Annotated in this window: 53 protein-coding genes (2 of these 53 cut by a window edge); 32 read left to right on the top strand and 21 right to left on the bottom strand. The window is 57.7% G+C overall.

Translation table 11 applies throughout. The features are described 5' to 3' along the window. A protein-coding gene (gene cspA / locus ACN1CO_RS00295; protein WP_003854408.1) for an RNA chaperone/antiterminator CspA crosses the window boundary here: on the top strand, positions 1 to 19 show its 3' end. 194 nt of this gene lie to the left of the window's left edge; 19 of the gene's 213 nt are visible here — the last part of the coding sequence; its start codon lies off the left edge, out of view; its stop codon occupies positions 17 to 19. 3 nt (positions 20 to 22) lie between these two features. Next, positions 23 to 193 carry a cold-shock protein gene (locus tag ACN1CO_RS00300; protein ID WP_136197472.1) on the top strand — a complete coding sequence of 57 codons (171 nt, stop codon included), beginning with the start codon at positions 23 to 25 and terminating at the stop codon, positions 191 to 193. A gap of 221 nt (positions 194 to 414) precedes the next feature. Here ACN1CO_RS00300 and ACN1CO_RS00305 read toward each other — a convergent pair whose 3' ends face one another. From ACN1CO_RS00305 to ACN1CO_RS00315, 3 genes are all read right to left on the bottom strand, one after another. Next, positions 415 to 1,992: a methyl-accepting chemotaxis protein gene (locus ACN1CO_RS00305; protein WP_419136805.1), complete on the bottom strand. Its 1,578-nt coding sequence runs from the start codon at positions 1,990 to 1,992 to the stop codon at positions 415 to 417. Positions 1,993 to 2,293: 301 nt separating this feature from the next. Continuing rightward, a complete protein-coding gene (locus ACN1CO_RS00310; RefSeq protein WP_419136807.1) occupies positions 2,294 to 2,443 on the bottom strand; it encodes a hypothetical protein in 150 nt (49 codons plus the stop codon). An 80-nt stretch (positions 2,444 to 2,523) separates the two neighbouring features. Then, complete coding sequence (locus ACN1CO_RS00315; RefSeq protein WP_419136809.1) at positions 2,524 to 3,486, bottom strand: chemotaxis protein; 963 nt, start codon at positions 3,484 to 3,486, stop codon at positions 2,524 to 2,526. 167 nt (positions 3,487 to 3,653) lie between these two features. Here ACN1CO_RS00315 and ACN1CO_RS00320 point away from each other — a divergent pair, with 167 nt between their 5' ends. Beyond that, on the top strand, positions 3,654 to 4,046 hold the full coding sequence (locus ACN1CO_RS00320; RefSeq protein WP_090963372.1) for a YgiW/YdeI family stress tolerance OB fold protein: 393 nt from the start codon (positions 3,654 to 3,656) through the stop codon (positions 4,044 to 4,046). A gap of 36 nt (positions 4,047 to 4,082) precedes the next feature. Here ACN1CO_RS00320 and dbpA read toward each other — a convergent pair whose 3' ends face one another. The 3 genes from dbpA to ACN1CO_RS00335 all read right to left on the bottom strand — a co-directional run bounded on the left by dbpA (position 4,083) and on the right by ACN1CO_RS00335 (position 8,602). After that, the gene (gene dbpA, locus ACN1CO_RS00325; RefSeq protein ID WP_419136811.1) at positions 4,083 to 5,465 is read right to left on the bottom strand and encodes an ATP-dependent RNA helicase DbpA; all 1,383 of its coding nucleotides are present in this window, start codon (positions 5,463 to 5,465) and stop codon (positions 4,083 to 4,085) included. Between the two features lie 797 nt (positions 5,466 to 6,262). Further along, a complete protein-coding gene (locus ACN1CO_RS00330; RefSeq protein WP_419136813.1) occupies positions 6,263 to 7,651 on the bottom strand; it encodes an amidohydrolase family protein in 1,389 nt (462 codons plus the stop codon). 90 nt (positions 7,652 to 7,741) lie between these two features. After that, positions 7,742 to 8,602, bottom strand: coding sequence for a LysR family transcriptional regulator (locus ACN1CO_RS00335; RefSeq protein WP_419136815.1), 861 nt, complete (start codon positions 8,600 to 8,602; stop codon positions 7,742 to 7,744). Between the two features lie 87 nt (positions 8,603 to 8,689). Here ACN1CO_RS00335 and ACN1CO_RS00340 point away from each other — a divergent pair, with 87 nt between their 5' ends. The 6 genes from ACN1CO_RS00340 to yniD all read left to right on the top strand — a co-directional run bounded on the left by ACN1CO_RS00340 (position 8,690) and on the right by yniD (position 14,393). Then, positions 8,690 to 9,859 (top strand): cyanate transporter, encoded by a 1,170-nt coding sequence (locus tag ACN1CO_RS00340; protein ID WP_419136817.1) that lies wholly within the window; start codon positions 8,690 to 8,692, stop codon positions 9,857 to 9,859. A gap of 206 nt (positions 9,860 to 10,065) precedes the next feature. Then, positions 10,066 to 11,721: an L-lactate permease gene (gene lldP, locus ACN1CO_RS00345; RefSeq protein WP_419136819.1), complete on the top strand. Its 1,656-nt coding sequence runs from the start codon at positions 10,066 to 10,068 to the stop codon at positions 11,719 to 11,721. Next, positions 11,718 to 12,491, top strand: coding sequence for a transcriptional regulator LldR (lldR, locus tag ACN1CO_RS00350; RefSeq protein WP_419136821.1), 774 nt, complete (start codon positions 11,718 to 11,720; stop codon positions 12,489 to 12,491). The genes lldP and lldR overlap by 4 nt, the downstream gene beginning before the upstream one ends. Beyond that, positions 12,491 to 13,678: an FMN-dependent L-lactate dehydrogenase LldD gene (gene lldD, locus ACN1CO_RS00355; RefSeq protein ID WP_419136823.1), complete on the top strand. Its 1,188-nt coding sequence runs from the start codon at positions 12,491 to 12,493 to the stop codon at positions 13,676 to 13,678. The genes lldR and lldD overlap by 1 nt, the downstream gene beginning before the upstream one ends. Before the next feature lie 57 nt (positions 13,679 to 13,735). Continuing rightward, complete coding sequence (locus ACN1CO_RS00360) at positions 13,736 to 14,164, top strand: OsmC family protein (RefSeq protein ID WP_312121795.1); 429 nt, start codon at positions 13,736 to 13,738, stop codon at positions 14,162 to 14,164. A 121-nt stretch (positions 14,165 to 14,285) separates the two neighbouring features. Then, on the top strand, positions 14,286 to 14,393 hold the full coding sequence (gene yniD / locus ACN1CO_RS00365; protein ID WP_022625163.1) for a small membrane protein YniD: 108 nt from the start codon (positions 14,286 to 14,288) through the stop codon (positions 14,391 to 14,393). Positions 14,394 to 14,508: 115 nt separating this feature from the next. Here yniD and ACN1CO_RS00370 read toward each other — a convergent pair whose 3' ends face one another. The 3 genes from ACN1CO_RS00370 to ACN1CO_RS00380 form a co-directional block, all read right to left on the bottom strand. Next, positions 14,509 to 14,742, bottom strand: coding sequence for a hypothetical protein (locus tag ACN1CO_RS00370; RefSeq protein WP_419136826.1), 234 nt, complete (start codon positions 14,740 to 14,742; stop codon positions 14,509 to 14,511). Positions 14,743 to 14,841: 99 nt separating this feature from the next. Continuing rightward, positions 14,842 to 15,012, bottom strand: a complete 171-nt coding sequence (locus ACN1CO_RS00375) for a hypothetical protein (RefSeq protein WP_003850083.1) — start codon at positions 15,010 to 15,012, stop codon at positions 14,842 to 14,844. A gap of 170 nt (positions 15,013 to 15,182) precedes the next feature. Beyond that, positions 15,183 to 15,833, bottom strand: coding sequence for a CPBP family intramembrane glutamic endopeptidase (locus ACN1CO_RS00380; RefSeq protein WP_283546132.1), 651 nt, complete (start codon positions 15,831 to 15,833; stop codon positions 15,183 to 15,185). 213 nt (positions 15,834 to 16,046) lie between these two features. On the opposite strand from ACN1CO_RS00380, the gene ACN1CO_RS00385 reads away from it, so the two are divergent. The 3 genes from ACN1CO_RS00385 (at position 16,047) to ACN1CO_RS00395 (ending at position 19,693) form a co-directional block, all read left to right on the top strand. Continuing rightward, positions 16,047 to 18,650 (top strand): EAL domain-containing protein, encoded by a 2,604-nt coding sequence (locus ACN1CO_RS00385; RefSeq protein WP_419136829.1) that lies wholly within the window; start codon positions 16,047 to 16,049, stop codon positions 18,648 to 18,650. Between the two features lie 271 nt (positions 18,651 to 18,921). Next, positions 18,922 to 19,218 (top strand): I78 family peptidase inhibitor, encoded by a 297-nt coding sequence (locus ACN1CO_RS00390; RefSeq protein WP_419136831.1) that lies wholly within the window; start codon positions 18,922 to 18,924, stop codon positions 19,216 to 19,218. Between the two features lie 154 nt (positions 19,219 to 19,372). Beyond that, on the top strand, positions 19,373 to 19,693 hold the full coding sequence (locus ACN1CO_RS00395) for a hypothetical protein (RefSeq protein ID WP_419136833.1): 321 nt from the start codon (positions 19,373 to 19,375) through the stop codon (positions 19,691 to 19,693). A gap of 9 nt (positions 19,694 to 19,702) precedes the next feature. Here the strand turns inward: ACN1CO_RS00395 and ACN1CO_RS00400 are convergent, their stop codons facing one another. Then, a complete protein-coding gene (locus ACN1CO_RS00400; RefSeq protein ID WP_419136835.1) occupies positions 19,703 to 19,954 on the bottom strand; it encodes a biofilm development regulator YmgB/AriR family protein in 252 nt (83 codons plus the stop codon). A gap of 434 nt (positions 19,955 to 20,388) precedes the next feature. On the opposite strand from ACN1CO_RS00400, the gene ACN1CO_RS00405 reads away from it, so the two are divergent. Then, positions 20,389 to 21,663: a multidrug efflux MFS transporter gene (locus ACN1CO_RS00405; protein WP_419136837.1), complete on the top strand. Its 1,275-nt coding sequence runs from the start codon at positions 20,389 to 20,391 to the stop codon at positions 21,661 to 21,663. Here the strand turns inward: ACN1CO_RS00405 and ACN1CO_RS00410 are convergent. Next, the gene (locus tag ACN1CO_RS00410) at positions 21,545 to 24,682 is read right to left on the bottom strand and encodes a beta-galactosidase (RefSeq protein WP_419136839.1); all 3,138 of its coding nucleotides are present in this window, start codon (positions 24,680 to 24,682) and stop codon (positions 21,545 to 21,547) included. The genes ACN1CO_RS00405 and ACN1CO_RS00410 overlap by 119 nt on opposite strands. Before the next feature lie 253 nt (positions 24,683 to 24,935). On the opposite strand from ACN1CO_RS00410, the gene ACN1CO_RS00415 reads away from it, so the two are divergent. From ACN1CO_RS00415 to ACN1CO_RS00430, 4 genes are all read left to right on the top strand, one after another. Continuing rightward, positions 24,936 to 25,085, top strand: coding sequence for a hypothetical protein (locus ACN1CO_RS00415; RefSeq protein WP_181016782.1), 150 nt, complete (start codon positions 24,936 to 24,938; stop codon positions 25,083 to 25,085). A 204-nt stretch (positions 25,086 to 25,289) separates the two neighbouring features. Next, positions 25,290 to 25,541 (top strand): anti-adapter protein IraP, encoded by a 252-nt coding sequence (gene iraP, locus ACN1CO_RS00420; RefSeq protein ID WP_419136841.1) that lies wholly within the window; start codon positions 25,290 to 25,292, stop codon positions 25,539 to 25,541. A gap of 115 nt (positions 25,542 to 25,656) precedes the next feature. Next, positions 25,657 to 25,962, top strand: coding sequence for a PsiF family protein (locus tag ACN1CO_RS00425; protein WP_419136843.1), 306 nt, complete (start codon positions 25,657 to 25,659; stop codon positions 25,960 to 25,962). Positions 25,963 to 26,187: 225 nt separating this feature from the next. Then, complete coding sequence (locus ACN1CO_RS00430) at positions 26,188 to 27,714, top strand: FAD-dependent oxidoreductase (protein ID WP_419136844.1); 1,527 nt, start codon at positions 26,188 to 26,190, stop codon at positions 27,712 to 27,714. 54 nt (positions 27,715 to 27,768) lie between these two features. Here ACN1CO_RS00430 and proC read toward each other — a convergent pair whose 3' ends face one another. After that, positions 27,769 to 28,581: a pyrroline-5-carboxylate reductase gene (proC, locus tag ACN1CO_RS00435; RefSeq protein WP_419136846.1), complete on the bottom strand. Its 813-nt coding sequence runs from the start codon at positions 28,579 to 28,581 to the stop codon at positions 27,769 to 27,771. 168 nt (positions 28,582 to 28,749) lie between these two features. Between proC and ACN1CO_RS00440 the strand changes: the two genes are divergently transcribed. Next, on the top strand, positions 28,750 to 29,205 hold the full coding sequence (locus ACN1CO_RS00440) for a YaiI/YqxD family protein (RefSeq protein ID WP_003850071.1): 456 nt from the start codon (positions 28,750 to 28,752) through the stop codon (positions 29,203 to 29,205). On the opposite strand, the gene ACN1CO_RS00445 is transcribed toward ACN1CO_RS00440, so the two are convergent. Continuing rightward, on the bottom strand, positions 29,202 to 29,936 hold the full coding sequence (locus ACN1CO_RS00445; protein ID WP_419136848.1) for a DUF2076 domain-containing protein: 735 nt from the start codon (positions 29,934 to 29,936) through the stop codon (positions 29,202 to 29,204). The genes ACN1CO_RS00440 and ACN1CO_RS00445 overlap by 4 nt on opposite strands. A gap of 315 nt (positions 29,937 to 30,251) precedes the next feature. Here ACN1CO_RS00445 and aroL point away from each other — a divergent pair, with 315 nt between their 5' ends. From aroL to ppnP, 3 genes are all read left to right on the top strand, one after another. After that, positions 30,252 to 30,776, top strand: coding sequence for a shikimate kinase AroL (gene aroL / locus ACN1CO_RS00450; RefSeq protein WP_419136850.1), 525 nt, complete (start codon positions 30,252 to 30,254; stop codon positions 30,774 to 30,776). 111 nt (positions 30,777 to 30,887) lie between these two features. After that, entirely contained in the window at positions 30,888 to 31,079 is a 192-nt protein-coding gene (locus tag ACN1CO_RS00455) for a YaiA family protein (RefSeq protein WP_283546120.1), read from the top strand. A 252-nt stretch (positions 31,080 to 31,331) separates the two neighbouring features. Continuing rightward, a complete protein-coding gene (ppnP, locus tag ACN1CO_RS00460; RefSeq protein WP_419136852.1) occupies positions 31,332 to 31,628 on the top strand; it encodes a pyrimidine/purine nucleoside phosphorylase in 297 nt (98 codons plus the stop codon). 289 nt (positions 31,629 to 31,917) lie between these two features. On the opposite strand, the gene rdgC is transcribed toward ppnP, so the two are convergent. Further along, positions 31,918 to 32,829 (bottom strand): recombination-associated protein RdgC, encoded by a 912-nt coding sequence (gene rdgC, locus ACN1CO_RS00465; protein ID WP_003850053.1) that lies wholly within the window; start codon positions 32,827 to 32,829, stop codon positions 31,918 to 31,920. A gap of 146 nt (positions 32,830 to 32,975) precedes the next feature. On the opposite strand from rdgC, the gene mak reads away from it, so the two are divergent. Further along, positions 32,976 to 33,887: a fructokinase gene (gene mak / locus ACN1CO_RS00470; protein WP_013356950.1), complete on the top strand. Its 912-nt coding sequence runs from the start codon at positions 32,976 to 32,978 to the stop codon at positions 33,885 to 33,887. Positions 33,888 to 33,972: 85 nt separating this feature from the next. Here the strand turns inward: mak and eat are convergent, their stop codons facing one another. Next, positions 33,973 to 35,337 carry an ethanolamine permease gene (gene eat, locus ACN1CO_RS00475; RefSeq protein WP_419136854.1) on the bottom strand — a complete coding sequence of 455 codons (1,365 nt, stop codon included), beginning with the start codon at positions 35,335 to 35,337 and terminating at the stop codon, positions 33,973 to 33,975. A gap of 250 nt (positions 35,338 to 35,587) precedes the next feature. Between eat and ACN1CO_RS00480 the strand changes: the two genes are divergently transcribed. Continuing rightward, a complete protein-coding gene (locus tag ACN1CO_RS00480; RefSeq protein ID WP_419136856.1) occupies positions 35,588 to 36,592 on the top strand; it encodes a phosphotransferase enzyme family protein in 1,005 nt (334 codons plus the stop codon). A 163-nt stretch (positions 36,593 to 36,755) separates the two neighbouring features. Next, positions 36,756 to 37,823 carry an AraC family transcriptional regulator gene (locus tag ACN1CO_RS00485; protein ID WP_419136858.1) on the top strand — a complete coding sequence of 356 codons (1,068 nt, stop codon included), beginning with the start codon at positions 36,756 to 36,758 and terminating at the stop codon, positions 37,821 to 37,823. Here the strand turns inward: ACN1CO_RS00485 and ACN1CO_RS00490 are convergent. The 3 genes from ACN1CO_RS00490 to sbcD form a co-directional block, all read right to left on the bottom strand. Continuing rightward, positions 37,820 to 38,212, bottom strand: coding sequence for a cell envelope integrity TolA C-terminal domain-containing protein (locus tag ACN1CO_RS00490; protein ID WP_419136860.1), 393 nt, complete (start codon positions 38,210 to 38,212; stop codon positions 37,820 to 37,822). The two genes, ACN1CO_RS00485 and ACN1CO_RS00490, sit on opposite strands and share 4 nt — an antisense overlap. 201 nt (positions 38,213 to 38,413) lie before the next feature. Then, positions 38,414 to 42,088 carry an AAA family ATPase gene (locus ACN1CO_RS00495; protein ID WP_419136862.1) on the bottom strand — a complete coding sequence of 1,225 codons (3,675 nt, stop codon included), beginning with the start codon at positions 42,086 to 42,088 and terminating at the stop codon, positions 38,414 to 38,416. Continuing rightward, positions 42,085 to 43,284, bottom strand: a complete 1,200-nt coding sequence (gene sbcD / locus ACN1CO_RS00500; protein WP_419136864.1) for an exonuclease subunit SbcD — start codon at positions 43,282 to 43,284, stop codon at positions 42,085 to 42,087. Before sbcD ends, ACN1CO_RS00495 begins: the two co-directional genes overlap by 4 nt. A 197-nt stretch (positions 43,285 to 43,481) precedes the next feature. On the opposite strand from sbcD, the gene phoB reads away from it, so the two are divergent. The 6 genes from phoB to proY all read left to right on the top strand — a co-directional run bounded on the left by phoB (position 43,482) and on the right by proY (position 50,843). Beyond that, positions 43,482 to 44,171: a phosphate response regulator transcription factor PhoB gene (gene phoB, locus ACN1CO_RS00505; protein ID WP_003852491.1), complete on the top strand. Its 690-nt coding sequence runs from the start codon at positions 43,482 to 43,484 to the stop codon at positions 44,169 to 44,171. Positions 44,172 to 44,185: 14 nt separating this feature from the next. Further along, on the top strand, positions 44,186 to 45,499 hold the full coding sequence (phoR, locus tag ACN1CO_RS00510; RefSeq protein ID WP_419136867.1) for a phosphate regulon sensor histidine kinase PhoR: 1,314 nt from the start codon (positions 44,186 to 44,188) through the stop codon (positions 45,497 to 45,499). A gap of 19 nt (positions 45,500 to 45,518) precedes the next feature. Beyond that, positions 45,519 to 46,439, top strand: coding sequence for a PstS family phosphate ABC transporter substrate-binding protein (locus ACN1CO_RS00515; RefSeq protein ID WP_419136869.1), 921 nt, complete (start codon positions 45,519 to 45,521; stop codon positions 46,437 to 46,439). A 164-nt stretch (positions 46,440 to 46,603) separates the two neighbouring features. After that, positions 46,604 to 47,710, top strand: coding sequence for a cobalamin-independent methionine synthase II family protein (locus tag ACN1CO_RS00520; protein WP_419136871.1), 1,107 nt, complete (start codon positions 46,604 to 46,606; stop codon positions 47,708 to 47,710). Positions 47,711 to 48,100: 390 nt separating this feature from the next. After that, positions 48,101 to 49,420, top strand: a complete 1,320-nt coding sequence (brnQ, locus tag ACN1CO_RS00525) for a branched-chain amino acid transporter carrier protein BrnQ (RefSeq protein WP_419136873.1) — start codon at positions 48,101 to 48,103, stop codon at positions 49,418 to 49,420. Between the two features lie 70 nt (positions 49,421 to 49,490). Continuing rightward, positions 49,491 to 50,843, top strand: a complete 1,353-nt coding sequence (proY, locus tag ACN1CO_RS00530; protein WP_419136875.1) for a proline-specific permease ProY — start codon at positions 49,491 to 49,493, stop codon at positions 50,841 to 50,843. Positions 50,844 to 51,354: 511 nt separating this feature from the next. Here proY and ACN1CO_RS00535 read toward each other — a convergent pair. The 3 genes from ACN1CO_RS00535 to ACN1CO_RS00545 all read right to left on the bottom strand — a co-directional run bounded on the left by ACN1CO_RS00535 (position 51,355) and on the right by ACN1CO_RS00545 (position 54,213). Next, complete coding sequence (locus ACN1CO_RS00535) at positions 51,355 to 52,611, bottom strand: histidine-type phosphatase (RefSeq protein ID WP_419136876.1); 1,257 nt, start codon at positions 52,609 to 52,611, stop codon at positions 51,355 to 51,357. Next, complete coding sequence (locus ACN1CO_RS00540; RefSeq protein ID WP_419136878.1) at positions 52,612 to 53,424, bottom strand: inositol monophosphatase family protein; 813 nt, start codon at positions 53,422 to 53,424, stop codon at positions 52,612 to 52,614. 207 nt (positions 53,425 to 53,631) lie between these two features. Beyond that, entirely contained in the window at positions 53,632 to 54,213 is a 582-nt protein-coding gene (locus ACN1CO_RS00545) for an ACP phosphodiesterase (protein WP_419136880.1), read from the bottom strand. A 103-nt stretch (positions 54,214 to 54,316) separates the two neighbouring features. Here ACN1CO_RS00545 and queA point away from each other — a divergent pair, with 103 nt between their 5' ends. Continuing rightward, a complete protein-coding gene (gene queA, locus ACN1CO_RS00550; protein WP_419136882.1) occupies positions 54,317 to 55,387 on the top strand; it encodes a tRNA preQ1(34) S-adenosylmethionine ribosyltransferase-isomerase QueA in 1,071 nt (356 codons plus the stop codon). Positions 55,388 to 55,465: 78 nt separating this feature from the next. Beyond that, positions 55,466 to 56,265, top strand: the 5' portion of a protein-coding gene (tgt, locus tag ACN1CO_RS00555) for a tRNA guanosine(34) transglycosylase Tgt (RefSeq protein WP_013356969.1). It continues 349 nt past the right edge of the window; the window shows 800 of its 1,149 coding nt (coding positions 1–800); the start codon lies at positions 55,466 to 55,468; its stop codon lies off the right edge, out of view.

Raw genomic sequence — 56,265 nt, forward strand, 5'->3', positions numbered from 1 at the left:
GAACGTTGTTGGTCTCTAAGGACTGAAAATTACTTTTAAATGTCCTCACTGTAATGGCTCACAGTTTCGTACATCACATTTTGATGTTACAAGAGCCAACCCGCATGGAGCGAAATGCATTTTCTGCAAATCTGCTGTGATTCAGGTGAATCTGGCAAGGATTGCAATTCAGAGCCAGCCTCGCGCTCTCTGATTAAGGCTAGTGAGCTTTATAGCGTTGTTGCATTTACAGTAATGAAAGGTCGCCTCTGGCGGCCTTTTTTGTTTCTGCGTTTTCCAACCTCCAACTCCCTCACTCATCCTGTCTGTTTACCTCTATTCACCTGTATGACTCCCACTGTGAGCGTCCTGTAATCAATTCACTGTCTGGCAGCAGGCAAAAAAAAGCCCGCCGAAGCGGGCCGTTGAAGAAGATTAGCGAAGAACCGGTTGTAATGAGAGCTTGCCGGTATTAAACACACTCATCGCCTGTGCCATACGCTCTGCCTGATCCTGCAGAGCCTGAGAGGCGGCTGATGCTTCCTGAACCAACGCGGCGTTCTGCTGTGTGACGGCTTCCATCTGAGTAATCGCCTGATTGATTTCATTGATGCCGCTGCTCTGTTCGCTGCTGGCAATGGTGATTTCGCTCATGATGTTCGCCACGCTCTGCACGCTGTTCACCACTTCACCGATCGTTGAACCAGCATGTGTCACCAGCTTGCTGCCTTCATCAACTTTAGCGACGGAATCTTCAATCAGAACCTTAATCTCTTTGGCCGCTGACGCTGAGCGCTGCGCCAGATTACGCACTTCGCTCGCCACAACCGCGAAGCCTCGACCCTGTTCACCTGCACGGGCCGCTTCAACGGCGGCGTTAAGAGACAGAATATTGGTCTGGAAGGCGATAGAGTCGATAACGCTGATGATGTCGACAATTTTGCGAGAGGAAAGGGCGATCGCTTCCATCTTCTCAATAACCTTCTCCATCACCACGCCACCTTCACGCGCTACGCTGGTGGTGGTTGAAACCAGGTGATTCGCTTCACGGGCGTTATCGGCGTTGTGTTTCACGGTCGACGTCATCTGCTCCATGGCAGAGGCGGTCTCTTCCAGTGAACTCGCCTGCTGTTCAGTGCGGGTTGAGAGATCAAGGTTACCGCTGGAGATCTGATTTGACGCCACCGCGATGGTATCGGAGCCGGTTCGCACTTCGGTGACAATCGACAGCAGGTTGTCGTTCATCCTCTGCAGCGCCTGCATCAGGACGCCGGTTTCATCGCGTGAGGTCACCTGTATCTGGGTACTCAGATCGCCTGCGGCAACGCGTTCAGCAACATCCACCGCTGCAACCAGCGGACGGACAATAGAACGGGTCAGGAAGTAGCCCAGCATGATAGCGGCCAGAATCGCCAGGGCGGAGAAAATCAGCGTGATGGAGATGGCAGACTGACCATTTTCCACAATACCCTGACCTTCAGTGCGCAGCTGTGCGTCCTGAGAATTGGCAAAATCCACGGCATCCTGCAAAAATTTATTCTGGGTAGCGGTCATCGATTTCAGCACATAGGAGCTGGCAGCATCAAAGTTACCCGCTTTGATCAGGGTAATCAGTTCGGCCTTCACCTTTTCAAATGCCTGAGATGATTCCAGCAGACCGGCGATCTTTTTCTTACCTATCGCCGTAACCTGAATGTCTTCGATCTTTTTCAGTGCGCGGTTAGTGCGTTGCGTGGCTTCATCCAGCTGACCATAACGCTTCACATTCATTTCCGGACGATTTGTGTCGATCACCATGCCGCGCAGGTATTTGATCTGATCGTTGACGCCATCGCGCACATCAAATGCCAGTCGTACTTTCACATAGCGATCGTCAACGATCGATGAGATCGCCGTATTAATACTGTTAATTCTGGTAATGGATGTCACGCCAATCACTATCAGTAACGTCACAATAATACCGAAGGCTGCTGCGAGCCGCATTCCGACCTTCATATTCCTGATACTGACCATGTTTTCTTCCCCGTATTATTATTAATCAATTTGTTAGCAACGTTAACGTTCCCTGCTGTTGTGCGCACTGCCTTGCAGATGTCTGTAGTCTCAGCCGCAGACAAAAAGGTGATCTCGCGCATACAGTTATCGGAGCACGCAGTTGTACCTTTAATAATTTTTAAGTAATAACGCTGCGTGAATAAATAATCAGTGAAAAGCATCAGAAAGGATTAACAAATGAACGGAGGCGAAATTCAGGCCAAAAAAAGGGCTGTCAGCAGTGATGCTGACAGCCCGATCCAGACAAACATGAATGGATTCAGAAAACTAAGAAGTAGAGGCCTACCCAGAACGCAACGCTTAAACTGACGGCGCTAATCCAGGCCAGCTGACGTAAACGGCCACGCAATACCTTTTGAGGAGAAGGAGTAGCCGGTGCAGGCGTAACAGGTAAAATTTCAATGTGCATAGTCAGTTCCTGGTCAGGTCAGCGATTCCGCTGTCTAAAAAGTAAAAGCGCGGCGGGCATTCTTAGCGGCCCGCATTCGCTTAGCGGGCAGTATCGAGGACGTTGAAAATCACGTCTGAAAGCTCATTCAACTCAAACTTCGCCACATAGCCGTCGGCACCCACTTTGCGCACGTGGTCTTCGTTGGCGCTGCCAGAAAGTGAGGAGTGAATCACGACCGGCAGCGTTTTCAGAATCGGGTCACGCTTGATGTTGCGGGTCAGCGTAAAGCCATCCATCTCGGGCATCTCAAGATCGGTCAGTACCAGGGCAATTCTGTCGTGAATCGACTCGCCTGAAGCCTGCACTTCCTGGCTTATCAGCTTAATTTTTTCCCAGGCATCAAGGCCGGTATTAAACATCAGCGCCGGAATGCCCATGCTCTTCAGGCCCTGCTCCAGCAGCTGACGCGCGACTTTAGAATCTTCTGCCACAATCGCTACCGCACCCGGGCGATAGTTGAAGTCGCGCGGTTTGGCCGCTTCAGGCTCGACGCCGCGTGACGACGGGATGATGTCATACAGGATTTGTTCAACGTCCAGCACCATCGCCAGCTCGCTGCTCTGCTTGTCAGTGTCCAGGCAGGCGATGCTGGTAATGTTGCGGCCGCCGATACCGGCTTCGGCGGTATGGACCTGGCTCCAGTCGAGGCGCACGATGTTGTCCACGGATTCCACGGCAAACGCCTGGGTGTTACGGGCATACTCGGTGACCAGCAGCAGGTTAAGACCGGTTTCCGGTACACAACCCACTACGGCAGGCAGGTCGATAACCGGAATGAACTGACCACGAATACTGGCCATCCCCAGCAGCGGCGAATTCATACCTGCAGCTTTAGTGATGGTCTGCATCGGCACAATTTCACGCAGCTTGAAGACGTTAATGCCAAACAGTTCAGACTTGCCTTTCAGCTGATCGGAACCTAAGCGAAACAGCAGCAGCTCAAACTTGTTCGATAATGCGAGGTTCGCTCTCTCATCGATCTCTTTCTGAAAATTATCCATGGTTGCCTCTGCATTAACGCAGCTGGTGAAATAGGGTGTGAACAGGTTATCGGCAGCAAGTGGAAAAAGGTGAGAAGAGAAGGGTGAAATAAAACGGACGCCAATTATTGTGCCAGGCTTAACCCTGAAGGTTCAACATGGACACCTTTCCAATAAAGGAGTGTGAAATGAAAAAAGTGATTTTAGCGTCGTTGCTGGTGATGATGAGTGCGGGTGTGTCTGCTGAAGAGGGCGGATACAAAGCAGGTGATACGCCACCGCCACAGCACAAGCAGGATGCGGGCTATAAAGGCTCAGAAGATACCGGTCAGACGCATATTGATCAGATCCGCGATTTCCGTCAGGGCGGGTATGTGACGCTGGAAGGTTACATCGTGAAGAAAGAGCAGGGCGAGCGCTATCAGTTCCGCGACAACACCGGTACGTTACCGATCATCGCACCGAAGAAGACCTTTGATGGTAAAACCTACACCGCAGAAGACAAAGTACGCGTCAGCGGTAAGGTACAGGGCAAAGGGGATAAAACCATTCTGCATGTGACTCAAATCGAAGAGCCATAAGAAACCGGGCGAGGTTTTGACCTCGCCCGTTTTTATTTAGTCTTTCAGCAGAATCGCCCGGCAGGTTTTGCCTTTGATTTTGCCCTGCTTGAGTTTTACCAGTGCCGCTTTGGCGTGGTTCGCTTCAATCGCCACGTAGGCATGGGTCGGTGTCAGGACAATTTTGCCGATCTGATCCGCGCGATAACCCGCTTCACCCGTCAGCGCACCCAGAATATCTCCCGGACGTATCTTGGCTTTACGGCCACCATCAATGCACAGCGTCATCATGGCGGCTGGCAGCGGCTTGCTGCTGCCTTTTTTCAGCGTGCTGGCAGAGACCCACGGCAGCTTCTGTTGCAGGAAGTCTTCCAGAGCATGGGCGCGCGCCATCTCATCGGCAGCGACCAGGCTGACGGCAACGCCATGTTCACCAGCGCGAGCGGTACGACCGATGCGGTGCAGGTGAATTTCAGGATCCCAGGCGAGCTGGTAGTTGACCACCATCGCCAGCGATTTGATGTCGAGTCCGCGTGCGGCGACATCGGTGGCGACCAGCACGCGACCGCTGCCGTTTGCGAAGCGGATGAGTACGCGTTCGCGATCGCGCTGCTCCAGGTCGCCATGCAGTGGCAGGGCGCTGATATCACGTGCGTTAAGCGCTGCGGCGACATCATCACATTCACGTTTGGTATTGCAGAAGACTACGCAGGATGAAGGCTGACGATCGCCGAGCAGTGCGATGAGCAGACCCAGCTTTTCATTGTGGCTGGCTTCAAAGAACTGCTGATCGATTGAAGGCAGTTCGCTGACATCTTCAGTCACGACGCTCAGTGCATCGCGCTGGAATCGGGTGCTGATGGCGGTAATGCCGTCGGGCCAGGTAGCAGAAAAGAGTAGCGTCTGGCGTGAGGCGGGCGTCGCTTCAATGATCGTTTCCATATCATTAAGAAAGCCCATCTCCAGCATCCGATCCGCTTCATCCAGTACCAGCGTCTTGAGCTGATCCAGCTTGAGGTTCTCGCGGCTGATGTGATCGAGGATACGACCCGGCGTGCCGACCACGATGTGCGGTGGATGCACCAGCGAATCACGCTGGGCGCTCATCGGCTGTCCGCCACACAGGGTGAGGACTTTGATGTTGCGGGTGAAGCGCGCCAGCTGGCGCAGCACGTTACCCACCTGATCCGCCAGTTCACGGGTCGGACAGAGGATCAATGCCTGCGTCTGAAAGCGGGTGCTGTCGATATGGTGCAGTAAACCAATACCAAAGGCAGCCGTTTTACCGCTGCCGGTTTTCGCCTGCGCGCGCACGTCGCGTCCCTGCAGAATGGCGGGCAGCGTAGCGGCCTGCACGGGCGTCATGCTGGTGTAGCCCATCTCGCGCAGGTTATCGAGCTGGCTGTCGGGAAGCGAATTGAGGGTAGAAAAAGCGGTCACGGGCGCGGCCTCTGAGGCTGAAAGTGTAGGGCATTATTGCGGGGCAAGTCTGGCAGAAAGCACGCCTGACAGCAACGGGAACCTCGATGGTTAGCAGTATGAAACTATATCCACCAGAAGGCTTAGGAATAGACTGAAGTTTGCGGGTGAAAGGTGGTTTTTTTTTATCGTTTAGCTGGCTGTAATGGTTTTTATATCATAGGGATAACTTATCAAGGCCATTCATTATTTTATAAGTCGCCGTTTTTAAATATTAATTTCATTGTTAATCAGATGATTCCTTAATAATCACTCCAGTAATAGAATTAATCATTAAAAAATATCACTCTCCGTGCCGATAAAAATCGTGAGCTAATTGCTTTATATTTAGCGCGCCATATTCCTGGTACAACGACCGGTAGAGGGTATTTGCATTGAGTAATCGCATCCAGGGACCACATGAAAATGTGCTTAAAATAGTAGGCCGCGCCGTACTGACACTGCATATTCACGGAGAGAGCTTATCTGCTGATAAGATCGCTTCGATGATTGCGTGTTATGCGGAAGATGAGCCCTGTGATCAGGAAGATCGTCGCTTATACGCGCTGGCAATGGAACTAATGTCGAACGATAAATGGGCCAAAAGCGCATAACACGCACTCCGCTCAGGTAAATGCAGAGCCTCCCTTGTGGAGGCTCTGTTGTTTTTGGGGGCCGGGGGCTCGCGGCCAATTGAGTATGGCGCTGTGGAACGGGCGGTGGCTTCCATCGCTTCACGTCAGGTGGTCGTCTGTGAACCCCTATGCGGTTTTGCTGTGTCAGGCCGTGGCCAGCGCAAAGACCGGTTTACCGCGCGAGAAGGTCGCGACGACGGGCGAGATTCGCGCCACGGCCTCGGCGGAGCAGCTCGCCGCGACCAGCATCATGCTCGCTTCATCGCCCTGCGCGGGCCACTGGCGTTCACCCTGGGCAGAGAGCGGCAGCCGATCGTTTGTGGCGATCGCCAGCGCCCGCGACAGCGAGAACTCATCCGAGCCGCGATAGAGCTGCGCATAGAGATTCGCTTTTTCCAGCATGCTGCCGGTGCCAAACGGGGACCAGTGATCGATGACGCTGTCGGTGCCGGTCATCACCTTTATGCCTGCGGCCTGCAATTGCGGAATCGGCATGATGAGCTTACCGATCGGCAGCGTGGAGGCGACGCTGAACTGCTGCTCCGCCAGCCCTTCGATCATCTTATCCAGCGCACTGCCGCTCAGGGTCGCCAGTGCGAAACCGTGGCTGAGGGTGACTTTGCCTTTCAGCACCGGATTCTCCGCTACGGTGTCGATCATATACTGAATCGCCGCCACGCCAGCCGGTGAGGTCTCATGCAGATGTATATCCACGCCGCGCTGGTAGTCGAGCGCAATCCGGAACATCGCATCCAGCGACTTCTCCATCGCGCCATCGACATTAGTGGGATCGAGTCCGCCGACATACTCAACGCCGTGCTGCATCGCCTCACGCATCAGCCCATCGACCTGCGAGTGCAGCAGACCGTGCTGCGGGAAAGCGACAATCTGGCAGGGAAAGTCCGGATGACGGGCTAGTGCTGCCTGCAGATGTTCCAGGCTCTTCAGGCCGCTGACCGGATCGATGTTGCAATGGCTACGGGCGCGGGTGGTGCCTTTGGCGCGCAGCAGGGCGATCAATCCTTCGGCGCGCGCCTGGGAGTGCGGCAGCAGTTGCGGAATCAGCACCTGTTCGCGCGCAATCATATCCATGATGGTTTTGCCCTGACGCGGACGCGGCGCCTGCCACGGGCCACCGTAGAAGGTTTTATCGAGGTGGATGTGCATATCCTGAGTGGCGGGCAGCAGCAGGGCATCCTGCGCATCCCACGACGGCAGCGATCTGTCGCCCTGGCCTGCGGGTGTCAGCTGGTCAATTTTGCCGTCGCGCACGCTGATGTCGTAAAGACCGGTCCGGGTTGCGACGATTTCGTCATCCTCACGGATAAAGCCCTCCTCCAGCCGCACATTGCGCAGCAGGTAGTGATCCTGCTGTGGCAGGGCAGCGGACGGGTCGGGGTTGAGGGCGGTCAGAGATGAGGATGTGGCGGCACTGGCCTGACCGAGACCGGCGGCCAGCAGGCCGCCAGCGGCGGTCCAGCGAACGCTTTGTCCAAGGAAATCACGGCGACTCGGCGAAAGGGAAATAGGCATCAGAGGCTCCTGCAAAATGAACAAGCTCTTAATCTGACAAACGCGGGTTCAGCCTGCTGCGTTATTTTCCACTGACGACTATTCGATATCTCACTGCCAGCGCAGCTGACCAAACGCCGCCAGTGCCGCCGCCAGTTCACGCTGCAAGGGATCCTGCGGATGACGGCAGAATAGCGCCAGTTCAAAGGTATCAATCACTGGCAGCCCCTGTTCCGGACCCAGTACCCGATGCTGCGGCAGGCGGCAGCTGGCGGGCAGTAACGTGAGTCCCAGCCCCTGAGCACTGGCGGCGGCCAGCGCGACCAGGCTGGCGCTGCTGTAGCTGATGCGCCAGCTTCGGCCCAGCGCGTCGAGCGTCTGACAGACCTCATCGCGATAAAGTCCCTGCTGAGGAAACAGCACCAGCGGCACCGGCGTCTGCTCAAAGCAGGGCCACTCTGCGCTGTCGAGCCACAGCAGCGGTTCAGGACGTGATGCCAGCGGGCGCTCGCCAGCGGGCTGTTTAATCAGCATGATATCCAGCTCTTCACGCTGCCAGGCGCGACGCAGTTCCACCTGCATGCCGCTCATCACATCCAGCCGCAGCTGGGGATGGTCGCGACTGAAGTGTGCCAGCAGACCGGCGGTGGGCGCGGCGAAGTCTTCCGGCACGCCGAGACGCAGCACGCCGTCGCGCCACTGGTCACTCAGGACATCATGCGCTTCGCCATTCAGGGCGATAATCCGCCGGGCGTAACCTAAAAGTTTTTCGCCCTCTTCGGTGATTTGCACCTGATGGGAGGAGCGAACCAGCAGTTCTTTGCCTAACATCTCCTCCAGTCGCCGCACCTGCTGGCTGACGGTAGACTGCGAAAGATGCACCCGGTCGGCGGCGCGGGTAAAGCTGGCGGTTTCGCATACCGCCACAAAGCTGAGCAGCTGTTGAGGGGTGAACATCGGCTGACGATTCATTTTTCCACTACCTGGCAGAGTAATATTTCATTTCCAGATAGTAGCGACTGCTGCCAGGCTGGCAACTTTTAACTGCGTGGATCTCAGATGAAGAGAGAGAACAACCTGCTGCTGGTGGCGCTGGTGCTGGCCGGACTGAATATGCGACCGCTGATGACCTCGGTCAGCCCGTTACTCGGCCAGCTGCGACAGAGTATCGGTCTGTCACCGCTGGCGGCCTCGCTGCTGCCTGCGGTGCCGATGATGATGATGGGCGCTATTGCGTTAATCAGCGCCCCGCTGATGCAGCGTTTTGCGGTGCGCAGACTGCTGCTGGGCGGATTGCTGCTGCTGTTGCTGGCGCTGGTGAGTCGGCTGTTTGTCACCGACGGCCGCTGGCTGGTGCTGACTGCCGTGCCGGGCGGGGCGGGCATTGGTATTGTACAGATGGCGATGCCGGGATTAATCCGTCAGCGCTTTGGCAGCCGCAGTGCGGGCGTAACCGGACTGTGGGCAGCGGCGCTGATGGGCGGCGGCGGGATTGGCGCGGCGATCTCGCCGTGGCTGAGTGCGCATGCTGGCTGGCAGGGCGCGCTGAGCAGCTGGGCGCTGCCGGTGGTGCTGGCTATCCTGCTCTGGCTGTTTATCACCACCGCACCCGCAGCCCGAACGGAGGCCGCCGCGCTGCCTTCGCTGTGGCGAAAAACCCGCGCCTGGACGCTGGCGTTGAGCTTTGGTCTGGTGAACGGCGGATACGCCATCTGTGTCGCCTGGCTGCCCGATTTTTACCATCAGCTCGGCTGGAACGCGCAGGCAGGCGGTTCACTGCTTGGCATGATGATCGGCTGTCAGGTTACCGGTGCGCTGCTGCTGCCGTTGCTGGCGCGGGGCCGCGATCGCCGTCCGCTGCTGTTGCTGACCCTGGCGATGCAGTTCAGCGGCATGCTCGGCTTCCTGTTCGCGCCCCAGCTGGCTCCGTGGCTCTGGGCGGGGATTGCGGGCTTCGGGCTGGGCGGGGCGTTTCCGCTGGCACTGGTGCTGGCGCTGGATCATCTGGAACAACCCCAGGCTGGCGCGCGGCTGGTCGCCTTTATGCAGGGCGTCGGTTTTATTATCGCGGGCAGCATGCCGTTTATCGCCGGACAGCTGCATGCGCTCACCGGTCATTTCACCAGCGTCTGGATTCTGCAGGCGGCGGTCACGCTGCTGCTGATTGGATTGAATCTGCGTTTCCATCCGCGCAGCTATCAGCGCGCCTTTCCCGAGGTGAATTCCTGATTTTGGTCCGACCAATACCGATAATATTTTTCTCTGGTTCACACTCCGGGAAAATTCGCGCAACTTCTGTTGCCACAGATTAACAATGCATTAACTATCTGTTGCCATAAGCCCCGACATAGCGGTTTGGTCTGACCAATCCGGGGCGGATGGCATGCAGTTTCACGGCTGCATGCCACGTTACCTCTTCTTCTGGAGATACTGGCATGCCGATCTGGCAACAAAACTACGATCCGCTGGGTAATATCTGGCTCTCAAGCCTGGTCGCACTGATCCCGATTCTCTTTTTCTTCTTTGCGCTGATTAAGCTGAAGATGAAAGGCTACCTGGCGGCCACCATCACCGTGGTACTGGCGCTGCTGGTGGCGCTGTTTTTCTATCAGATGCCCGCAGCACAGGCGCTGGCTGCCGTGGTGTACGGCTTCCTCTATGGGTTGTGGCCGATTGCCTGGATCATTGTCGCCGCCGTCTTCGTCTACAAAATCTCGGTCAAAACCGGCCAGTTCGATATTATCCGCGCCTCAATCCTGTCGATTACGCCCGATCAGCGTCTGCAGATGCTGATTGTCGGCTTCTCGTTCGGGGCCTTCCTGGAGGGTGCGGCGGGCTTTGGTGCGCCGGTGGCGATTACGGCCGCGCTGCTGGTGGGACTCGGTTTTAATCCGCTCTACGCCGCCGGACTCTGCCTGATTGTGAACACCGCGCCCGTCGCTTTTGGCGCGATGGGCATCCCGATTATCGTGGCGGGCCAGGTGACCGGTCTGGACAGCTTTGCCATCGGCCAGATGGCCGGACGCCAGCTGCCGCTGCTGACCCTGATTGTGTTGTTCTGGATTATGGCGATTATGGATGGCTGGCGCGGGGTGAAAGAGACGTGGCCGGCGGTCGTTGTCGCGGGCGGATCCTTTGCCATCGCCCAGTTTCTCAGCTCCAACTTCCTGGGGCCGGAGCTGCCCGATATCATCTCGTCGCTCGCCTCGCTGATTTCGCTGACGCTGTTTCTGCGGATCTGGAAACCGGTGCGCATCTTCCGCTTTGCCGATGAGGAGTCAAAGCAGGGCGATCCGTTGCTGCCCACGCAGAAGTATCGGCTGGGGCAGGTGATCCGCGCCTGGATGCCGTTCCTGTTTCTGACCGCCACCGTCACGCTCTGGAGTATCCCGCCGTTTAAAGCGCTGTTCGCCAAAGGCGGTACGCTCTATGACTGGGTGCTGGCGGTGCCGGTGCCGATGCTGAATGAGCTGGTGGCGCGGATGCCGCCGGTGGTCAGCAGTGCAACGCCTTATCCGGCGATCTATAAACTGGATCTGGTCTCCGCCACCGGCACCGCCATTTTGATTGCGGCGATCATGGCTATTCTGTTCCTGCGCATGAAGCCAAAGGCGGCGCTGCAGACCTTTGGTGAAACGCTGAAAGAGCTGGCGCTGCCGATCTACTCCATCGGAATGGTGCTGGCGTTTGCGTTTATCTCCAACTACTCCGGCCTGTCGGCGACGCTGGCTCTGGCTCTGGCGCATACCGGCCACGCGTTTACCTTCTTCTCGCCGTTCCTCGGCTGGCTGGGCGTGTTCCTCACCGGATCTGATACTTCATCGAATGCGCTGTTTGCCGCGTTACAGGCGACTACCGCGCAGCAGATCGGCGTCTCCGATATCCTGCTGGTAGCGGCCAACACCACCGGCGGCGTGACCGGTAAGATGATCTCCCCGCAGTCGATTGCTATCGCCTGTGCGGCGGTCGGGCTGGTGGGGAAAGAGTCCGACCTGTTCCGGTTTACCCTTAAACACAGCCTGATTTTCACCTGTATGGTGGGTGTGATTACCACTCTTCAGGCGTATGTCTTCCCGTGGATGATCCCATGAACAACCCTACCGACCCGCTGGTGACGCGCCTCCGGGCGTATATCACCGAACATCAGCTTGAGCCGGGCATGCGCCTGCCCGCCGAGCGTCAGCTCTCTGCGGAGCTTGGCGTCTCCCGCTCCTCGCTGCGGGAAGCGATACAGCAGCTGATCAGCAGCGGAATGCTGATCAGCCGACGCGGCGGTGGCACCTGGCTCCGTCAGCAGCTGGCACCCTGGTCGGAACAGCGCATCGTCGAGCCGATTCGTCAGCTGCTGCGCGACGATCCCGATTACCGCTACGACATTCTGGAAGCGCGCCATGCCATCGAGGCCAGCACCGCCTGGCACGCCGCCCTGCGTGCCACTGACGCCGACAAAGAGAAGCTGCAATACGCTTTCGACGCCACCCTGAAGCTGAAAGAGAGCGACGATCCCGATCTCGCTGCCCAGGCGGATGTCCGCTTCCATCTGGCGATTGCCGAGGCGTCGCACAACGTGGTGCTCTTGCAGACCATGCGTGGCTTCTTTGAGCTGCTGCAATCGTCGGTGATGCAGACCCGTCAGCGCATGTACACCCAGCCGGCGATTTTTGCCCGCCTGACGGAACAGCATCAGGCGCTGCTCGATGCGATCCTTGCGGGCGACGCCGAAGCGGCCCGTCAGGCGGCGATGCAGCATCTGGGCTTTGTGCACACCACCATGAAAAGCCTGCATGAAGATGAAGCGCGTCAGGCGCGCATCACCCGCTTACCGGATAACGACACACGCAACCCAAAGGAATCTGACTGATGATTATCTCAGCTGCCAGTGACTATCGCGCCGCCGCGCAACGTATCCTGCCGCCGTTCCTGTTTCACTATCTTGATGGCGGGGCCTACGCCGAGCACACCCTGCGACGCAACGTGGAGGACCTCTCTGACGTGGCGCTGCGCCAGCGCATTCTGAAGAACATGTCGGAACTGAGCCTTGAGACAAAATTATTCAATGAAACCCTGTCAATGCCGGTTGCGCTGGCACCGGTCGGCCTGTGCGGCATGTATGCGCGTCGGGGGGAAGTGCAGGCCGCGCGTGCGGGGGATCTGAAAGGCATCCCGTTTACCCTGTCGACGGTCTCGGTCTGCCCGATTGAAGAGGTGGCGCCGCAGATCAACCGTCCGATGTGGTTCCAGCTCTATGTGCTGCGCGATCGTGGTTTTATGCGCAATGCGCTGGAGCGCGCCAAAGCCGCCGGTTGTTCAACACTGGTGTTTACCGTGGATATGCCGACGCCGGGCGCGCGCTATCGCGATGCGCACTCCGGGATGAGCGGCAATCACGCCGCGCTGCGTCGTTACTGGCAGGCGGTCACCCATCCACAGTGGGCGCTGGATGTGGGTCTGCAGGGGCGTCCACACGATCTGGGGAATATCTCCGCCTATCTCGGCAAGCCGACCGGGCTGGAAGATTATATCGGCTGGCTGGCGAACAACTTCGATCCTTCCATTAGCTGGAAAGATCTGGAGTGGATCCGCGAGTTCTGGGACGGGCCGATGGTGATCAAGGGCATTCTCGATCCGGAGGATGCGCGGGATGCGGTGCGTTTCGGTGCCGATGGTATCGTGGTCTCGAATCATGGCGGACGTCAGCTGGATGGCGTGCTCTCCTCGGCGCGTGCACTGCCAGCGATTGCCGATGCGGTCAAAGGTGACATCACCATTCTGGCGGACAGCGGCATTCGCAACGGGCTGGATGTGGTGCGGATGATCGCGCTGGGCGCAGACAGCGTGCTGCTGGGACGGGCGTTTATCTATGCACTGGCGACCCACGGTCAGCGCGGCGTGGAAAACCTGCTGAACCTGATTGAGAAAGAGATGCGCGTCGCCATGACGCTGACGGGTGCAAAATCGATCGACGAAATCACCCGCGATTCACTGGTGCAGGCCGAGGCGATACTGGCGCCGCAGAGCACAACGCCACGTCCCCGCGCAGTGAGTTAGCCTGCGAAAATGAATGTGTTGTCTATACTTAGCTTCTTTACCAACAGGAGGAATGACATGACCATTCATAAGAAAGGTTCGGCGCACTGGGAAGGCGATATCAAAGGTAAAGGCACCGTCAGCACTGAAAGCGGCGTGCTGAGCCAGCAGCCTTATGGCTTTAACACCCGTTTTGAAGGCGCTAAAGGCACCAACCCGGAAGAACTGATTGGTGCAGCACATGCAGCCTGTTTCTCTATGGCACTGTCGCTGATGCTGGGCAACGCGGGTCATAAGCCGGAAAGTATTGATACCACGGCTGACGTGTCGCTGGACAAAAAAGGCGACGGCTTTGCCATCACCAAAGTGGCGCTGACCAGCACCATCTCCCTGCCAGGCATTGATGAGTCAACGTTCGACGAGATCATCAATAAAGCCAAAGCGGGCTGCCCGGTTTCTCAGGTTCTCAATGCGGAAATTACGCTGGATTACACCCTGAATAACTGATGCCGGTAGCGGGTCGCCTTTTGGCGGCCCGGACGTTATGCTATGCCTCCCGGTCCTGTTACTGACCGGAACAGATGCGCCTTCTGGCGCATCTTCGCTTTCTGACAGAGGGGAAACCGAGGTGACAAGATACCGGGCGGCCAAAAAGTACTGGAAGATGGTGCTGGTTCTGCTGTGCATCTGCGGCGCGCTGCTGCTGATCCGCTGGGCGGCGATGATCTGGGCCTGAGCCGATGAGGGGGATTGGCCGCCACACGCTGGGCATCTTACTGATGGTGATTATCGTGCTGGAAGTGGTGCTTTATCTGCTCACAGCCTCATGGCTGCCGTGGCGATAGTGGCTTTCAGACAAAGGCATCTTCGCGCCGTTGTTTAGCACGCACGTCGCTGCGCGCAATGCGATACGCCTTGCGGGGATCGCCTACCACAAACTCAAAGGTAGGCGTGTAGTAAAATGGTAACCAGCCGCCATAGGTGCTCTCCCACTCCCATCGGACGGGGCAGGGCCACAGGATGCCATCATACAAAAGATAGTAAACCCAGCGTCCACCAGGACGACGGGGGCGTGATGTTTTCATGGGATTCACAACGGTAATGGTTAACAACAGCTTATATTTTGTACGCTAAAACGCCAGCTTGCAATGTTACAGCGCGGCTTTATTGCACATGGCCCTGAATCAGCGATGAACCTCACCACAAAGCAGTACCACATTCGGTCGGACTTTATGAATGCGGTTCGCCATCGTTTCGCAGTCGACCTTCGTCGGATAGATACGTTCCGAGACCGGCAGCGCTTCACAGGCATCGTAGCCGCACGCGCTCACTAACAACACAAATCCTATCAACATAGTTCCTCTCCTTTGCACGGTCTGGTGGTCCGGACTGCGGTGCTTTTTATCCCTTTTTAACATCCAGTATAGACAAACGTGACGGGGCGGCATTGTCAGTGTGAGCTATGACCCGCCAGCAGGGTGAGGCGATGCTCTGTCAGATATCAGAAGCGGAGGAGTGTCAGGAACTAGCCAGCGAAATACCAGGCGGGCAGCAACGCAATCAGATTGTTCAGGGTGTGCAGGAAGATGGGCAGCGCCAGACTGTTACTCCGCAGCCGGGCATAGCAGAGCAGCAGCGAAAACAGCGTCAGGGCGATCAGCGTCTGCCAGTGTACATACTGCGTATGCATCACCGCAAACAGCAGCGAGGTCAGCAGCATGCAGGCGAAGCGGCTGCGCGGCGCCCACAGCAGAAAACCCTGCAACAGAAAACCGCGGAACAGCACCTCTTCAAATACCGGGGCCAGCAGCACGGCGGTGAGCAGCAGGATCAGCAGTGAATTACGTCCCTGCTGCGCCTGCATCACCAGCCAGCCTTCCGGCTGCATAAACTGCATCTGTCCCGCCATCAGCACAAACAGCGCGCCGGTAAACAGCAGGGTTTGCAGCGTGCCGAGTTCACCCAGCGGCAAATCGGTGCGGCGCTGGCAGTAGAAGCGGTAAAGCGGGTAGATCACCGCAAATTCAAACAGGCAGAGTACCGGCACCAGCAGGCCGTCATTACGCAGCACGCCGTAATTAGGGAACAGCGTAATCAGCATGGTAACCAGGTAATAGACCACAAAGCTGCCGACGTAGAACAGCGTCAGGGTCACTCTGTCGGAATTGGTATTCATAGGCGACTCTGCCAGCGAAGGTAAGCGCATAGTAGCAATGCACCCGATCGCTGTCGAGTCAGCCTGTAACACAATATTTAAGCGCAAAATGTTAACCGCAGACTAAACACCAGGACGCGCGAGCCGATAACTGAGGAAACTCATCTGGTCAGCACCGCATGTTGTATTGCAGGCCCGTCATCTCAAACTCTGGCTGTGTAGTGAGCACTCTTAATGACATTTAACCCACCGGCGCCACCTTCGCCGCCATTCAGACATATTGCTGAAGACCGCACTGTCCGCTTTACGCGGCGCAGCCTGCGCACGCTTTCGCTGCTGCTGTTTGGGGTACTGGTGCTATCAATGCTGATGGTGCTGACCATTGCGCAGCGTCAGAACAGCGCATCGGTCGATCATGATCGGATGCTGGTGCAGCAGGCGTGGAAAAATCGTCAGAATGCGATGATCACGGACATCCGGGATTATGCATTCTGGGGTGAGGCCTGGCGCAATCTTCATGTCAGGGTGAACAAAGTCTGGGCTTTTGACGAAGAGAACTTTGGACCAGGCCTGTACGAAGAGTATCACTACGAGGGCGTGTTCGTGGTCGACGGCCAGGGGCACACCTCTTACAGCGTGATTAATGGACAGCTGGTGGATATGCCGCTGGAAACCTGGCTGGGCAAAGAGACCCCGGAGCTGATTGCGGCGGCACGTAAGCTCAACAACAAGGCGATGAGCCGGGATGCGCTGATCAATCATCTGCCCGCCATTGTGGTTGCCGCCCCTATCAGCAGCGGCAAAGTGACGACGGTGCCGCCCGTAGCGGGACCTGCCTCCATCATGGTGTTTGTGAATCTGTTCACACCGGCCAAATTAAAGGCGCTGGGCACCACGCTGGATGTGCGGGAACTGCGTCTGCCCGTCAATCAGGAGGATGTCCTGCATGAACCACGCCTGGTGCAGCCGTTGCCAGGCGGCGACCCGATTGTGCTGCGCTGGACGTCGAAGATGCCGGGTATGGGCCTGATCTGGTTCCTGCTGCCGCTGCTGATGATGATGGCGATCATCATTGGCATGATCACGCATCGCGTCAGCCGCCATGCGCTCTCCAATGCGATTCTCTCTGACCGCCGCTTTGCCCTGCTGGCGATCAGTCAGCAGGAGCTTGCGAGCAGCGAAGCGCGTTTTCGCGATCTTGCTGAGGCGGCGTCAGACTGGATCTGGGAAACGGATGAAGAGGGCCGTCTGATCTATCTTTCCGCGCGCTTTAACACCGTGACCGGCCACGACATTACCCACTGGCTGGGACGTCACATCGATCATCTGCTGACCCATCCCAGCCATTCGCTGGTCGCCTGGCTGCTGCGTCAGGAGGAGGACGGGCAACAGATGCCGCTGCGCTGTCAGTTTATGTCCGCACAGGGTAACCGCCGCATCGGTCAGTTGGTGGCGAAAACCATCTGGCATGATGAGCGACGTATCGGGTTTCGCGGCACGGTATCGGACATCACGCAGGGCATGGAAGCGGAAGCACGCATTCAGTTTCTGTCGCGTCACGACGTCTTAACCGGTCTGTCTAACCGCGTGCAGTTACTGGAGTTTCTGACGCTGCACCTTGAGCTGCCTGACAGCAACGCGCCGCTGACGCTGGTCACCCTCGACCTTGATCAGTTCCGGCCGATCAATGAAACCTGGGGTCATGCGGCGGGTGATGAGGTGCTGAGCCAGATCGCGCAGCGTCTGAAGCGCTGTATCGGTCCGCAGGAGCTGGTGGCGCGGCTGAGTGGCGATGAGTTTGTGCTGGTATTGCGTGAAACGAACCGTGAGCGGGTCGATCAGCGTTGTGCTCAGCTGGTGCATGAGGTTCAGCAACCCATCAGCACGGGCCAGCATGTCCACTATCTCACCATCAGCATGGGGATCGCCTCTGCTCCGCAGGATGCCAGCCATCCCGAAGCGCTGCTGCAAATGGCCGATATCGCGCTGAATGAAGCGCGTGACGCGGGACGCAATCAGTGGGTCTGGTATGCCAATGAGATGGCCAGCCAGCGTGAAGATAAGCGTGAAATGGCGCGGCGGATCGAGAAAGCGCTGAAGAACAATGAATTTCGCCTGCACTATCAGCCGCGCTATCAGCTACTGACCGGGCAGCTGGCGGGTGCCGAGGCATTGATTCGCTGGCAGATTGCCCCGGATCAGTGGATTACGCCAGACCACTTCATTCCGCTGGCGGAAGAGAGCGGACTGATCGCCACCATCAGCGACTGGGTACTGATGCGCGCCTGTGAGGATGCGCTGGGATGGGGCGGTGAACGCTATGTCTCGGTTAATATCTCACCCATGGAATTTCGCACCAGCGATCTGGTGCAGCGGGTGGCGCACGCGCTGGAGAAAAGTGGCCTGCCGGCGACCCGGCTGGAGCTGGAGATTACCGAGAACGTCACCTTCGAACATCCGCAGCATGCGCTGGAGGTGATGCAGGGATTACGGTCACTGGGTGTCAGGTTAACCGTTGACGATTTCGGCACCGGTTATGCCGCGCTGGGCTACCTGAAAACCTTCCCGTTTAATGGCCTGAAGATCGATCGCTCCTGGATGAAAGACTTCCCGGAGTCGCAGCAGGCGCAATCGGTGGTGGCGGGCATTATTGCGCTGGCACGCGCTTTTGCGCTGACCATCACAGCAGAGGGCATTGAGACAGAAGCGCAGCTGAATCAGCTAAAACTGCTCTCGTGCGAAGAGGGGCAAGGCTACTTCCTCGGTCGGCCGATGCCGCTGGCTGCATTCAGTACGCTTCTGGAAAGAACCGCGCAAAACCAGACTGAACCGGCTTAACGCACTTTGACCGCCACGGCGGTCATCAGCATTGCGCAGACAACAAAAATGATCAGTTCCATAATGACCTCCACAGACTGTTGAATCTTCTGTAAGGGTAGTGGCTGGTTGCGTGTTTTTTAGTCAGATGGTGCGATTAATCTTAAAGCGTGACCTGAACCGCTCTCATCTGAACAGCGTTGTAACAACTTTACTTTTCAGGGCTTCAGGTCAGCAGGCCCGCTTTGCTACTCTTGGGACAGGGTTTTATACGTCCAACAGGAGAATAAACGTGAAATTTTATGGAAAAGGGCTGCTGGTAGTCGGCCTGTTCGCCTTAACCGCCTGCCAGTCTGCCTCTAAACCCGATACCGCGCGTGTGGCGCAGGATCCCGACGCTGACCGCTGCGGGGCCTCTCAGTTTCAGAACTATGTCGGCAAGCCGTTAACCGCGCTGCAGGGTCAGCACTTCGAACAGACGGTGCGTCCAATCCCCTATAATTCTGCCGTCACCATGGATTTCAATCTCAACCGGCTTAACTTCCTGGCCGACAAAAATGGCAATATCAGCTCCGTTTATTGTGGCTGACGGCCAGTCTGTCATAGGCTTGTCATAACGGCAGGCGAGGATAGCAGCGCGCTTCAAAACCTCCTCGTCACACAATAGACAGTGCTCGTCTTGTTTATTCCCGCCCCGGCGGGAATTTTTTTAGCGCCTTCGGGCCGGAACAGGAGCGGAGAAGATGAAACGCATAATCGGGGCACTCCTGCCCACGTTGTTACTCAGCAGCACACTGGCGCACGCGTCCAGTGAAGAGGCCTGGCAAAAGAGCCGTGAGGTGATGGTGCAGGCGTGCATCAACGCCAGTCACCTGAGCAAAGTAAAGGTGCTGGGCGAGCCAATTGAGTATGACGACAACACAGGTTACAGCGCACTGTTGCTGGAAGGGCGCTACCCCCAACAGCACATGAAAAACAGGCGCGGACGGGAGCTCTGCCTGTTTCAGCGCAGCAGCGGCCGGGCCAACATCAGCGAAGCGGATAAACTGCGCTGGGTGAAGTAGGCAGCGGGTTTAATTCTCTGGCTGCGTGTCGATCAACTGCGTCAGCAGGGTGCGATAACGCTGCAACTGCATCTCGTCGCCTTCCACTTCCAGTTTGTCGATCACCCGCGCAATCAGCACTTTATTCGTCGCGGGCTCGCCCGCTTCCATGATTTCACGCAGGATCACCGCCAGCAGATCGGACTCTGGCGGTGTTCGCCAGCTCGGGCCATTGAAATAGTCGCTGATGGCACGGCTGGCGCTGTTTGGTTGTACTCTCATTTCCCCACCTCCGCTGAAACACTGCCCCGTCCCTTACGGCTGAGTAAGGGCGTCTCTGCATGAAATAAGCTGGTCTGCCTCAGCGTAGCCGGAGGGTCTGCACCGTTTTTTTGCGGAGGACGTCACGGCGATCAGAAAAATCGCCACACCGCCACAACTGGCGGTTTTTTAAACATAGAAGCGGGGCGGAGGGTTGTCAGTAACAGAATGACATATTTTTCCATATTGATGAGGGTGGGTTTAGAAAGCGTGCGTCAGGGCAGTCCAGCTCCCGCGTGGCTGGCGCTATAAACTCTCGCTTCGGGAAAATTTTTACCGGTAATTGCGCTGAATCAAGAGGAATTCGTTCTTTTGCCGTTTGTGCCATGTTTTGTCGGTCACGCTGAGAATGCGCGCGTTAGACTGAGCCTTCACTCTCTTTAAATCATCTGCTCATGCCACGCACTATAGAACCCTGGAAGATAAACCTGATCTCGGTCTGGTTTGGCTGTTTTTTTACCGGACTGGCCATCAGTCAGATTATCCCGTTTCTGCCGCTCTACCTTGAACAGCTTGGCGTCACGGGTGGCGAATCCCTCAGCCTCTGGTCGGGTCTTACCTTCAGTATCACCTTTGTCGTCTCGGCGGCGGTCGCCCCCCTGTGGGGCAGCCTGGCCGATCGCAAAGGCCGCAAACTGATGCTGCTGCGTGCCGCGTTTGGTATGGGCGTGGTGATCCTGCTACAGGCGTTTGTCACCGAAGCCTGGCAGTTGCTGCTGCTGCGCGCATTGATGGGGCTGACCTCTGGCTATATCCCCAACGCGATGGCGCTGGTGGCGGCTCAGGTTCCGCGTGAACGCAGCGGCTGGGCGCTGAGCTGTGTCTCAACCGGTCAGATTGGCGGGGTGATTCTGGGTCCAATGCTGGGCGGGCTGCTGGCCGACTGGGTCGGGTTGCGCACGGTCTTTATCGTCACTGCGGTTCTGCTGATGGTCAGCTTTCTGGTGACGCTGTTCCTGATTAAAGAGACCGGTTATACCCCGGTGAGTAAAAAGGACAAGCTCAGCGGACGCGAGGTTTTCCGTTCGCTGGATAACCCAAAGCTGATGCTCTGCCTGTTTTTCACCACCATGGTGATCCAGATGTGTAACGGATCGGTGAACCCGATCCTGACGTTGTTTGTGCGTGAACTGGCACCGACTGCGGAGAATATTGCGTTTCTGAGCGGCGTGATTGCCGCGCTGCCTGGCGTCTCTGCGCTGCTGGCCGCGCCCCGACTGGGACGACTCGGCGATCGCATCGGCACGCAGCGTATTCTGCTGGCGACGATGGTTATCTCGCTGCTGCTGTTTATTGCGATGTCCTTTGTCACCAGCACCACGCAACTGGGTGTCTTACGTTTTCTGCTGGGATTCGCCGATGGCGCGATGATGCCTGCGGTGCAGACCCTGCTGGTGCGTCACTCACGCGACAACATCACCGGCCGGATCTTCGGCTATAACCAGTCGTTTATGTATCTCGGCAATGTTGCGGGTCCGCTGTTAGGCGCCGCGGTCTCGGCGGTGGCAGGTTTCCGCTGGGTCTTTTTTGCCACCGCCGTGGTCGTGCTGATTAATGTGCTGTTTCTGAAGCGCTTTTACCGGCGACCAAAGACCGTGCTGCCCGCGTCGGCTGACAAATCGTCAGTTCAGCCTGCCAGCGCTGCTGAGTCAGTAAAAACTCAGGACTGACGCTGGGGCTCCAGGAGTCATCGCCACCCACGCCCATATGGAAGGCATCCAGATGCAGCCAGCAGCCCGCCTCCGGACGCAGCAGGTGGCGGTGTGATGTCTCCCGCAGTTGCTCCAGGCTAAAGCGGCTCAGCGAGAAAGCGAAATCGCCGCTGACCTGCCAGCTGCCGCTGTCGAGCTGACGGGTGCCGCCACGCTGACCACTCTCGCTGGGGAAAACGTAGGGCGTTGAAAGCTGTTCAATCGGCAGCTGCCAGCGTGAGAACTGCGCAGCCAGCTGACGATCGGGATAATTTTCATGCGGCCCCAGGCCGAGCCAGCTCACCTGCTGCGGGATGTGCAACAGCTCGCAGCGCAAGCCGATGCGCGCGGGTGGTGGCAATCCGCGCGACTGCTCAACGGAAAGCTGCAGCTGCATTTCCCCCTGTGCGTTGATCAGATAACGTTTACGGCTGATAAAGGCGAGCTGGCCGTTGGCGAGCCAGCTGTGCAGCGTCTCTACCAGCACCGCCTGCGACAACACATCCGCCGTAATCGACACCAGATTACTGCTCATCTGGTCATAGCCTGCCGCTTTCCAGCGCTCAACCCAGGCATTAGGATCAACCCGTTCCGCTTCGCTGGTGCCGATATCATTGTCCAGCGGCGCGCGAATAAAGCAGTCCTGAAGAGGGGAGAGCAGCGTCGGCTCCCCGTCAACAAACCACTGCGTCAGTTCGCCGCTGTGGCGTGAAAAATGCCAGCGTTGCTGCTGATGCGTGACGACAATCTCTCCGGTCTCATCCTGTAGCAGCGGTGCTTCACCGAGCTCCGGCTGTGACGGCAGCGCCATCGCCGAGGGCAGCGCCCACTGATGCCAGGCGACACGCCAGTCGGCAGCGCTCCAGCGGGTCGGGTGAATCTGATGAACCGCGACGTTAAGCCAGCATTCACCGTGTAACGCGGGCGGCGATGGCAGCGTGATTCGCTGCAGGCCCTGCGGGCCGATATCCAGCAATACCTCACCCTCCGTCACCACATGGCCCTCCTGCTCGATGCGCCAGCGCAGCACCTCATTGTCACTGTGGCGGAACAGATAGTCGCTGCTGACCGTAAAGCTCAGCGGATCGCCGGGATCGACCGTGAACTGCCAGAACTGCTGGGCGCGCTGCGCCTCATACAGCGCCGGATGTGGCGTGCGATCGGCAAACACCAGACCGTTCATGCAGAACTGGCGGTCGTTGGGTTTATCGCCAAAATCGCCGCCATAGGCCTGCCACGGGTTGCCCTGATCGTCATAGCGGGTCAGGCTTTGATCCACCCAATCCCAGACGAAGCCTCCCTGCAGACGCGGGAACTGGCGGAAGGCCTCCCAGTATTTCGCGAAGCCGCCGAAGCTGTTGCCCATGGCATGCGCGTACTCACACAGGATCAGCGGACGGGTTTCGCCCGGCAGACCGATCCACTTTTTCAGCGACCATTTCGGCACCGCCGGGAACGGCTGATCTTCATCAACCCTGGCGTACATCGGGCAGATGATATCGGTCGCAGCGGTATCCGCACCGCCGCCTTCATACTGAACCGGGCGGGTCGGATCGCTGCTTTTCACCCAGCGATAGAGTGCATCGTGCGTGGCGCCATGCCCCGACTCATTGCCGAGCGACCAGATAATAATGCTGCAGTGATTACGATCGCGCTGAACCATACGCGTCACGCGTTCGCTATAGGCGGCAAACCAGCGGGGATCGTCGGAGAGCCGGTTCATCGGCTGCATGCCGTGAGTTTCGATATTGGCCTCATCCACCACATAAAGCCCGTACTGGTCACACAACCGGTACCAGAGCGGATGATTCGGGTAGTGCGAACAGCGCACCGCATTGAAATTGTGCTGTTTCATCAGCTCGATGTCGCGGCGCATCATTGCCTCATCCACCACCTGACCGTGCTCCGGATGGTGTTCGTGACGGTTGGTGCCGCGGATCAGCAGCGGTTTGCCGTTGAGACAGAGCAGGCCGTTGTCGATGGTGACCTGACGGAAGCCGACATCATAGGCTTCCACCTCGATCAGCTGCTGATCCCCATCGAGCAGCGCCAGCGTGGCGCGGTAGAGGTGGGGCGTTTCGGCGCTCCACAGCGCGGGCTGTTCCACCGGCAGGCTGAGCAGGGCGCGTTCAGGATAGTGACCCCGTTCGTCAATGATGGCGCTGCCCAGCGGCTGCTGACACTGCGCCACCTGCTGTTCACCCTGCCACAGCGTCAGGCGCAGCTGATAGCGCGAGGTGACATCCGGCGGTAAGGCGACGCGGACCTGGGCGCGTAGCTCGGCCCGGGTAAACTCCGGGCTGAGCCGGGTTTCCAGCTGAACGTCGGCCAGATGCACCTGCGGTTTATGCAGCAATGTGACATCGCGGAAAATGCCGCTCATCCGCCACATATCCTGATCTTCCAGATAGCTGCCGTCGCTCCAGCGCAGCACCATCACCGCCAGCCGGTTTTTGCCCGGTTGCAGATGGGGAGTCAGGTCGAATTCGGCGGGCAGGCGGCTGTCCTGAGAGTAGCCAATCCAGCGTCCGTTGCACCACAGGTGAAAGGCCGAGTTTACGCCGTCAAAGATGATACGTGTCTGCCCGGAATCGAGCCAGGCTGCATCAGTACTGAATGTGAGCGAGTAACATCCGGTGGGATTCTCTGCGGGAACCCGTGGTGGATTGACCGGAATCGGATACTGCACGTTGGTGTAAATGGGCGCATCAAAGCCGTGCATCTGCCAGTTAGCTGGTACTGGCAGCGTGGTGGCATCCGGCAGATCCTGCAGTAACCAGCTGGCGGGAACCGCTTCAGGCTGGGTAAAGTAACTGAAACCCCACTCTCCGTTGAGGCTCTGCAGTGACACCGAAGGCGAGTCATCGCGCGCCGCCGCTTCATCGCGCCAGCTGGCGAATGGCGGGTGCGCATCGAGCCGATGCAACGAGGTTACGACCGGGTTTTCCCAGTCTCGCCGGGAGAGGATGTCACTGAAAGCAGCCTGAGAGAGAGTCATCGTTTTATCCTGTAAATGTAATGCGCTCACAATGCGCAAAATACTTCATGCTGTAAAGAGTCCGCTATCCCGATTCTGACAAATAGTTTGCGCCACAAACCGGCCGCGATGTTGAGAATCTGACGGCATAGTGAGGGTAAAACGTTAAGTCTGGTCAGCAAAGATGAATAGCGGCCGGATGCGGAGGAATCTCACTTGTCGCCATGCAGGAGGCTTCATACACTCAGCCCGATTTCTTCATCCTGAGGTAGATATGGTACGAATCGTTAAGCTGGCTGCCGTTGTGGCATTAGTGACTGCATTAAGCGGATGTATTTTCCCGCCTCCGGGCGGCGGTGGTGGTGGTGGTGGCTGGGGCGGACATGGCGGCGGACCGGGCCGAGGATTTGTCGATCCGCGCTAAGCCTCATTCAGTCATCGTTAGCAGGCGAAACGTTTAACAACGGTGATATCTGCCCGCAAAACGTTTCGCCTGCAAGGTTAGCCGGAAATAGCTGAAAAGAGGGCGGAGATGTGGGCTAACTCACTGAAAAAATGACTGTTGCCCTCTGTTTTTTTAGCCAGCGTGGTGATAATTTCAGCTTTTCTTCACCGCTGAGACAACAGCATGAAAAACCTGATTGCTGAATTACTGGTAAAGCTGGCTGAAAAAGAGGCGACAGCGAAAGAGCAGATGGCGCAGATTGAGGCGCTGGAGATTGTTGTCACGGCGCTGGTTCGCAAGCTGGAGCCGCAACAGCATCTGGCGATGACCACCAGCATTGAAACCGCCATGGACAATGTGGCCGGAGCCAATGAGGACGATGCGCTGCTGCTGCGCAATTACATCGAAAAGCTGCTCCGGCATCCCCGCCAGTAACAACCCCAGTGCCAATATGGAATGGGATCTTCACATCACTTTGACCTTAAACATTTTCCGCTTTGCTTATTCGCTGCCAGAATAACAGGGGATAATCCACTGTGGAGATAACAAGATGAAAATCGGTTTAATGGCGATGATGATGGCGGGCCTGCTGGTCAGCGGGCTGGCCGGTGCGGCGGAGAAGACCCCGCAGCAGGAGAAAATGACCCTGTGTAACCAGCATGCTAAATCTCAGGATCTTAAAGGCGATGCGCGCAAAACCTTTATGAGTGAATGCCTGAAAAAGGATAGCAAGATGTCGAAGATGTCACCGCAGCAGATGAAAATGAAGAGCTGTAATGGTGAAGCTGGCGATAAAAAGCTGGCGGGCGATGCACGTAAAACCTTTATGAGCCAGTGCCTGAAAAAAAGCGCATGATTCCCCCGGCCACGCAGGTGGCCGCTTCTCTTTACCGCGCAGTGCGGATTCACTTCTCCCTCATCGCCGTTTAAATTGCCTGCCACAACAGCAGGTTACCTTTCTGAAACAGATTCATCGTCAGGCTTCCCGGTTCCTTTGCCACACTTACTGTTTGTGGGGATTTGCGCCGCGCGCTGTTCCGCTGCGCAGCATCAAGCCAGAAACAGCTAAAGGAGCCATGCCGTGAACTATCAATTTACCGCCGACCTGAAGGATCTGCCCCAGCGACAGCCGGTTAAGAAAACGCTCGGCGAGGTGGATGTATTACTGATCCGCGAGGGTGAGAACGTCCGCGCTTATCAGGCGAAATGTCCGCACGCGGGCGCGCCGCTGGAGCAGGGCGCGATCTGTGGCGACCGGCTGGTCTGCCCGTGGCACAAAGCCGCGTTTACTATCGCCGATGGCAAAATGTGTGAACCGCTGGCATTAGCCGATCTCAAACAGTATCCGTTGCGCATTGAAGAGGGCCGGGTGCTGGTTAACCCGAAAGCGATGTCACCCGCGGCACCGATTGGCAGCGGGCCAGCCGCGCCGGTGTATGTGGTGCTCGGCGCTGGCGCGGCAGGCAGCGCAGCGCTGTGGCGTCTGCGCCATGACGGCTTTAAAGGTCGCCTGGTTCTGGTCGAGCGGGAAGCGGACGCGCCTTACGACCGCACCGCGCTGACCAAGTTTGTACCGTCGGGCAAAATGGATATCAGCGAGGTGCCACAGTTGCTGAAAGCGGATGTGATGGATCACGTTGAACGACTTCAGGTCACGGTGAGCCGCCTCGATGCCCGGCAGCAGCAGTTGATCTTCGAGGATGGCAGGACGCTCGCCTTCGACAAACTGTTGATCTCCAGCGGCGCGAAGCCTGTTCTTCCCGATTTGCCGGGCAGCGATCTTGAAGGAGTTTATTTGCTGCGCAGCAAAGCGCAGACCGATGAGCTGCTTAAGGCGGTGGATGCCAGCCATAAAATCGTGATTATCGGCAACAGTTTTATTGGTACCGAACTGGCGTCGGCGCTGCGTAACCGTGACATCGACGTGACGGTGATTGCCCGTCAGGCGCTGCCCTTTGCTAAACGGTTTGGCGATCAGATCGGCCGCTATTTCTACCAGCTGCATGAGCAAAACGGCGTGAAATGGGTGCAGGGCGAGATCGAATCACTGCAGGGTGACCAGCAGGTGAATGGTGTGCAGCTGAAAGGTGGACGGAAGCTGGATGCGACCGTTGTGCTGTTTGCTACCGGGGTCAAACCAGCCACCGACTTTATTCATGATCTCCCGCTGGCAGAGGATGGCAGCCTGCAGGCGGATGAGCAGTTGCGGGTCGCTGACAATATCTGGGTGGCGGGTGATATCGCCACGTATCCGGCGGCACAGGGTTCGCTGCGGATTGAGCACTATCGCGTCGCGCATCAGCAGGGGCAGACCGCCGCATGGAATATGCTGGATCAGAGCGTCGCCTTTGACCGTGTGCCTTTCTTCTGGACGACCCAGTATGGCACCCGTTATGAATATGTTGGCCACGCGGCAGAATGGGATGACTTCCGGCTAATCGGTTCGCTGGAGGATAAAAAGTTTATGGCGTTTTATGGTCAGCAGGGGCAACTGGCGGCAATCTGCTCATGTGGCATGTATACGCTGACCGCTGAGCTGGTAGAGCGGATGCAGCAACCGATGACGCTTGCCGACGCGGTGGCGAGCTGTCAGGCGCATATCAGCTAAGCTTCGCGCAAGGCGGGCCAGCGTGCCAGGCCGCCTTGCGCACTCCCTGAACGGTTAGCTGCGGCTCAGTTTCTCTGACTTCGCCATGCACTGCTGCATCGCTTCCATCACCGCCGAGCGCATTCCTTTTTCTTCCAGCACTTTCACCGCTTCAATGGTGGTGCCGCCCGGTGAGCAGACCATATCTTTAAGTTCAGCCGGATGTTTACCGGTGGTCAGCACCATCTGCGCGGCTCCTTTTACTGCCTGCGCAGCAAACTGATAGGCCTGCGCGCGCGGCATCCCGCCCAGTACGGCCGCATCTGCCATCGCTTCGATAAACATAAACACGTAGGCCGGTGCAGAACCGCTGACGCCGACCACCGAGTGAATCAGATATTCATCCACCACGGCTGCTTTGCCGAAACTCTCAAAAATCGCCACGACGTCGTCGATTTCCGCCTGCTCAACCAGCGCGTTGGGCGTCACCGAGGTCATGCCTTCGCTGACCAGCGAGGGGGTATTTGGCATCGCGCGGACAATTTTGCGATCGTAACCCAGCACGGATGAGAGCGAGTCCAGCGTCACGCCAGCCGCAATCGACACCACCAGCGCCTCTTTTTTCAGGCTGCCCGCCAGCTCTTTTAAAACTTTCAGGATGACATTGGGTTTTACCGCACCAAACAGGATGTCCACTTCGCGCGCCAGCGCATCCGCGCTCTCAGCCGCGTTGATGCCATACTGCTCTGCCATCGCCTGGTTGGTCTCGGCTTTGCGATCGTAAATGAAGATATCAGACGGGGCGATTTTGCCACTGTTGACCAGTCCGCCGATAATGGCTTTCGCCATGTTTCCCCCGCCGATAAATCCGATTTTCTTTGCCAGCATCGCCATCTCCTTAGGACATTATTCGTTTTTCTCAGTGAGCTAGCTTACTTCAGCCAGCCCGAATAACAAGTCAGCCGGGTAGAGGCTGGAAAATGTGCCGCAAATAAAATTTGCCATTTAAGGGGAACCCGGCAAGATCTCAGGCTTGTCTGACTGTAAGGAATCATGATGTTTATCTGGGTCGATGCCGATGCCTGTCCGAATGTGATCAAAGAGGTGCTCTACCGTGCGGCGGATCGCACCGCGACCACGGTGACTTTTGTGGCGAATCAGTTTCTGCGCGTGCCACCCTCGCCTTATCTGCGCACCCTGCAGGTGCCTGCTGGCTTTGATGTGGCGGACAATGAGATCGTCAGACGTTGTCAGCCTGGCGATCTGGTGATCACCGCTGATATTCCGCTGGCGGCCGAGGTGATTGAGAAGGGAGCGGCGGCGCTGAATCCGCGCGGCGAGCGTTACTCACCGGCGACGATACGTGAACGTCTGACGATGCGGGATTTTATGGATACCCTGCGGTCAAGTGGCGTGCAGACCGGCGGCCCCGCGACGATGAGTCCGCGTGACCGCCAGCAGTTTGCGAATGAGCTGGATAGCTGGCTCACCCAGCAGAAACGCTCGACTTAAACGAAGCTGTCGTCGTCGTCGAAATCGTTGCCGCCAAAATCGTTGAGATCGCTGTTGTCGGCATAATTGCTATCCCAGCCCGTATTCTGGTCCAGGAAGGCGCTGTCGTTGCCGCCGTTAAAGTTATCGGCATTGTCATCACCACCGTTGAAGGTGTTGAGATTATCATTCACCTCCGGCAGCGGCGGCTCATTAATGATGTTCACAATCTCTTCCGGCTGTGAGTGGTGGAACATGCTGGTCAGCATGTCGGCCATCACGACACCACCCGCTACACCGACGGCAGTTTGCAGTGCGCCGCCAAGGAAACCCGTGCCGCGTGGTGCGGGTGCCTGAGCTGGAGCATATTGCGGCTGTGCCGGTTGCTGCGGCGCACTGTTCCACGGCGACTGTTGCTGTTGTTGCTGCTGTTGTTGAGCAGGCGGCTGCTGGCGCGAACCACTGCCAAACAGTCCCGACAGAAAGCCGCCGCTGCTCTGTGCGGGTTGTTGTTGCTGTTGCTGCAGCTGTGCCACCTGACTTTCCAGCGCAGACACTTTCTCATTGAGTTTTTTCAGCGCCGCTTCCTGAATCAGGATCGCCTGCGCCATGTAGTAAGGTGCGCCCGGCTGCGCCTGAAGGTGCTGGTTAATCAGTTGTTCGGCAGCGGCATCGCGTGCCACGGTCTGGCTTTCGGCCTGTTTCAGACGGCTGAACAGCCCTTCGATCAGTTGTTGTTCTTCGCGTTGCATGATGACTCTCCTGTGGCGATTGTTACCAGTATATGGGGGCGTCAACACGAAAAGTAAAATCCGGGCGGTAAGCAAATATTGCCAGCCCATTTTAGCCGCCATTTTGCGGGGTTTTTAACGCCCGGTTACCACCCTGATGCACAAAACGTGCATGCATTTCCCCTTGAAAGTATAGAGATTATCGCTGTTCTGGTGAGGAAAATGCGTAAAACATGCCTGACAGGTGGAGGCTATAATAATTTCCAGTTATTATGCGTCGCATTAATAAGCTAACCATGCAACCGCATCGCGCGGTCAGGCGGAGGAACGGCCCTGATGTCACTACCCATCTTTTTGATTGGCGCTCGCGGTTGCGGCAAAACCACGGTCGGCGAGGCGTTGTCGCAGGCGCTGGGCTACGCCTTTACGGATACCGATCACCATCTGCAACTCAGCACGCAGCGTAGTGTGACCGAGATTGTTGAGGCGGAAGGCTGGGAAGGTTTCCGCGCCCGCGAAACAGAATCGCTGAAAGCGGTGACGGCCCCCCGTACGGTCATTGCGACGGGCGGCGGCATGATTCTGGCTGAAGAGAACTGCCGTTTTATGCAGGAGCAGGGTCAGGTGATCTGGCTCAGCGCCTCGCCCGAGGTACTGGCAGAGCGACTGGAAAGCGAACCTGAAGCGGCCCAGCGTCCGACTTTAACCGGACGTCCGATTGCCGATGAGATGAGTGATGTGCTGCGTGAACGCGCGCATCTTTATCAGGCGGCGGCCCATCATCAGGTGAATGCCATGCAATCGCCGGAGTGCGTGGTGGAAGATATTCTGCTGTCACTTTCACTGGCCCGCGCCAGCTAACCCTCAGATTTTTCCCGCTTTGATCCCGCTTCAGATGTCATTGTCTATACTTATCCTATGACAGGCAGCAGCCTGTCCAGTGGATTGTTATTCAGATAAGAGGGACACAGTATGCCGAGCAGACCACCGTACCCACGTGAAGCCAAAGTTGTGCCTGTCGAAAAAGGCCCTGAAGGTAATAAAGTAACCTCTTACGAATTGCGTGCTGATCATCCCAAACCGAATTCATTAATCAGTGAGCACGAGACGGAAGAAGAAGCGCGCGATGCCAAAGAGCGCTATGAAGACGTCGAAAAAGAGTAAAGCGTTGTAGCTGGCAGGGACGCCAGCCTGATATCCCGCATCGTTTCGCGATTTGCCAGCAAGTTGCCTGAGTATTCCCATCCCCCTTCATGCCTGACATCTTCCTTGCCTAATCAAAACAAAGCGCCCCTGAGCACTGGCTTAACGCTCTCTCCCCTGGAGGAGATCACAAACGACCATCATTTCGCGTGACAGATCAGCGGGTTCCCTTCTACACTGCCAGACACACAACATGTGCTCTGGAGAACTATTATGCTCAACGTAAGTGAGTATTTTGACGGAAAAGTTAAATCTATCGGTTTTGACAGTGCGAGCACCGGTCGTGCCAGTGTGGGCGTGATGTCAGAAGGTGAATACACATTTGGAACCGGCCAGCCGGAAGAGATGACCGTCGTCAGCGGCTCGCTTAAGGTGCTACTGCCGGGTGAGACCGAGTGGCAATGGTTTGAAGCGGGTTCGGTGTTTAACGTGCCGGGTCACAGCGAATTTCATCTGCAGGTTGGCGAGCCAAGTTCCTATCTCTGCCGCTACCTGAAAGATAAAGATTAAAAAAAGGGCCGCTAAGCGGCCCTTTTAGCGCTTATACCAGGCAGGGCGAACCTGGCCGCAGCGGAAAAGCCTAAAGCGCTGGGAACAGGGTCAGAAGAGGAAAGCGTCCCGCGCCATGGACGGCGCGGGCCGAGCGGCCAGGGATTGGCTTGAGCGACTTTCCGATCTGACCCTGTTCCCTGTGCTGGTACGGTCTCACCACGGTTTGGTTCAGACATTGAAAAAAATGGCCGCTAAGCGGCCATTTTTTGGGCAAAAACCGTTTTTTAAGGCAACCCTGCCTGTTGGATTAACGTTGTGCTTCGCCGCCTAACGCTTCCACCAGATTGCTGGTCAGTGCCGCCAGTTCGCTGGTCATCAGAATAAAGTCGGCATCAAAGCGCTGCGCAAAATCTTCACGGTCGATATCGTCGTTCTGGTCGCGCAGGGTGTCGCTGAACTTCAGACGCTTCACTGAACCGTCATCGGCCAGCACGAACTGAATACGCTCCTGCCAATCGAGTGCCAGTTTGGTCACTACCTTGCCAGCTTCGATATGGTTGGCGATCTCATCGCACACCAGATCCTGCTTCTTGCAGCGGATGACGCCGCCATCTTCCAGCAGCGCTTTCAGCTCCGCTTCATCCATCAGCGCAAACCCGGCTGGCAGGTCGCCTGAACGGACCCATTGGGTCAGCGTCAGTTCAATCGGGTTTTCCAGCGTCAGCGGTACCACCGGCAGTGAACCCAGGCTTTTGCGCAGCAGCGCCAGGGTATCTTCTGCTTTTTTCGCGCTGGCACAGTCCACCATAATCAGGTTGTTGACCGTGTCGATCCACAGATAAGTCTGGCTGAAACGGCTGAAGGCACGTGGCAGCAGGCTATGCAGCACTTCATCTTTCAGCGAATCTTTTTCAGTCTTCTTAAGCTTGCGGCTCTGTTCAGATTCCAGCTTGTCGATTTTCGCTTCCAGAGCCTGTTTCACGACCGGCGAAGGCAGGATTTTCTCTTCTTTACGGGCGCAAATCACAATCTGGCCTTTGTTCTCGTGGGTCAGCGCGTCGCTGCGGTTACCCATCGGCGAGACCCAGCCGGTCTTGCTCATATCCTGACTGCCACACGGTGAAAAAGTGAAGGCGTCGAGCTGTTTTTCCATCTCATCTGCGGACAACGGAATGTCACGATTCAGACGATAAACCATCATATTTTTAAACCACAACATCGGGATTCCTTACCGTGGCGCGATCGGGCGCACAAGTCTGCGAGAGTCAGCGCGCATGATAGCGAAACATCGGAGTGGTTTCATTGCCTTTAAGGCCGCCGCCTTCTACTGTATCTCTCACCTGAACGAATAACGAGGAAGTAACCTTGCGCATAGGCATAGATCTGGGTGGCACCAAGACAGAAGTGATCGCATTGTCAGATAAGGGACAGGAGCTGTTCCGCCACCGGGTGAATACCCCGCGTGATGACTATCAGGCCACGGTGCAGGCGATTGTCGATCTGGTCACACTGGCGGAGCAGAAAACCGGCGAGACCGGCACGGTCGGGCTGGGTATTCCCGGTTCGCTTTCGCCTTTCAGTAAGCGGGTGAAGAATGCCAACTCCACGTGGCTTAACGGTCAGCCGCTGGATAAAGATCTGGCTCAGGCGCTGAACCGGGAAGTGCGCATCGCCAACGACGCTAACTGCCTGGCGGTGTCAGAAGCGGTCGATGGTGCGGGTGCAGGACAGTCGCTGGTGTTTGCCGTGATCATCGGCACCGGATCGGGTGCCGGTGTGGCGATCAACGGTGAGTCGCGCATCGGTGGCAACGGTAATGCCGGTGAGTGGGGCCACAATCCGCTGCCGTGGATGGATGAAGATGAGCTGCGATATCGTCAGGAAGTGCCCTGTTATTGCGGACAGCAGGGCTGCATCGAGACCTTTGTTTCAGGCACCGGTTTTGGTATCGACTATCAGCGGCTGAGCGGCGTGCATCGCAAGGGCGCGGAGATCGTCTCGCTGCTGGCGCAGCAGGATCCGATCGCCGAACTGGCGATGAGCCGTTATGAGCTGCGTCTGGCAAAATCGCTGGCGCAGGTGGTGAACCTGATCGATCCCGATGTGATCGTGCTGGGTGGTGGGATGAGCAATGTGGATCGTCTCTATCAGACTGTGCCGGTGCTGATGAAGAAGTGGGTATTTGGCGGAGAGTGTGAAACGCCGGTGCTGAAGGCGCAGCATGGCGACTCCAGCGGCGTACGCGGTGCGGCGTGGCTCTGGCCGCTTAACGGCTGAGTTATCCGCGCATTTGCTGACGGTTCAGCGCCTGGGTTTCAGGCGCTGAACGTCACCCACGGCGCGGCACCCGGCCGCGCTACGTTTATTCGCCGACCAGCATAGTGTCCTGTGGCGCCCGATCGCGCTGCGCTTTGGTAGCGAGGAAGTAGAGATAGCCGACCAGCATGATGGCGAAGAACAGCGCGCCAATCACCGGGTTAAACCACAGCATCGCCACCAGACAGACCACCGACAGCAGCAGGGCGATGCCCGGAACAATCGGATAGCCCGGCGCGCGGAAGCTGCGGGGCATATCCGGCGCGCTGCGGCGCAGTTTAAACAGGCTCAGCATACTCATGATGTACATCACAATTGCGCCAAACACCGCCATGGTGATCATCGCCGCCGTCAGCGTCATACCCTGCAGGTTAATCACGCCATCGCTGTAAATCGCCGCGATACCCAGCAGGCCGCCGAGAATAATCGCCCGATGCGGGGTCTGGAAACGTGACAGTTTTGCCAGTGAAGGCGGCAGATAGCCCGCGCGTGCCAGAGCAAAAAACTGCCGTGAATAGCCGAGGATGATGCCGTGGAAGCTGGCAATCAGGCCAAACAGTCCAATCCACACCAGCATATGCATCCAGTTAGAGTGTTCGCCGACGATCATTTTCATCGCCTGCGGCAGCGGATCATTAATGTCGGAGAGTTTGCGCCAGTCGCCCGCGCCGCCCGCCATCAGCATCACGCCAATCGCCAGCACCACCAGCGTCAGGATCCCGCTGATGTAGGCGCGGGGAATGGTCCGGGTGGGATCTTTTGCCTCTTCGGCGGCCATCGCGGCGCCTTCAATGGCAAGGAAAAACCAGATGGCGAAAGGAATGGCGGCGAAAATACCGGAGAAGGCGGGCAGTCCGAAGCTGTCGCTGCCTGCCCAGCCGTGCGCGGCAAAGTTTGCCAGGCTGAAGCCGGGTGAAACCACGCCCATAAACACCAGCAGTTCAATGACTGCCAGCACGGTGACAACCAGTTCGAACATCGCCGCCAGTTTTACACCCAGAATATTCAGCGTCATAAACACCAGGTAGGCCCCGACCGCCGCCGTTTTCGGGTTAAGGTCGGGATACTGCACATTGAGATAAGCTCCGATCGCCATGGCGATCGCCGGGGGCGCAAAGACAAACTCAATCAGCGTCGCCAGACCGGCAATCAGTCCGCCGGTTTCGCCAAAGGCGCGACGACTATAGGCAAACGGCCCGCCCGCATGGGGAATCGCAGTGGTCAGCTCGGTGAAGCTAAAGATAAAGCAGGTATAGAGGGTGGCGATCAGCGCGGTCGTCACCAGAAATCCCAGCGTGCCCGCCACAGCCCAGCCGTAACTCCAGCCAAAGTATTCGCCTGAGATGACCAGGCCAACCGCAATCCCCCACAGATGCAGGGTGCCCAGCGTGGGCTTGAGTCTGTTTGTCATACTGTTATCCCCGTCGTTGTTGGTCTCACGCGGCGTTACACCGCCATAACTACTAAAGTAAGGGGATAATGCCGTTGCATTACTCACCACGACTTGACGCGGGCGCAGTGACTTCTGTCCTCCACGGTCAACTCACAGGCAACAACCGGGCCGGATGCACGCTGCGGTCAACTTTGTCTCTTCTGAGGTCAAGCAGCTCACCTTCTGGCAACGCATGCTGAGATAACGCAAGTGAAAAGGAGCCGGACTGATGAGCGCTAAACAATATGACAACCTGACTGATTCCCAACTCACCCTGATGGCACAGCAGGCGCTGGCCTGCTATCCCGCTGCGCTGCAGGGGCAGCTTAGCCTGCTGTGCCGCTCAGAGAACGCCACGTTCCTGCTGCAGTCGGCAGGACGGCGTTATGCGCTGCGACTGCATCGCGGCGATTACCATCAAAAAGCGGACATCGTCAGCGAACTGCTGTGGCTCGATGCGCTGCGCGAAACCGGCATTATGGTGCCGGAAGCGGTGCCGGACAAAGAGGGTGAAACCGTGCTGACGCTGCGGCTGCCGGATGGCGGTGAACGCTACGTGGTGCTGTTTCACTGGATCGACGGCGAGATGCCGACCACCGACGTCGATCCCCGCGCTTTCCAGCAACTGGGCCAGATTACCGCGCGGCTGCATCAGCACAGTAAACAGTGGCAGGCGCCTGAGGGGTTCCAGCGGATTATCTGGGATCACCACACCATGACCAGTAGCGAGAGTCACTGGGGACGCTGGCAGGATGCGCCGAATCTGAACCCCGCAGAATATGGCGTGGTGGAGCAGGCGATAAGCCAGGTTGGTACGGCGATGGCGCAGTTTGGCAAGGGATCGGATCGCTATGGCCTGATCCACGCCGATCTGCGGCTGACCAATCTGCTGCTGCACAAGGGCGAAACGCGGGTGATCGACTTCGATGACTGCGGGCTTGGCTGGTATCTGCACGATCTGGCGGCGGCGATCAGTTTTGTTGAGCATCATCCGCGCGCGCCAGAATGGATCGATCACTGGATCCGCGGTTATGAGAAGGTGGCACATATCAGCGATGCGGAGATGGCCATGCTGCCCACGCTGCTGATCCAGCGGCGCATCCAGCTCACTGCATGGGTGGGATCGCATGCCGAAACCGAAATGGCGCACAGTCTCGGTCCGGAGTGGGCCAGCCATTCGGTGCGACTCTGTCGCCGTTATCTGGAAGGTCAGCAGCTGCCGGTCGGCGTCTGATGCACCAGCGGCGGGCGTTGCTGCGCCGCCGCAGTGCCGGATCCGATGCTCGCGCCACACTCTGGCCCGTCCGCAGGCGGCGCGGCGGGCATCCGGGACCTGGTATGGAATTTGCTCTGATCTCAGGAACGGGTGATCCACCCGAATTCTGACTGAGGCGACCATGAATCCGACACTGATAAAGCCTGATGCATTTGCGGCCTGCTCGGCAGCGGCGGGAGCAGGAAATCACGGCGTGCTGGCCGCGGCGGCGACCGGCCTGAGCGACTTTATCCATACCCAGGGCGGGGATGTTGATCGCATCTTCGGCATCAGCGGCATCGATCCGGAGCGCCTGGCCAGCCCGACGCTGAGCCTGGGGCTGGTGAACTACTGTCGGGTGCTGGAAGAGGCGGCGCGTCACTCCGGTTTTGATAACTTCGGTTTGCACTACGGCAGGCAGTTTAAACCGCAGTCATTAGGCCTGATCGGCTACATCGGCCTGTGCTCCGCCACGCTGGAACAGGCGCTGCAGAATGTGGTTAACGCGTTTCCCTGGCATCAGCACGACACCTTAACCCGGCTGGTGGATAAGGGAGAGTGCTGGCGGCTCGACTATCAGGTGCGACATGGGGCTATTCTGTCGCGCCGACAGGATGCCGAGCTGACGCTGGGGATGTTTATGAATCTGATCCGTCACGTGGCGGGCAGAAACTGGGCGCCACGCGAAGTCCATTTTGAACATCCGCGTCCTGGCCAGTGGCACGATCACTGTAAAGTGTTTGATGCGCCGGTCTGGTTCGATCAGCCGTTTAATTCGCTGGTGATCCCGAAGCGCGATCTGCTGCGCGCGATGCCGGAGAGCGATCCGATCCTGTTGATGGTGATGCAGGATGCGATCCGGCGGCTTAACCGTGGAACGTCGCAGCAGAGCATGATTGAGCAGGCACGTTCTCAGGTTAATTTATCGCTGATGCAGGGGGAGCCGGTGCTGGAAGAGGTGGCGGATAAACTCGGGCTGTCGAGCTGGTCACTGCAGCGGCGGCTGCGCGAAGAGGGCAGCAGCTTTACCGCGCTGGTGGATCAGGTGCGCTGCGAAATGGCGACGCACTATCTGCAGCAGAAGCAGCTACCGATCTCAGAGATGGCGCTGCTGCTGGGCTACTCGGAAGTCAGCGCGTTCTCACGCGCGTTTCGCCGCTGGTTTGGCATCAGTCCGCGCCAGTGGCGTCAGGAAGGTCTTGCCAGCTAACCACGCGGCGCAAAGCCGAACCACGCCGGTTGCCCCGGCTCCGGTGGCGGCGGCAGATCGCGGGTCTGCGCCACCAGCTGCCAGGCGCGCAGGCAGAGCGCTTCATCACCCTGAGTCTGCGTCACCGCATAATGTCTGCTGTGTTCCTGCCACTCCATCCGTACCAGACACTGCTGACCGGCATAACGCGCCGCGTCAGTAAACTGCCTGTTAAGCACCGGCTGCATTTGATAAGTCCAGTGACAGGATTGGCTGTCAGGGTCTTTCGCGGGCTGACACAGGTTTGCCACGCTATCCCGTTGCTTAGTCACAGGTTGCTGACAGGCGCTGAGCGAAAGTCCAATAATCACCCCCAGCAATATTCTCATCTTTATATTAATTAAATTCATTGAACTGACCAATAATCCTTAAAGTTCTCCCGATCCGCTGCCGACAGTCTACAGACCGGCATCATGAATGCTATGGCATTACTCCGACTGTCGACAGAACCAGAATTTACCGCCTCTGTGCGGCGTGCTAATGCTGCTGTGGCTACGCTATCAGCAGGTGAGCAGCCACTGGACTTTTATCAGACGGCGCTCTGGCGCCCGTTATCCCTGCGGCAGTTCCAGCTGGCTGTAACCTAATCCATTCATCTTGCGCACTTTAATCTGCACCGGGATGCGCTCTTTCATGGCTTCCACATGGCTGATCACCCCGATGGTTTTGCCGCTGGCGTTAAGCGCGTCCAGGGCATCCAGCGCGGTGTCCAGCGTCTGGGCATCCAGCGTGCCGAATCCCTCATCCAGAAACAGCGATTCGATGCGCGTTTTGTGGCTGACCAGATCCGATAACGCCAGCGCCAGCGCCAGACTCACCAGGAAGCTCTCGCCACCCGACAGCGTGCGGGTATCGCGCGCCGCATCGGCCTGCCAGGTATCGACGACATCCAGCTCCAGCAGATCCTGCGCCCGGCGCTGCAGCAGATAACGGCCATGCAGCCGATCGAGCTGACGATTTGCGAGCGCTACCAGGTGATCCAGCGTTAAGCCCTGGGCGAAGCGCCGGAACTTATCGCCGGTCGCGGAGCCGATCAGGTCGTTGAGTCGGCTCCACTGCGCCAGCACCACACCATCCTGTTCAATCTGCGTCATCAGGCTCTGCTGCCGTGCGCGCAGGCTGGCATCGCTGTGCAGCTGCTGCTGAATCTGACCCTGCTGGCTGGCGTTGTCGCGCAGTGCCAGCCGTAACTGCTCCAGCTGCTGCGCCAGCGCGTCGGCGGATTCCGGCATCGCATCGGGTTTCGCCTGCTGGTGGGTGCTGAGCCGCTGCTGCAGATCTGCCAGTCGCGCCTGCTGCTGCTGGCATTGCTGATCGAGCTGCTGCAGCTGCTGACGCAGTTGCAGCGCGATCTGCTCATCCAGCATCGCCGCGCGCAGGCTGGCTTCATCCGCGAATCCGGCGCTCTCCAGTGCCTGCAGCAGGGCGTTTTCCGCCTCAGCCAGTTTGCCGTTTAGCGTCTGACGCTGATTTTCCAGCCCCGACAGCTCACCCTGCAGGCGACTGACCTCGGCCTGCACCTGTTGCAGGGCAGTGAGCTGCTGCGCCAGCTGTTCATCAGACTGCTGAACGCGGGCCTGCATCTGCTGACGGGCGAGGGTGACCTCGCGATCGCCAAACAGTGCCTGACGCTGCTGGCGCATCTCGCTGAGCTGCGTCTGGCTCTGCTGCTGTTGCTGTTGACGGGTCGCGAGCTGCTGCTGTTCCTGCTCTGCCTGTTGTTGCAGAGCGGTGAGCTGGGTTTCGCCTTTTAACAGCTGCGGCTGCAGGTTAGCGAGCAACTGCTCACTCTCCTGCCAGCGCTGCCAGCGCCGCTGCTGTTCCGCCAGCCACGCATCGCGATCGGCGGCGTCCGGCAACGTCAGATTATGGGCGCTGAACTGCTGTTCCAGACGACTCTGCAATTGCGCCATGGCCTGCTGTTCCTGCTGCTGACGCTGCTGCAGCGCATCCAGCGCCTGCAGCAGGCTGGTCAGCGACTGCTGCGCCAGTTGTTCAGCCTGCAGATGCTGCTGCCAGGCCTGTGACTGCTGAAGATGATGATCTTTCGCGGCCTGACGCGCCTTTTCGGCGGCTTCCTGTGCCTGGCGCTGCTGCTCAAGCTGGCTTTCACGTTCGCTTTGCTGCTGCTGCCACGCGGCTAATGCCTCGCGATCGGCTAGTGGGAAGGTAAGTGCCAGCTCACCGCTCAGCGCCTGCCATTGCTGCTCAAGCTGATCAAGCTGTTGCTGCATCCCAGCGATTTCATCGAGCAGGATCTGCTGCTGCACCAGGGACTGCTTCAGCTGTTCGCCTTTTGCCGTGCCCGCTTCGCGCAAAGCGTCTGTCTGCTGTTGCAGGGCCGCCCGGCGCTGCTGGTTAGCACTTACTTCCAGTGTGCTGTAGGCCTCAACGGCGGGATGGGTGCAGGAGCCGCACAGCGGGCAGGGCTGATCGGCGGTGAGTCGGGCGCGATAATCGCTGAGATCGACAATCTGTTGCTCCAGCGCGCAGATTTTTTCGACGTCATCCAGCTGCTGCTTTTCGCGTTTCCACGTCTCGCGCAGGGTCTGGAGTTCCGCTTCACTCTGCTGATGCGCTTTTTCCAGCGCGGTGAGCCGCTGCTGGCGCTGGCCCAGCTGCTGGTGCAGCGGCTGCCACTGCGTTGAGAGCAGCAGCAGTTGCTGACGGGCCGGACGGCTGCTCTGCAGCTGGCTTAATGCCTGCCGCAGTGCAGCAGGTGGATGCTGTTCATGAAGCGAAGTGAGTGCCTGCTCCGCCTGCAACAGCGCCTGGCGGGCCTGTTGCTCTGCCAGCTGGCGCGGTTGCGCCTGTTGTGACTGCTCTTGCTGTTTCGCCTGCTGCGCGTCGATCTGTTGCTGCTGCTGTTCGCGTTGCTGTGTCAGTCCCGTCAGCGTCGCCTCACGCTGTGCCAGCAGGGAAAAGTTCTCCTGCCATACCGGCAGCGAAGCGCCCCAGTGCGCCAGATCGGCAAGCTGCTCACGTAACCGATGCTGTTCAGCCATCGCCTGCTGCCAGGCCGTGACCTTCCGTTTCTGCTCCGTCAGGCTGGCCTGAGTCTGGTCGGCATGCTGCTGCAGACGGCTGTTCTCCTGCTGCTGCTCCGCAAGGTGCTGCTGCAGCGTGCTGATCCGCTGATCCAGCGGCAGCACATGTTCCGTCAGCAGGTTCTCCTGCTGCTGCTGTTCCTGCAGCGCCTGCTGGCGGGCCGTCTGGCTGGCCGCGTAATTCTGCTGATGCTGCTGCTGTTGGTTCTGCGCCTGCTGCTGCACCGCGGTAAGCTGCTGACAGCGGCTCTCAGCCTGCTGCTGTTCGGTGCGTAACGCGTCGCGCTGCTGCAGTCTCACCCGCAGCTTTTCAGCCGGTTCACTGCGAGCCAGCCGCTGGCGATCCGTCTCTGCCGCCTGCGATGTGGCCTGGGCCTGCTGTACTGCCGCTTCAGCCTGCTCACTCTCCTGCTGTAACTGCTGCGCCTGCTGCTGCCACCGCTGCTGTTGCTGCGCCTGTTGATAGTGGGCGCTGAGCCGCTGTTCCGCGTCGGTCAGATCGCTGAGCTGCTGTTGCAGCGCATCGCGCGCGTCGCTATCCAGCAGCGCCATCGCACCCGCCTGGCTGCGCAGCAGATCCAGCTGAGTTTTCGCCTCTTTGTGCCGCTCATAGATGGCGGCGGAAATCAGGCCGTAAATTTCGGTGCCGGTCAGCTCCTCCAGCAGTTCGGCGCGCTCACTGGCTTTGGCATTAAGGAAGGCGGCGAACTGGCCCTGTGACAGCATCATCGACCGGGTAAAGCGTTCGAAATCAAGACCTGACAGAGTTTCGATCATCTTCAGCTTGTCACCGACTTTATCGGCAACAATGATGTTGTCGGCGCAGCGCGCCAGCTCAACGCGCGGTGCCTGCAGCTTGCCGTCGGCGGTGCCGCGCGCCCGGTTCTGGCTCCAGAAGGCGCGCCAGGCTTCGCCTTTGATCTCAAACTCGACTTCCGCCAGACATTCGGCGCAGTCGCGGGTCATCAGCGCATTCTGGCTCTGGGAAATCGCGCCCAGACGTGGCGTCTGGTGATAGAGCGCCAGGCAGATGGCATCCAGCAGGGTAGTTTTACCGGCCCCGGTGGCGCCGGTTATCGCAAACAGGCCGTTGCTGGCAAAGGGTTCGGCGCGGAAGTCGATGAACCATTCACCGCGCAGGGCGTTGAGGTTTTTGAACCGTAGCGTGAGGATCTTCATTGGGTCTCTTCCATGGCGGCCAGCGTCTGGCGGAACAGGGTGGTCATCTCATCGATTTGCGCCGGTTGCAGCTCCTCATCCAGCGCCAGGCGGCGGGCAAAGACCTCCTCCACCTTCAGTTCACTCAGGGTTTCGTTGTCAAGCCGCGCCAGGCTCTGCTGCCGCTGTTCACGGCTGCGGCGCAACAGCAGGACTTCGACCGGCAGCGTGGCGGTCAGGGTTTCGACCTGGCGCTGCAGATCGCTGAGGTACTCCTGGGTGGTGACTTCGATGTCGAGCCAGGTCGGCTTCTCCTGCTCTGCTGTGCTGAAGGCGTTTAACTGCGCCGCAATCTGCGCCAGCGATCCTTTCAGCACCTGCATGGGTTGCGACTGAGGCACCACCAGCGGCGTGACCGATTGCAGGCCGCTGGCCGCCAGCTCCAGCAGGAAGACGCTCTTTTCCGTGCCCAGCTCATCAAAGCTCAGTGGAATCGGCGAGCCGCTGTAGCGGATATGCTCGCTGCCTGCGACGCGCTGGGCGCGGTGAATATGGCCCAGCGCAATATAGTCAGCCGCCGGAAAGGCACTGGCCGGGAAGGCATCCAGCGTGCCGATATAGATGTCACGCACCGAATCGCTCTGGCTGACGCCAACGGTGGTGAGATGGCCGGTGGCGATTATCGGCAGCGCATAGCCCAGCGCCTGGGCGGCGGCGAAACGCTGCTGATAGTGATGGGCGATCGCCTCCAGCAGGGAGGTTTGTTTATCGCGTCCCGACTGACCCGCCCGGCTGCGCAGGATATCGCGTGGTCGCAGATAGGGAATGGCGCACAGTAGCGCGCCCGGTTCGCCCTGACGGGTGTTGAGCAGCAGCACATCATCCTGCGCCTGCGGCGTGGCGATGACCCGGGTGTTGAGACAGGCGAGCAGCTCGCGCGATTCATTGAGCGTCGCCACGGAGTCGTGGTTGCCCGCCAGCACAATCAGCTGACAGCCGGTAGGCTGCAGCGCCACCACAAAGCGGTTAAACATCTCGCGGGCGTAGCTAGGCGGCGTGCCGGTATCAAACAGATCGCCTGCAATAATCAATGCATCTACCTGATGCTGTTCAATCTGGATCAACAGCCAGTCGAGAAACGCCTGATGTTCGGCTGCCCGACTTTTGTTGTAGAAGAACTGCCCCAGATGCCAGTCCGCAGTATGAATGATGCGCATGATGAGTCCCTGCCGTTGTGATTCGCCCGGCGATTATACTGGCTCTGCAGCCAAAGCAAAAAATTGTCGCTGCGCTGTCATAAATGATTACCAACGGCGTTACAGGCAGGTTATGTTTTTCATAAAAGTGTCACAAATCTGACGCATAATGGCGCCGCGAATCTCAGTGACAGCCGTCATAATCAGCAGGAGTAATAATGGCTAAGCGCATTTTGGTTGTGGAGGATGAAGCCCCCATCCGTGAAATGTTGTGTTTTGTTCTGGAGCAGAACGACTATCAGCCAATCGAGGCGGAAGATTATGACAGCGCCGTTGGCAAGCTGATTGAACCCTGGCCCGATCTGATTTTACTGGACTGGATGTTACCCGGAGGCAGCGGTATTCAGTTTATCAAACATCTGAAACGTGAGGCGATGACCCGCGATATTCCGGTGATGATGCTCACCGCACGCGGTGAAGAGGAAGATCGGGTGCGTGGCCTGGAAGTGGGCGCCGACGATTACATTACCAAGCCGTTTTCACCCAAAGAGCTGATGGCGCGGATTAAAGCGGTAATGCGCCGTATTTCACCGATGGCGGTGGAAGAGGTGATTGAGATGCAGGGACTGAGTCTGGATCCCTCTTCACATCGCGTGATGTCCGAAACCACGCCGCTGGAGATGGGCCCCACCGAATATAAGCTGCTGCACTTCTTTATGACGCACCCGGAGCGCGTGTACAGCCGCGAACAGCTGCTGAACCACGTCTGGGGCACCAATGTGTATGTGGAAGATCGTACAGTCGATGTTCACATTCGCCGTTTACGTAAAGCGCTGGAAGTCTCCGGCCACGATCGCATGGTACAAACCGTCCGTGGAACAGGGTATCGTTTCTCTGCCCGCTACTAAACGGAGCCTTTACCGTGCTGGAACGCCTCTCCTGGAAGAGATTACTGACAGAACTGCTGCTGGCCTGTCTGCCTGCGGCGCTGCTGGGCCTGCTGTTTGGCGGTTTGCCCTGGTGGCTGCTGCTGAGCGTGGTCATGGTCCTGTTATGGCATTTCCACAATCTGATGCGGCTGTCGCACTGGCTGTGGCTCGACCGCACCATGACGCCGCCTGCCGGGCGTGCCAGCTGGGAGCCGCTGTTTTATGGTCTTTACCAGATGCAACTGCGCAACCGGCGGCGGCGGCGTGAACTCGGTAATCTGATTAAGCGTTTCCGCAGCGGCGCCGAGTCGCTGCCGGATGCGGTGATCCTGACCACGGAAGAGGGCACCATTTTCTGGTGTAACGGCCTGGCGCAGCAGCACCTGGGCCTGCGCTGGCCGGAAGATAATGGCCAGAACATCCTTAATCTGCTGCGTTATCCGGAGTTTTCCCGCTATCTGCGCCAGCGCGATTTCGACAAGCCGTTGACGCTGGTGCTGAACAACAAACTTCATATGGAATTTCGCGTCATGCCCTACAGCGAGGGGCAGTGGCTGCTGGTGGCGCGTGATGTGACGCAGATGCATCAGCTGGAAGGGGCACGTCGCAACTTCTTTGCCAACGTCAGCCATGAGTTACGCACGCCGCTCACGGTGCTGCAGGGCTATCTGGAGATGATGAACGATTCGGTGATGAGCGAGCCTTCGCGCAGTAAAGCGCTGCACACGATGTCGGAGCAGACGCGCCGTATGGACAGCCTGGTCAAACAGCTGCTGACGCTGTCGCGCATCGAAGCCGCACCGGCGATCGATCTGAAAGAGAAGGTTGATGTGCCGGTGATGCTCAAATTACTGCAGCATGAGGCGGCGACGCTGAGTGGCGGTCGTCACGATATCCATTTCCACACCGATCCCCATCTGAAAGTGTTTGGCAACGATGAACAGCTGCGTAGTGCCATCTCCAATCTGGTTTACAATGCGGTGAATCATACGCCGGACGGCACGCGGATCGATATCAGCTGGCTGCGCGGCAAACAAGGGGCTACTTTCCGGGTATGCGACAACGGGCCGGGTATCGCCTCAGAACATATTCCGCGTCTGACAGAGCGTTTCTACCGCGTCGATAAAGCACGTTCGCGCGCCACTGGCGGCAGCGGGCTGGGGCTGGCGATTGTGAAACATGCTCTGAGTCACCATAACGCGCGGCTCGATATCACCAGCGTACCGAATAAAGAGACCTGTTTTACCTTTACGCTGCCTGCGAGGTTGATTGTCAGCAGCGTGATGCAGGAGAATGCCGTTCATTAATCGCTGCCGGATCTCCCTGATGCGCCTCCTTGTTTTGTTGATCGTCTCTCTGCTGCCGGGTCTGGCTCTGGCCCAGCCCGGCACGCTCTCCGGCAATCTCAGCAGCGTGGGATCCGATACGCTCGGCTATCTGATGACCCTGTGGGGCGAAGATTTCAGTCGCCAGGCGCCGGGCGTGAATGTGCAGGTTCAGGCCTCCGGTTCTTCGACCGCGCCCACTGCCCTGGCGGCGGGCGCCGCACAGCTCGGGCCGATGAGCCGCCCGATGCAGGCCGATGAGCGGCAGGCTTTTGAGGCGCGCTACGGTTATCCGCCGCTGGCGGTGCCGGTGGCGATGGATGCGCTGGTGGTGGTAGTGAATCAGCGCAATCCGCTGCAGCAGATTGAACCGCGTCAGCTCGACGCCATCTTCTCCGTTACCCGCCTGTGTGGCGCGCACAGCGTGCCGCTGCGCTGGGGCGATCTCGGTTTAACCGGCGCGCAGTGGAATAAACGACCCATTCAGCGCTATGGCCGTAACTCCGCCTCCGGCACCTGGGGTTTCTTCAAGCAGCAGGTGCTGTGCAAAGGCGATTTCCGCAGCGACGTGGCGGAGTTTCCTGGGTCGGCCGCAGTGGTGCAGGCGGTGGCCGGTAATTCGCGCAGCATCGGCTACGCCAGTTTTGGCTTTCATCTGAGCGGCGTAAAAATGCTGGCGGTGAAGAACGATCAGGGCCAGGCGATTGTCCCGGATGCCGATGCTATCCGCAGCGGCCGCTATCCCTGGGCGCGTCCGCTCTATCTCTACGTTAATAAAGCGCCCGGCAAACCGCTGCCACCGCTGGTCGCTGCGTTTCTGCAGCAGGTGCTCTCTCCTCAAGGCCAGCGGCGGGTCAGCGAAGCGGGCTATCTGCCGCTCTCAGACAGCCAGATGGCACAGGCGCGTGCCGCGCTGCGTTAACCCCCGAAGTTGAATTTTTTTCATCATCGCTGAATTTTCTTCAGTTGCAGATGAACGCGGCTCATGACACTCTGTGTTCAGACATGTAGCCATCCAGATGGCTATTTATATCAGGATGCAATTATTTCCTGCCGTCATTACCGGCAGGAGAGACAGGAGTGATCATGCAAAGAGAAACCGCCCCGTTCCGTGCCGATACCGTTGGCAGCTTCCTGCGCCCCGCTGCGATTAAGCAGGCGCGCGAACAGTTTGCTGCCGGAGAGATTGATGCGGCTGCCCTGCAGCAGGTCGAAGATGATGCGATTCGCGAAGTGGTCGCGAAGCAGCGTGAAAATGGCCTGAAAGTGGTCACTGACGGCGAGTTTCGTCGTGGCTGGTGGCACTTCGATTTCTTCTATGGTCTTGACGGCGTCGAGAGTTATGAAGCGGAGCATGGCATCCAGTTTAATGGCGTGCAGACCAAAGCGCATGGCGTGAAAGTGGTGAGCAAACTCGGTTTCCCGGCGGATCACCCGATGCTGGCGCATTTCCGCTTCCTGCAGAGTATTGCCGGTGATGCGGTGCCGAAGATGACCATTCCCAGCCCCAGCGTGCTGCACTTTCGCGGTGGCCGCAAAGTGATCGACGCAGAGGTCTATCCCGATCTGGCGGACTACTTCGAGGATCTGGCGCAGACTTACAAAGCGGCGATTAAGGCATTTTATGACGCGGGCTGCCGCTATCTGCAACTGGATGACACCGTCTGGGCTTACCTCTGCTCTGAAGATCAGAAGCGCGATATCCGTGCCCGTGGCGACGATCCGGATCAGCTGGCACAGACTTACGCGCAGGTGCTGAATAAAGCGCTGGAGGATAAACCTGCCGATCTGACTGTGGGTCTGCATGTCTGTCGCGGGAACTTCCGCTCAACCTGGATTTCTGAAGGTGGCTATGGACCAGTGGCAGAAATCCTGTTCGGCAGCGTCAACGTGGATGCGTTCTTCCTGGAGTATGACAACGCCCGTTCCGGCGGTTTTGAGCCACTGCGTTACATTAAGCCGGGTCATCAGCAGGTGGTGCTGGGCCTGATCACTACCAAAGTGGGTGAACTGGAAGATCCGGCGCAGGTGAAAACCCGGCTGGAAGAGGCGGCGCAGTATGTCAGCCTGGATCAAATCTGCCTCAGCCCGCAGTGCGGTTTTGCCTCAACCGAAGAGGGCAACAGCCTGAGCGAAACGCAGCAGTGGCAGAAGATTCGCCTGGTCGTCGATATCGCGAATCAGGTCTGGTAGTGCTGTAACGTTGTGCAGACAGGCGCGTAAAACGCGCCTTTTGTGTATCTTCAGCCCCGTTTATGCGGGGATTTCTCACCTTCTGTTTATTATTTAGGCACATCATCTTGTGCGCCTGCATCAAAAATTAACGCTATCCACTGCCTTTTGAAAAAATGGTGGTATAACCTTCTGGTTTTCCAATCCCGTATTGCCTTTCGCCGCTATAAACGTTTTACTTAGCGCCGTTGTCGATCCATCCCTCTGTGAACAGAATAAAAGCAGCTTAAATCACCTGCGCTTTACCCTGCGATGAGCATAATGCGCTGACATTGTCAGCCTGGTCGCGGTTTACACGCAGCGAGGGAACAACACTAATCCAACTTAACCGCAACATCAGTGACAGGCCGTATGACACATCGTTTAAATTCGAAGGACATTCTCGCGCTGGGCTTTATGACATTTGCCCTGTTTGTTGGTGCGGGTAACATCATTTTCCCGCCAATGGTCGGTATTCAGTCAGGCGAACACGTCTGGACTGCCGCGATTGGTTTTCTGATTACCGCAGTCGGTCTTCCCGTGATGACCGTAATCGCGCTGGCCCGCGTCGGCGGCGGCGTGGATGCGCTCAGCACCCCGATTGGCAAGGTCGCTGGCATCGTGCTGGCTACCGTGTGCTATCTGGCTGTCGGACCGCTGTTTGCCACCCCGCGCACAGCAACGGTCTCGTTTGAAATGGGCATTGCACCGATGACCGGTGATGGCGCGCTGCCACTGTTCATCTATAGCCTGATCTACTTTGCGCTGGTGATTGGCGTGTCGCTCTATCCGGGCAAGCTGCTCGACACGGTAGGACACTTCCTTGCGCCGCTAAAAATTATCGCGCTGACCGTGCTGGGCGTAGCTGCGCTGGTGTGGCCGGCAGGCGGGACCATTCCGGCGACTGCGGATTATCAGCGTGCGGCATTCTCCAGCGGTTTCGTTAATGGCTATCTGACTATGGATACGCTGGGCGCGCTGGTCTTTGGTATCGTGATTGTCAACGCCGCCCGTTCGCGTGGCGTCGACAATGCCGCGCTGCTGACCCGTTATACCGTTCTGGCTGGCTTGATTGCCGGTCTGGGTCTGACGCTGGTCTACCTCTGCCTGTTTAAACTGGGCGCGGGCAGTGGGGCGCTGGTGGATCAAAATGCCAACGGCGCAGCGATTCTGCATGCGTATGTTCAGCACACCTTCGGCAACATGGGCAGCTTCTTCCTGGCCACGCTGATCTTCATCGCCTGTATGGTGACGGCTGTGGGCCTGACCTGTGCCTGTGCGGAATTTTTTGCGCAATACCTGCCGTTATCGTATAAAACGCTGGTGTTTATTCTGGGCCTGTTCTCGATGGTGGTGTCGAACCTCGGCCTGAGCCACCTGATTCAGATCTCCATCCCGGTACTGACGGCGATTTATCCGCCTTGTATCGTGCTGGTGGTGCTGAGTTTCACCCTTAACTGGTGGAATAAGAGCAGCCGGATTGTCGCACCAGCCATGCTGGTCAGCCTGCTGTTTGGTATTGTTGATGCGATTAAAACCACCGGGTTTAAAGATTTGCTGCCCGCTTTCAGTCAGCATCTGCCGCTGGCCGATCAGGGTCTTGCCTGGTTGCCACCGTCGCTGGTGATGCTGCTGATTGCCGCTGTTGTTGATCGGGTGAAAGGACCGGAACAGGTTGCCGTTCACTCGTAACAGAACGCACTGATTTTTCTTTAACCACGGGCCTGCCCGTGGTTTTTTCATTTCACAGGTACAGGTTGTTATGCAAGAAACCAACAAGCTCAAACGCGGACTGAGCACGCGCCACATCCGCTTTATGGCGCTGGGATCGGCGATTGGCACCGGGCTGTTTTACGGTTCCGCCGATGCGATAAAAATGGCCGGACCGAGCGTGCTGCTCGCCTATATCATTGGCGGGGCAGTGGCTTACATCATCATGCGCGCGCTGGGTGAGATGTCCGTTAATAATCCTCAGGCCAGCTCCTTCTCACGCTACGCGCAGGACTATCTTGGGCCGATGGCGGGTTACATCACCGGCTGGACCTACTGTTTTGAAATCCTGATTGTGGCGATTGCGGACGTCACCGCGTTCGGCATCTATATGGGCGTCTGGTTCCCCGAGGTGCCGCACTGGATTTGGGTGCTGAGCGTGGTGCTGATTATCGGTGCCGTCAATCTGATGAGCGTGAAGGTATTCGGCGAAGTGGAGTTCTGGTTCTCCTTCTTCAAAGTCACCACCATCATCGTGATGATTTTGGCCGGTTTCGGCATGATCATCTGGGGGCTCGGCAACGGCGGCCAGCCGACCGGCATCCATAATCTGTGGACCAACGGCGGCTTCTTCGCCCACGGCGTGGTCGGCATGCTGCTGTCGCTGCAGATGGTGATGTTCGCCTATGGCGGCATCGAGATCATCGGTATCACTGCCGGTGAAGCGAAAGACCCGGAGAAGTCGATTCCGCGTGCCATCAACTCAGTGCCGTGGCGTATTCTGGTGTTCTACGTCGGCACGCTGTTTGTGATTATGTCGATCTACCCGTGGAATCAGGTCGGGACGACAGGCAGTCCGTTTGTGCTGACCTTCCAGCATCTGGGGATCGCAGCGGCTGCCTCTATCCTCAATTTCGTGGTGCTGACCGCGTCACTCTCGGCGATTAACAGTGATGTGTTTGGCGTGGGCCGCATGCTGCACGGGATGGCGCAGCAGGGACATGCTCCGAAAGTCTTCATGAAGGTGTCGTCGCGCGGGATTCCGTGGGTGACGGTGGTGGTGATGATGTTCGCCATGCTGATTGCGGTGTACCTGAACTATCTGATGCCGGAAAAAGTCTTCCTGGTGATCGCCTCGCTGGCGACCTTTGCGACGGTGTGGGTCTGGATCATGATTCTGCTGTCGCAGATCGCGTTCCGTCGCAAAATTGGCAAAGAGGCGGCGAGTAAGCTGCAGTTTGCGCTGCCAGGCGGCAGTTTGACTGCCGGTGTCGGCGTGGCCTTCCTCTGCTTTATTATCGGGCTGATTGGTTATTTCCCCGATACCCGCATTTCGCTCTATGTCGGCATGGTATGGATTGTAGTCCTGCTGCTGGGCTATAAGCTGGTTCGTAAAACCCGCTAATATCCTGTTCTGCTCTCCCGATTTAGGGGGGAGCAGAACACGCTATTTCCCTTCTTTATCTTCCCCCATATCTGAATATTAGTGTGATCTACGCCACAACATAGAATCCTTTTACCGGGCGTTAATTTCCTGCCTGCGAAATAAGAGCATGCATCATATTATTTCAGAAAATAATTCCGGGGATGATTATTTCAAAGAGCAGTGAATATCGCTGAGGATGATAACCAGAAAATGGAGCTTAGGGCGAGAGAGCGGGCGTCATGCGGGTGCTGTGAGATAAAGAGAGAGGAAAGCAGAAATAAAAAACGGCGAAACCAGTCGCCGAAATACTCAAGGATTACAGGAAAATAGTTAATAAAGGGATGATTGACGCGACCATCGTAAAACAAAATGCGTGGCGCTGATAGTCAGATGATTTAAATAAGAAAAGGTCGGAATGGCGTTAATTAACAGTGGTTAACATTAGTAAGGCCGCATTGCGGTTGCGGCCTTACTTTGATTAGCCACAGACTCAGGGCAATATAACCGAAACCGGCAGCACAGCGCTGTTATCCAGGTTTTTTCGCAGCTGAGTCAGCGTGGATTGATAAGGGCAGAGCAGGCCGACATCGGTGACTCTGCAGTCGGGCTGATGCCATTCCTGACGTAATAACGGATGTTTATCATCAATGGGTTGCAACTGGCGGATGCCATCCAGACTCTGCGCCTGAAAATAGATCCGCAAAAAACGTTTGCCGCTGTGGGTGTCGCGCCAGCGCTCCAGCACCAGACTGCTGCCAGGCGGTATGTTGCCGCGTGAATAGCCGGGTAACTGCCAGCTAAAGTCCATCAGGGTGCGCACCATCGCAATGTTGGTGTCATGCGCCACCAGAATCAGCCAGCGGGTCGGCGAGCTATCGGAAGCAATCTCCTCCAGCAGGCTGTTAAGCAGGATTGAGCCACGTCGCTGTGCCTGATAGAGGATGTCGTTACTGAGATCGTAGTTTGCGGTCAGCAACGGCAGCAGCGAGGTGATCTGCGCGGCCGATGTGATGTGTCCCCAGGCGAGCTGATCAAAGGGCAGATTCTCGCTGTAACCCAGCCGCAGCGTCTCCACCATGCTCGCCATCACACTCAGACCGTAAACGTAAGTGTTGCCGTTACGGGTCTGCCGGAACGCCCAGGGCGCATCAAATAAGGGGCACTCTGTTGCTGCCGGGCAGACGTCGGCTTTCAGCTGCCGAATTGCTGGCTGGAGCTGCTGTTGCAGTTGTGCCAGATCGCCCGCTTTCTGCTGTTTCGCGGCCAGCTCCTGAGCGGGGTCGGTCTGGGTGGCCGTCAGCTTTTCAGTCTGAAACAGAGGATCGACATCGCCATCGACGTGATGCACCGTCACGCCGCAGCCGGGAAACGCCCCGTCCGTCAGCGCCGCAGCCGTGGCGCGGGTGCGCTGCAGCGGACTGGCACGCACGTAAACCTGGGCCGCGTCAGGACAGCCCGCATTCAGCAGGCCAAGCTGGCGATAGTGCTCGCCTTCCCAGCGTCCTTTATTGACCACGGCGCTGTAGCCGTGCCCGGTCAGCTCGCCATCGGCAGTGGTCCACTGCGTCCAGGGTTGCTGGCTGGCGGCCTCAATCTCTTTGCGATTGCCGGGAGTGGGCGGACGTACGCCGTGACGGCTCAGTTCGACCACTTTCTCCAGCTGGTAATCCGCCGCCTGTGACGCCGGGCTTAGCAGCCAGAGAGAACTGAGGATCAGTGCACAGCGGTACAGGACAGTCAGAGACATTTACTCCTCCAGAGCGCGATTACCGGTCAGCGCTTTAATTTTTGGATAAAGGGCCGCATTGGTCAGCAACACCGGGTTGCCGTTTTTCAGTCCTTCATCTCGCAGATAATCATTGGTGACACCGCCTGCTTCACGCATCAGGACGATGCCCGGCAGACTATCCCACGGATGCATATGCGCTTCGTAGTAGCCAATCAGTCGCCCGGCCGCGGCCCAGGCGCTGGTCAGCGCGCCGGAGCCGATGCGAATAAACATACCACCCTGTTCCATTAAGCCGCTAATCAGGCGTGAGGCACTTTCACCCGGCGTCCGGCTGGAGTTGCTGATGCCAAGCAGACCCTCGTTGAGATGCTGAGCATCATGAACCTGCAGACGGCTCTCGTTGACCCACGCGCCCTGGCCTGCTCGTGCGTGAAACAGCTCCTGATGATTAGGGTCGCAAACGACGCCAATCACCGGTTCGCCATGACAGACGACAGCCAGTGAGACGCACCAGTTAGGCAGGCCATTGACGAAGCAGGCGGTGCCATCAATAGGATCGATGACCCAGATAAAAGGCGTGCCCTCAACCTCGCCACCGCTCTCTTCGCCATAAACAGCATCCTCAGGAAAACGCTCAGCGATTAACGACTTAATCAATGCCTCAACGTTACGATCAGCCTCGCTGACCACATCCTGCAAATCCCTTTTGTGTTCCACAACCAGTGTCTGACGCTGCTGATACCATGATAAGGCCCGGCTGCCCGCCGCACGGGCGATGTCACAGGCGTAACGATAACGCGCGTCTATTTCAGAATGCGAAGCGGATGACATCTTTTCCTCTTATGTTTTTTTTGGCATAACGAACGGAAGGTGCGCCTGAACAGGCGGTCTGGCTGTGATGTTTTCTTAACTATTGTTAAGAAAGGCTTCATTAAGCCGCAGATAAGCAGCAATGGCAAGATAGTGCAGAGGCGGGAGAGACGCTTTTTATGCAGGCCAGAGCTGGCAACCGCCAGCCCGGCAGCAGAGGATCGGGTTTTACAGGGTTCTGCTGGATGCCAGCGCCATTAAACGCGGATAAAAAACAAAAAACAGCGCTTCCAACTGATCATAGTGTTCGGTGAAATCGTGGTAAGAGTCGCGCAGTGCCGCGAGGCGTGGACGGCGGCTGGCCATGCCGTGCAGCACCCGCTCAAGCCGCGCGGGCTGGGCATAATGCTCAAACCAGCGCTCGCGCCACATCACCGCGTTAAGTTCCTGAAACTCCAGGGGCGTGTCTGCCAGCTGCGGGATAATTTCATGCTCGGCGGCGGCAGAAAAGGCGACCAGCGTCTGCTCCGGCGTGAATCGCTGCCAGTGACGGGCCAGAAAATGGTCCCAGATGACGTCCAGCGTAATGGGTGCCACGCGATAAGTCTCCGCACGAAACAGCTGACGGGCGCTGCGTACTTCCGGCAGCGCATCGGTCATCACATCCAGACGACGATGCATCAGAATGCCGTCCGCGACAGGCGCAGACCAGTGCTGGTGCGGGTTACCACGCACAAAGTCGGCCATTAAATTGCCGAGCAGGGAGCTGTCGGCTAGCTTAGCCAGATGGAGATGCGCAAGAAAGTTCATGCCGCATTATAGGCAGAACTGCCTTTGCGCAGCCAGTTGTTCAGAATTGGTCGTTTTTCCGCTAAACTGTGCCGCCTGTTTTTGCCTGAGAAAGAACATTTCAATGCGTGTCGCCGATTTTGCTTTTGAACTGCCCGAATCCCTGATTGCTCACTATCCCCAGGCGCAGCGCAGTGGCTGTCGCCTGCTGTCGCTCGATGGCCCCAGCGGAGCGTTGTCGCACGGTGTTTTCACCGACGTGCTGGATAAGCTGAATCCAGGCGATCTGCTGGTGTTCAACAACACCCGTGTGATTCCGGCGCGCGTCTTTGGCCGTAAAGCCAGCGGCGGCAAAATCGAGATGCTGGTGGAGCGGATGCTCGACGACAAACGCGTACTGGCGCACGTGCGTGCCTCAAAAGCGCCGAAGCCGGGTGCAGAACTGCTGCTGGGCGAAGATGAGAGCGTGAAAGCGACCATGGTGGCACGCCACGATGCGCTGTTTGAGATTGTCTTTGATGATGAGCGCGCGGTGCTCGACATCCTCAACAGCGTCGGCCATATGCCACTGCCGCCCTATATTGATCGTCCCGATGAAGAGGCGGATCGCGAGCTTTATCAGACGGTTTACAGCGCCCGTCCGGGTGCCGTCGCAGCCCCGACCGCCGGTCTGCACTTTGATGAACCGCTGCTGCAGGCGCTGAAAGAGAAGGGTATTGAGATGGCGTTCGTGACGCTGCATGTCGGTGCAGGCACCTTCCAGCCGGTGCGCGTCGAGAACATCGAAGAGCATCACATGCACGCGGAATATGCCGAAGTGCCGCAGGAAGTTGTCGATGCGGTACTGGCCTGTAAAGCGCGTGGCAATAAAGTGGTCGCCGTGGGCACCACTTCCGTCCGTTCGCTGGAGAGCGCCGCCAAAGCGAGTCAGGATGCCCTGATTGCGCCGTTCTTCGACGATACCCAGATTTTTATCTATCCGGGCTATGAATATCAGGTGATCGATGCGCTGATCACTAACTTCCACCTGCCCGAATCGACTCTGATTATGCTGGTCTCGGCCTTTGCCGGTTATCAGCACACCATGGCGGCGTATCACGCGGCCGTGGCTGAGCAATATCGTTTCTTCAGTTATGGTGACGCGATGTTTATCAGCAAAAATCCGCAGGCGCCGCTGGAAAAAGTGGGCGACTGATTTATTAACCGATAGCCGGAACCGCCTGTTACGCGACGAAGGTTATCTGCATTGGACTGTTTCTCCAATGGGGGCTTTGTGAAATTTGAACTTGATACCACAGACGGGCGCGCACGCCGTGGCCGTCTGATTTTTGATCGCGGTGTGGTGGAAACCCCTGCGTTTATGCCCGTCGGCACCTATGGCACTGTGAAAGGCATGACGCCGGAAGAAGTGCAGGAGACCGGCGCGCAGATCATTCTGGGCAATACTTTCCACCTCTGGCTGCGTCCGGGCCAGGAGATCATGAAACTGCATGGCGATCTGCATGACTTTATGCAGTGGAAAGGCCCAATCCTGACCGACTCCGGCGGCTTCCAGGTCTTCAGCCTGGGCGACATCCGTAAAATCACCGAAGCGGGCGTTCACTTCCGTAACCCGATCAATGGCGACCCGATCTTCCTCGATCCGGAAAAATCGATGGAGATTCAGTACGATCTCGGTTCCGACATCGTGATGATTTTCGATGAATGTACGCCGTATCCGGCGGACTGGGACTATGCCAAACGCTCGATGGAGATGTCGCTGCGCTGGGCGCAACGCAGTCGTGACCGTTTCGACAGCCTCGGTAATAAAAATGCCTTATTTGGCATTATTCAGGGCTCGGTTTACGAAGATTTACGAGATGTCTCGGTGAAAGGTCTGGTAGAGATTGGCTTTGATGGGTACGCTGTGGGCGGCCTGGCGGTGGGTGAGCCTAAGCAGGACATGCACCGTATTCTTGAGCACGTCTGTCCGCAGCTTCCGCAGGATAAACCGCGTTATCTGATGGGTGTCGGTAAGCCAGAAGATCTGGTGGAAGGCGTCCGTCGCGGCGTCGACATGTTTGACTGCGTGAT

Source organism: Pantoea sp. R13S299 (assembly GCF_048515925.1).
Lineage (GTDB): Bacteria > Pseudomonadota > Gammaproteobacteria > Enterobacterales > Enterobacteriaceae > Pantoea.

What these genes read in the sequence shown, in the direction of transcription:
- ACN1CO_RS00305 (WP_419136805.1), bottom strand. Translation starts at nt 1,992, where the DNA reads ATGGTCAGTATCAGGAATATGAAGGTCGGAATGCGGCTCGCAGCAGCC.
- ACN1CO_RS00310 (WP_419136807.1), bottom strand. Translation starts at nt 2,443, where the DNA reads ATGCACATTGAAATTTTACCTGTTACGCCTGCACCGGCTACTCCTTCT.
- ACN1CO_RS00315 (WP_419136809.1), bottom strand. Translation starts at nt 3,486, where the DNA reads ATGGATAATTTTCAGAAAGAGATCGATGAGAGAGCGAACCTCGCATTA.
- ACN1CO_RS00320 (WP_090963372.1), top strand. Translation starts at nt 3,654, where the DNA reads ATGAAAAAAGTGATTTTAGCGTCGTTGCTGGTGATGATGAGTGCGGGT.
- ACN1CO_RS00330 (WP_419136813.1), bottom strand. Translation starts at nt 7,651, where the DNA reads ATGCCTATTTCCCTTTCGCCGAGTCGCCGTGATTTCCTTGGACAAAGC.
- ACN1CO_RS00335 (WP_419136815.1), bottom strand. Translation starts at nt 8,602, where the DNA reads ATGAATCGTCAGCCGATGTTCACCCCTCAACAGCTGCTCAGCTTTGTG.
- ACN1CO_RS00340 (WP_419136817.1), top strand. Translation starts at nt 8,690, where the DNA reads ATGAAGAGAGAGAACAACCTGCTGCTGGTGGCGCTGGTGCTGGCCGGA.
- lldP (WP_419136819.1), top strand. Translation starts at nt 10,066, where the DNA reads ATGCCGATCTGGCAACAAAACTACGATCCGCTGGGTAATATCTGGCTC.
- lldR (WP_419136821.1), top strand. Translation starts at nt 11,718, where the DNA reads ATGAACAACCCTACCGACCCGCTGGTGACGCGCCTCCGGGCGTATATC.
- lldD (WP_419136823.1), top strand. Translation starts at nt 12,491, where the DNA reads ATGATTATCTCAGCTGCCAGTGACTATCGCGCCGCCGCGCAACGTATC.
- ACN1CO_RS00360 (WP_312121795.1), top strand. Translation starts at nt 13,736, where the DNA reads ATGACCATTCATAAGAAAGGTTCGGCGCACTGGGAAGGCGATATCAAA.
- ACN1CO_RS00370 (WP_419136826.1), bottom strand. Translation starts at nt 14,742, where the DNA reads ATGAAAACATCACGCCCCCGTCGTCCTGGTGGACGCTGGGTTTACTAT.
- ACN1CO_RS00375 (WP_003850083.1), bottom strand. Translation starts at nt 15,012, where the DNA reads ATGTTGATAGGATTTGTGTTGTTAGTGAGCGCGTGCGGCTACGATGCC.
- ACN1CO_RS00380 (WP_283546132.1), bottom strand. Translation starts at nt 15,833, where the DNA reads ATGAATACCAATTCCGACAGAGTGACCCTGACGCTGTTCTACGTCGGC.
- ACN1CO_RS00385 (WP_419136829.1), top strand. Translation starts at nt 16,047, where the DNA reads ATGACATTTAACCCACCGGCGCCACCTTCGCCGCCATTCAGACATATT.
- ACN1CO_RS00395 (WP_419136833.1), top strand. Translation starts at nt 19,373, where the DNA reads ATGAAACGCATAATCGGGGCACTCCTGCCCACGTTGTTACTCAGCAGC.
- ACN1CO_RS00400 (WP_419136835.1), bottom strand. Translation starts at nt 19,954, where the DNA reads ATGAGAGTACAACCAAACAGCGCCAGCCGTGCCATCAGCGACTATTTC.
- ACN1CO_RS00405 (WP_419136837.1), top strand. Translation starts at nt 20,389, where the DNA reads ATGCCACGCACTATAGAACCCTGGAAGATAAACCTGATCTCGGTCTGG.
- ACN1CO_RS00410 (WP_419136839.1), bottom strand. Translation starts at nt 24,682, where the DNA reads ATGACTCTCTCTCAGGCTGCTTTCAGTGACATCCTCTCCCGGCGAGAC.
- ACN1CO_RS00415 (WP_181016782.1), top strand. Translation starts at nt 24,936, where the DNA reads ATGGTACGAATCGTTAAGCTGGCTGCCGTTGTGGCATTAGTGACTGCA.
- iraP (WP_419136841.1), top strand. Translation starts at nt 25,290, where the DNA reads ATGAAAAACCTGATTGCTGAATTACTGGTAAAGCTGGCTGAAAAAGAG.
- ACN1CO_RS00425 (WP_419136843.1), top strand. Translation starts at nt 25,657, where the DNA reads ATGAAAATCGGTTTAATGGCGATGATGATGGCGGGCCTGCTGGTCAGC.
- proC (WP_419136846.1), bottom strand. Translation starts at nt 28,581, where the DNA reads ATGCTGGCAAAGAAAATCGGATTTATCGGCGGGGGAAACATGGCGAAA.
- ACN1CO_RS00440 (WP_003850071.1), top strand. Translation starts at nt 28,750, where the DNA reads ATGTTTATCTGGGTCGATGCCGATGCCTGTCCGAATGTGATCAAAGAG.
- ACN1CO_RS00445 (WP_419136848.1), bottom strand. Translation starts at nt 29,936, where the DNA reads ATGCAACGCGAAGAACAACAACTGATCGAAGGGCTGTTCAGCCGTCTG.
- aroL (WP_419136850.1), top strand. Translation starts at nt 30,252, where the DNA reads ATGTCACTACCCATCTTTTTGATTGGCGCTCGCGGTTGCGGCAAAACC.
- ACN1CO_RS00455 (WP_283546120.1), top strand. Translation starts at nt 30,888, where the DNA reads ATGCCGAGCAGACCACCGTACCCACGTGAAGCCAAAGTTGTGCCTGTC.
- ppnP (WP_419136852.1), top strand. Translation starts at nt 31,332, where the DNA reads ATGCTCAACGTAAGTGAGTATTTTGACGGAAAAGTTAAATCTATCGGT.
- rdgC (WP_003850053.1), bottom strand. Translation starts at nt 32,829, where the DNA reads ATGTTGTGGTTTAAAAATATGATGGTTTATCGTCTGAATCGTGACATT.
- eat (WP_419136854.1), bottom strand. Translation starts at nt 35,337, where the DNA reads ATGACAAACAGACTCAAGCCCACGCTGGGCACCCTGCATCTGTGGGGG.
- ACN1CO_RS00480 (WP_419136856.1), top strand. Translation starts at nt 35,588, where the DNA reads ATGAGCGCTAAACAATATGACAACCTGACTGATTCCCAACTCACCCTG.
- ACN1CO_RS00485 (WP_419136858.1), top strand. Translation starts at nt 36,756, where the DNA reads ATGAATCCGACACTGATAAAGCCTGATGCATTTGCGGCCTGCTCGGCA.
- ACN1CO_RS00490 (WP_419136860.1), bottom strand. Translation starts at nt 38,212, where the DNA reads ATGAATTTAATTAATATAAAGATGAGAATATTGCTGGGGGTGATTATT.
- ACN1CO_RS00495 (WP_419136862.1), bottom strand. Translation starts at nt 42,088, where the DNA reads ATGAAGATCCTCACGCTACGGTTCAAAAACCTCAACGCCCTGCGCGGT.
- sbcD (WP_419136864.1), bottom strand. Translation starts at nt 43,284, where the DNA reads ATGCGCATCATTCATACTGCGGACTGGCATCTGGGGCAGTTCTTCTAC.
- phoB (WP_003852491.1), top strand. Translation starts at nt 43,482, where the DNA reads ATGGCTAAGCGCATTTTGGTTGTGGAGGATGAAGCCCCCATCCGTGAA.
- ACN1CO_RS00515 (WP_419136869.1), top strand. Translation starts at nt 45,519, where the DNA reads ATGCGCCTCCTTGTTTTGTTGATCGTCTCTCTGCTGCCGGGTCTGGCT.
- ACN1CO_RS00520 (WP_419136871.1), top strand. Translation starts at nt 46,604, where the DNA reads ATGCAAAGAGAAACCGCCCCGTTCCGTGCCGATACCGTTGGCAGCTTC.
- brnQ (WP_419136873.1), top strand. Translation starts at nt 48,101, where the DNA reads ATGACACATCGTTTAAATTCGAAGGACATTCTCGCGCTGGGCTTTATG.
- proY (WP_419136875.1), top strand. Translation starts at nt 49,491, where the DNA reads ATGCAAGAAACCAACAAGCTCAAACGCGGACTGAGCACGCGCCACATC.
- ACN1CO_RS00535 (WP_419136876.1), bottom strand. Translation starts at nt 52,611, where the DNA reads ATGTCTCTGACTGTCCTGTACCGCTGTGCACTGATCCTCAGTTCTCTC.
- ACN1CO_RS00540 (WP_419136878.1), bottom strand. Translation starts at nt 53,424, where the DNA reads ATGTCATCCGCTTCGCATTCTGAAATAGACGCGCGTTATCGTTACGCC.
- ACN1CO_RS00545 (WP_419136880.1), bottom strand. Translation starts at nt 54,213, where the DNA reads ATGAACTTTCTTGCGCATCTCCATCTGGCTAAGCTAGCCGACAGCTCC.
- queA (WP_419136882.1), top strand. Translation starts at nt 54,317, where the DNA reads ATGCGTGTCGCCGATTTTGCTTTTGAACTGCCCGAATCCCTGATTGCT.